Genomic DNA, 57,671 nt, shown 5'->3' on the forward strand with positions numbered 1-57,671 from the left:
ATGCGGGTGGATCGGCTGACCGTTGAGTGCGCCGGTGCCGGCACTGCTCGCGGTCACGGCGAGTTCCGTGCCGGCGGCCCGCATGCGGTCGGCCAGACCGGTCAGCACGCGTTCGCCGATCGGCGAGCGGCAGATGTTGCCCGTGCAGACGAACAGGATCGACAGCCCCGTCGACGTCGCGTCCCGGTCGGATCCGGTCACCATTCCTCCTCGATTCTCCTGGCCAGCCGACGCATCACGTCGGGATCGCCCAGTTGCGCATGTGTCACACCGGCGGGCATCACGTCCACCTCCGGCACCGCGGTCCCGGCATCGTGCCGGACCGCCCGTCCCCAGCTCTGGATGTCCGGATTGTCCTCGGCGGCAACGTAGATGACCTTACCGACGGGCACCGGACCCAATTCGTAGGACCGCAGCGCGGCCGCCAGCGTGCGTGACCGGTCCTCGAACCGCCGAACTGCCTGCGGGTCGTGTCGTTCGGCCACGGCGCGGAGTGGGTGGTCCGCGCCGAGCAGCTCGTCGTCGGTGACGCCCTGCAGGTCGTCGGGGGTCCGGGAGTCGAGGACCATCAGGACGGCGACCTGCTCCCCGGCCGCCACCAGCTGACGGGCCATCTCGTGTGCGATGACCCCTCCCAGTGACCAGCCGACCAGGTGGTACGGGCCGGCCGGCTGACGGCTCCGGACGGCGGCGACGTGCAGGGCCGCGATCTCCGGCAGGGTCGCGGGCATGGCACGGGCGGCGACGACCAGTTCGGGCAGTTGCAGGCCGTACGCCACGGCCGAGTCCAGCGATGCGCCGAAGGCGCGGAACGGTTCGACGATCCCCGTGGCGGTGTGCACACACCACACGAGCGGGCCGTGGGACCCCGGGGCAGCGGGGTCGGGGGCGTCGGGCGCGGGGGCTCCCACCCGCGAGAGCGGCACCACGCGCTGGTCGACCCCGGTGCCCCCGCCCGAGGAGACGGCGCCGACGACGCGGGCGACCTCGGCCGGCGTGCGGTGCGTGAACAGGTCCGCGACGTCGACGGTGATCCCGGTGCGGCGGGTCAGTTCGTCGCGCAGCTGCACAAGGGCGAGGGAATTGCCACCCATCCCGAAGAAGTCGTCGTCCATGCCGACGCCGTGCTCGTCCAGCACCGCCCGGAACGCGTCGCGGACCGTCGACTCCGTGGGCGTCTCGGGCTCCCGGGTCGATTCCGACCACACCGGCTCGGGCAGACGCCGCTGATCGAGCTTGCCCGCACCACTCAGGGGCAGCTCGGCCATCTCGACGATCCGGCTGGGCACCATGTGCCGCGGCAGGAGCGCGCGGCAGGTGTCGGCGAGCCGGTCGGCGGGCACCGACGAGACCACATAGGACACCAGGGCGGGACCGGCCGGACCGGGCCGCAGCACTGTGACGGAGCGCCGGGCCCCGGCTCCCACCAGGACGGCGTCGATCTCGGCGGGCTCGACGCGCTGGCCGCGGATCTTCATCTGGCGGTCGGCGCGACCGACGTAGATCAGTTCGCCGGTCTCGCGATCCCACCGCACGAGGTCGCCGGTCCGGTAGCGGCGACGCCCGTCGTTCCCGGCGACGAAGGTCGCGGCGGTCAGCGCTCGATCCCCGAGATAACCACGGGCGACCCCGGTTCCGCTCACGTAGAGCTCGCCGACCACGCCGGGCGGCACGTGTCGAAGCCGGGTGTCGAGGACCTCGGCGCCGATCCCGGGGCGCGGGTGCCCCAGCCGCACCGGCTCGCCCGGACGGTAGGCACTGGTGGACACCGTCACCGTCGTCTCGGTCGGGCCGTAGATGTTCAGAACCTGCGCCCGCTCCGACCAGGCCGCCGCGAGGTCGGCCGGCAGCGCCTCGCCGCCGATGTAGACCAGCCGCAGCGCCGTGATCGATTCCGGTCGCATCGTCCGCATCACCGACGGCGTCGCGGTGAACACGCTGACCCGGGTGCGGTCGAGGAACTCGGCGAGTTCGCGTCCACCGACGACCTCGGGGGGAACGACCACGAGCGTCGCGCCCGAGGCCAGCGGCAGCAGCATGTCGTGGAACGTCGCGTCGAAGCCCGGGCTGATCGCCATCCCCACCCGGTCGCCGGACTGCACGTCTCCGAGCGCGGCCACGCGATGCACGCCCCGATGGGTGACGCCGACGACATTCGGCGTGCCGGTGGTGCCCGACGTCGTGATGACGTAGGCCAGCGAGTCCGGCGAGACGCGTGTGATCGGTTCCGAGGCAACCGGTCCCGTCGGTTGTTCGGGGATGTCACCGCGACCGATGGCCGTCGCGTGTGCCCCGGCGACCACGTGGTCGATCCGGGCCGCGGGATAGGTGACGTCGACGGGGACGCAGACCCCGCCGATGCGGCTCACCGCCCAGATGGCGACCACCGATTCGATGGAGCGCGGGACGACCACCGCGACCGCGTCGCCCGCCCCGAGGCCGCGTGCGCGGAGGGCACGCGCCGTCTCCGACACCCACGCGTCGAACTCGAGATGGGTGAGGGTGCGCGTGCCGTCGGCGATCGCCGGACGATCACCGTGCGACGCAACCGCTTCGGCGAACAGGTCGGCGAGCAGTGGTTCGGTCCCGGTGGGCGCGGGGACACGTGCACGGCGGCTGACGAATTCGCGTTCCGCCGCGGTGAGGGGTTCGATCGCGGCGAGACGACGCGCCGGGTCGCCGGTCACCGCCGCGACGGCGGCCATCAGTCGCTCGCCGAGCCCGCGGATCACGCTGTCGTCGAAGAGATCCCGTGCGTGATGAAGTTGCAGTCGCCAGCTGTTGCCGGAACGGACGGCGACGATGTGCACGTCGAACTCGCTGTGCGAATCCATCGCGGTGCGTGGCGCATCCGCACGGGGATCCGGCGGCGCATCCGCACCGGGCGCCGACGGCAAACCGGCGGGGCCCGGGCCGACGCCGGTGGCCTCGACCACCGAGAAGGCCACCTGCACGAGGGGGTGGCGCCCGGGAACGCGCGGTGGATCGACGAGTGCGACGACGTCGTCGAAGGCGATGGCCGCATGGTCCAGCGCGGCGAGGTCGGCGTCGCGAACGGTTTCGATGAACCCGCCGACCGTCATCCCGGCGGTCAGCCGCGTCCGGAGGACAACCGTCGAGATCAGCATGCCCACCGTTCCGGCGCTGTCCCCGTCACGGCGCATGGAGGCCGGTGTCGCCACCGCGATGTCGTCGACACCGGTCTGGGCCGCGAGCGCGAGCGCGGTCGCGGCGTGCAGGAGATGGAAGTCACTCGCCTGTGCGCGGCGGGCCGTCGACGAGATGGATTGGGCGAGCGCGTCGTCGACCGCGAACTCGATCACCGAGGTGCGCAGGTCGCGGGTGGACGGACGATGCTCGGCGAGGTCGAGTTCCCCGCTGTATCCGTCGAGGGCCTCCCGCCAGTAATGCATCAGTTCGGCGCGTGAGTTCCGTTCCTCGGCGACCATCCGGCGCGCGAGAACGTCGAAGCCCGCCGGCTGCCGGTCGAGGGCCTCCCCGGTCAGAAGCGCGGTGAGTTCGCGTTCGACGATGGCCGCGGATTCGCCGTCCATCGCGATGTGGTGGGCGACGAGCACCACCGCGAGCGGTGCGTCCCCGACGCTGGGGGTTTCGGCGTCTCCGACGCTGCGCTCCGACAGCAGCCACACCCGCACCGGCGGATCCCCGGCGAGATCGAAGGGTTCGGAGAACTCGTCGGCGATGGCGGTGCCGGTGAGCGCGGAGGCATTCAGATGCCGTACCAGCGGCCGCCATCCGTCGACGACCCGCTGCCGCGGCCCGTCGGGCGTGGCCAGGTAGCGGGTCCGCAGTGCCGTGTGCCGGTCGACGAGTGCGTCCAGTGCAGCGGTGACGGCCGCGCTCGTCACCCCGGCCGGGATCCCGACCACGACCGGTACCGAGTAGATCGGGACCTGCCCGAGCATCTGGGCCCCGACCCACATACGGCGCTGCGTCGGCGCCAACGGGATCTCCTCCGACAGCGCGTCCGCGGGGTCGAAGGTCTCCTCGGCCGCATCGACGGGGTGGTTCGGATCGGCGTCGGCCAGCGCGGACACCGCGGCGGCGAGCGCGGCGGGTGTCGGATGCTCGAACAGCAGACGGGTGGGCACGCGGATGCCGAGGTGGCGCCCCAGCGCGGAGGTCACCCTGGTGGCCGACAGCGAGGTACCGCCGAGAGCGAAGAAGTCGGCAGACTCCGCGACCGAGCCCTCCGGGACCTCGAGCAGCTCGGCCATGATCGTTCCGACTCGCGAGACGAGATCGGCGGTACCGGGCGCGGGGTCATCGAGTTCGACTGTGCGGTCGCCGGATTCGGCGATTCCGTGGTCGGGTGCGGCCACCGCGACCCCGTCGGGCCCGGCAGTCACCGCGACGAGCGGGAACGGTTTCCCGACCTCGCCCACACCGCGCAACACCGCCGTGTACTCGTCGAGCAACGCGTGTGCCACACCGTCCGGGATCTGCCCGGAATGCACCAGCGTGACCTGTAGTTCGCCGTCGCTCTCCGCGAGGACCACCTCGATGTCGTACTTCGCATCGACCGTGGCGGTGGCCTCGGTGATGAGGGAGGCCACCGCGCCGCCCAGGGCGATCTCACCGGACGCCTCGGGGACGACGTCCTGGCTGACGAGCAGCACGGAGATCAGCGGATCGTCGCCGTTCCGGGCCGCGGGCCGGACCGCCCGCACGACGTCCTCATAGGGGACGTCGCTGTGCGCCAGCGCGGCCAGCGCGACGTCGCGGACCTGCTCGACGGCGTCTCGGACCGGTGTGTCCGGCCGGAGTCGGGTGCGGAGCGCGACGGTGTTGACGAACATGCCGACCACCGGCTCCCATTCGGGGGCCGATCGTCCGTGGACCGGGACACCGATCACCATGTCCCAGTGGCCGGTCAGCTGACCGAGGGTCGCCGAGAGAGCTGCGTGCGCGACCTGGAAGACCGTGGCCGACAACGTCCTCGCGGTCTGATGGATCGCGAGTGCCGGCACCGACGCGGTGATCCGACCGGTGCCGGCTGTGGCATCGTGCTCGCGGTGGCCGGGTAACCGTAGCGGTTCCGGAACGTCGGCGAGAGTCGCTGTCCAGTAGCTGATCTGACGCGCGTAGAGGCTCTCCCGATCGGACGGGTCACCGAGTCGCGCCATCTGCCACTGGGCGAAGTCGGCGTAGGTGAAGGCCTCGTAGGCGGCCACCGCCAGTCGCTCACCCTCGTATGCCCGCATCAGATCGGCGAGCAGCACGCGGATCGACCAGCCGTCGATGGCGATGTGGTGGAGGACGGCCGCGAGGTACAGCTCGGGGGCGTCGGCCGTGGTGTCCTCGGACGTGTCCGCCTCGAAGACCGTCGCACGGAATCCGGGTTCGTTCTCGAGATCGAATGGCGCACGCAGGTATTCCGTCACCTGCTGGCGAAGCACGGTGCCGATGTCATCGTCACCGACCTCGACGAGGCGGTGCGCCAGCACCGGGCTGCGGTGTTCGATCTGGCGCTGCACCGGTCCGGTCGGCGAGTCCGGGTAGACGGTGCGGAGCACCGCGTGAGCGCCCACGACCTCGTCGACGGCCTTGCGCAGCCGGGCGACGTCGACACGACCACGGATCCGCATCACCACCGGTACGTGGTAGGCGGTCGAGGTCGGATCGAAGTGGTGGTGAATCCACATGCGGCGCTGCGGATAAGCCAGCGGCAAGGGATCGGGTACGGGAAGCCGCGCCGGCGTCGGCAACAGTGCGGCGACGGTGTCGGACGACTGTGAGGCCAGGGCGTCGACGCTGCGGGCCAACTCGCCGATGGTCCGCGTCTCGAACAGCAGGCGTGCGGCGACATCGACGCCGGCGGAGGTGGACAGCCTCGAGGTGACCTGTGTCGCCGACAGCGAGGTGCCGCCGTCGGCGAAGAAATCCGAGTCCGCGTCGAAGCTGTCGGCGGGACGGTCGAGGACCTCCGCCCAGACCGATGCGATGAGCAGTTCGGTCTCCCCCGACAATGCGCGGCGAGCGGTGACCGCACCGGCGGCACCGAAGTCCGGTGCGGGCAGCGATGCGACGTCGATCTTACCGTTGCGGCCGATCGGCAATTCCTCGACCTCGATGAAAGAACCGGGAATCATGGTGCGCGGCAACACATGCGCGAGCCGAGATGCGAGGTCGTCGGTGCGCAGGACGGCATCGGGCTCGCCGACGACCCAGGAGACCAGGACTTTCTCGCCGGCCGCGGTGGCGCGGGCCGCGGTCACCGAGGTCGCGACACCGGGCAGCCGGGACAGGGCCGCATCGATCTCTGCGGGTTCGAGACGGACTCCACGGATCTTGACCTGGTCGTCGGTGCGGCCGTGGATCACGAAGGTCCCGTCGCCGCGGCGATGGACCAGATCTCCGGTCCGGTACATGCGCGTGCCGGACCGACCGGCGACGAAAGCGGCCGCGGTCGTCCGCGGATCGTCGAGATACCCACGTGCCAGGCAGTTCCCGGAGAGGTAGAGCTCTCCGACGGTGTGGTCCGGAACCGGACGCAGCATGGGGTCGAGGACGTGCATGGTCACGCCGTCGAGTGGCCGTCCGATGTGCACGGCGCCGAGGACGGGGTCGGTGTACCGCGCACTGCTCACCGCGACCGTCGCCTCGGTCGGCCCGTATTCGTTGCTGAGGGTGCGGCCGCGGGTCCACTCACGGATCAGACCGGCCCCGAGCGGTTCACCGCCGACCGCGACGTGCCGGACGTGCGGTAGGTCGCCGGGGCGCAGGGTCGCCAGCACCGACGGGGTGGTGAGCAGGACGGTCACACCGGCGTCCTGGACCAGGTCGGCGAGTTCGTCCGCCGCGATGACATCGGGCGGGCACATGACCACCGTCGCACCGGCGATCCGCGGCGGCAGGACGCCCATCAGGTGTGCATCGAAACCCGTTGCGTACGTGTGCATCACACGGTCAGCAGCGCTCAGACGCAGCCGTGAGACGGTGTCACGAGCCCACCCGGCCAGACCGCGATGGGTGACGGCGACGCCTTTCGGCACACCCGTCGTTCCGGAGGTGAAGGTCACGTAGGCGACGTCGTCCGGTGTCACCGCCCGCATACGTTCCGTGTCGGCGAAGGGTGGCACCACCGCGGGCAGCTCGGCGAACAGGTCGTCGAGCGCGACGACCGCGGTGCCGATCCCGGCCGTGTCGATCCCGGAGAGGGTGAGCACCACCGACGGACGGCACCGACCGAGGATCAGGTTCCGACGCTCGACCGGGTCGGCGGGGTCGATGTTGACGAAAGCCGCTCCCGCGCGGGCGATCGCGGCAGTCGCGACCATGCCGAACGCCGATCTCGGGAGCAGTTCGACGACCACGTCGCCCGCGCCGACCCCCTGTTCGACCAGTAGCCGCGCCAGATGTGTGGACAGCCGGTCGAAGTCGGCCTCGGTGATCTCGGCCCCGAATCCCGGTATGCGATGTCGCGAGTCGACGATCGCGATGTCGGACGGGGACGCGGAACCGTACGACGTGAGCAGCGCGTCGAAGGCCTCCGGCTCGAACTCCGGGCGCGTCGCGTCCTCACCGTCCGCGCTCATCAGCGACACGACCGGCTCGTCGGGCGCGAGCACGCCGCGTCGCAACGTCTCGACGACCAGCTCGCACAGGGCCTCCAGTCGGCCCGCGGTCGCGACCGAATCGGTGCAGGACATCGTCAGGTGCAGGGCACCGCCGTGCCGGTACATCGAGACGTCGATGCCGAAGAGCGGGATCCCCAGAACCCCGGCGGCGGCACTGTCGGCCGACCCGGTCGGGAACTCGGCCTCCACCCACTCCACGATCGCGTCCGGCACCGCGCCGAACGACACCTCGAACAACGGGGTTCCGGCGCCGGCACGACCGGGGTCGGCGATCTCGGAGATCTCGGTGAGCGGCAGATCGGCATGGGCGAAGGCACCGAGATCCACCGTCGTCACCCGCGACAGGAGTTCGACGAAGGTGAGTTCCGGGTCGATCGGCGTGTGCAGCGGCACCGCGCGGGCGAACAGCCCCGGCACACCGACAAGACCCGGGTCCAGACGACCCGACAGGGCGGTGCCGATGGTCACCATCCGTGCGCCCGACTGCCTGGCCAGTACCGCGGCGAGTGCCGTGTGGGCCGCGATGAACGGGGTCGACGCCCGGGCGACGGTCAGCGCCTCGAGCGACGCGGTGACGGTCGCGTCGAGATGCGCGTGCGCGCGGTGCACGATCGTCTCCGCCGCCGGCGCAACGGTTTCCGCCTGCAGGTTCACCTCGGGGAGCCGGAGCTGTTCCACCGGCCGGGCGAACGCGTCCCGCCAGAACGCGGTGAGCTCTGCCCGCCTCGACTCGAGCGTCTCGTCCCGCCAGACCGAGTACCGCCGATAGTCCGTTCCGCTCGTCGGCAGCGTCGCACCGGCGAGTGCGGTGTCGAGTTCGCCGGCGAGGATCGCGAAGGACTCACCATCGGCGGCGATGTGGTGGATCACGCCGAGAAGCCAGGTGGCCCCGTCGATCCGGACGATCCGGACCCGCCAGGGAAGCGCGGAGGCGAGGTCGATGGGCGTGGCCATCGACGCGAGGACGGTGGTCGCATCCGGACCGGAGATGTCCGGCCCGGAGATGTCCGACACCGACGGCTCCGACACCGAGGCGTCCCACGCCGACACTTCCGGGGCATCGGGACCGAGTTGCCGTTCGAGGTGATCGAGGACATCGGCGTCGTCCCACCGATGTTGCACCGGGACCCCGCCGCGCATCGGGAATCCGGTGCACAGTGCGTCGTGCCGGGTCACGATCGCGGCCAGTGCACGACGTAGGTCCCCGGGTGTCGCGTCGATCGGCAACGCCAGTGGCAGGAGGTAGCCGGTGAACTCCGGTTCGGTCCGCCACCGCAACCACACGTCCATCTGCTCGGGCGTGAGCGGGAGGTCTCCAGGAATCTCGCGGTCGTCCGACAACAGGGACAACCGCGGCGGGGCGGTCGACGTCCCCGGTGTGGCGAGCCGGGCAGCGAGTTCCGCGACGGTGGGGTACTCGAAGATGTCGGCCACCTCGACGCGGTACCCCATCCCGGCGAGCGTGGCGGCCAGGCGTGCCGCCGAGAGCGACGTACCGCCCGCGGCGAAGAAGTTCGTGTCGGCGCCGAGGTGACCCACGTCCTCCCCGACGACCGCGCGGATCGCCGACGCCACCGTCTCCTCGATCGGGCCGAGTGCCCGTCCGACCGGCGGAGCGGTGTCGCTGATCACCGCGAAGAGCTTGTCTCGGTCGATCTTCCCGGTGCTGGTCATCGGCCAACCGTCGACGATCGCGACCCGGGACGGCACGGCGTGCCCCGGCAATCGGGTGGCGCAGCCGGCCAGGATCGACGCCTCGTCGAGGTCGTCGAGGACGTCGAAGTCGGCGAGGCCGTCCTCGGTCACGAACGCCAGCAACTGTTCGTCGCCTGCGCGACGGCCCGGTCGTACCAGGACGCGCGCATCGCCGATGCCGGGGATCCCACGGAGGGTGGAGACGATCTCGCCGAGTTCCACACGGTGGCCACGGATCTGGACCTGGTCGTCGTTGCGGCCGAGGTAGGCGAGTCGGCCCGGCGCCACCTCACGGACCCGGTCGCCGGTCCGGTACATCCGCCGGCCGGTCCCCGACGGATCCGCGACGAACCGTGTCGCGGTCAGGCCGAGAGCGTTGAGGTAGCCGAGCGCGACCTGCTCGCCGACGAGATACAGCTCGCCGGCCGCGCCGGTCGGCACCGGTCGCAGGCGCCGATCGAGAACCATCCATCCGACGCCGTCGAACGGCGTGCCGATGATGCTGCGCTCGTCGTCGAGGTCGACGTCGGTGGCGGTGAGGACGACGGTCGTCTCGGTGATGCCGTACATGTTGACCAGTCGGGTACCGGGATGTTCGGCGGCCCACGCGCGCAACGTCTTCGGTGCGAGGGTCTCGCCACCGAAGACCACGGCCCGCAGTGACGGCAGTTCCGGCGGGGCGGGAGTTGTTGCCAGGTCGACGATTCCGCTGAACGCGGTCGGGGTCTGCGAGAGGATGGTGATCCCGTGCCGTACGATCGTCTCGGCGAGAGCTCGGGGATCCCGCACGGTCGCACGGTCCACCACGACGACGCTGCCGCCGGAGGCAAGCGCACCGAGGATCTCCCAGACCGAGAAGTCGAACGCGTAGGAGTGCACCCAGGCCCAGACGTCCCGTGAGGAGGCCTCGACGAGATCGAGTCCTGCCCCCAGGAGTGCGGCCACGTTCTGCCGGGTCACCACCACGGCTTTCGGCAGGCCGGTGGAGCCGGAGGTGTGGATGACATAGGCGGCACCCGGCATCGGCTGCGCGCGTTGACGACCCAGACCTTCCGTCACCTCGAGGCGGCTGTCGATGACCGCGGCCGGGGCGGTCCCGGCCAGGATCAGGTCGATCCGCGCCTGCGGGTGATCGGGGTCGATCGGGACGTAGACCGCGTCGGCCAGCAGGGTCGCGACGATCGCCACCACGGTGTCGGCGCGACGATCCATGAGCAGGGCCACGCGATCGCCGGGCCGCACCCCGAACGACACGAGGCGCGTCGCGAGGGCACGAGCCCGGTCGACGAGACCGCGGTAGTCGAGCGTCTCGTCGCCGACGATGACCGCGGTCGCCTCGGGGTGTGTGACGGCGTGGCGCAGGAGCGCCCGAATGGGATCGACACCGACGGGAGCGACGCCGGCGGTCCGGCTGCTGCCCGGCTCGGTGACCGGGCCCGGCGACAGACACTCGGCGACGGTCTGATCCGGCGCCGCGGCGGCCAGGGCCGCGACGGCCTCCACGAACCTGTCGAGCAGTCGCGCGGCCACCGGTACGTCCACGCGGTTCTCGGCGATCGTCAGGGTGACGGACAGCCCGTCCCCGTCGTCGATCAGGGTGAACTCCAACGCGGTTCGGGCGTCGCGGGTACGCAGCGTCGCACCGTCGGTGAACACCGCCGATGCGACGAGATCGGGTGCGGTCGCGTGATACGCGAAGATGACGTCGGACAGTCCGGTCGGCGCGGCGTCGGCCAGCGCGACGGCGGTGCCGAGGTCTCCCCCGACGACCGCGAGCGCATCGGCGACCGAGGTCTCGCGGGCACCGGTCACCCGTACCGGCACCGTCTCGACGAACATGCCGACCGGGCGGAGTTCCTCGCTGGTGAACCGCCCGGACACCGGCATCGACATCACGACGTCGTCGGAGTCGGTGAACTCACCGAGGGTTGCCGAGAGGGCCACGCACAGAAGCGTGTTGACGGTGGTGCCGCACTCTCGCGCTTGCGCGGCGGCGGCATCGGTGACCGCGCGCCCGATCCGCCGACACGTGTGGACCGCCGGTCCGGCGGTGAGTCCGGACCCCGCCGCAGTGCTCGCCGCGGGTTCGGGCAAGGCGAGCCGATCCGGTGCATCCCGCCGGAATCGGGTCCAGAAGACCTCCGCCGCAGGCGTTGACGCGGTCGTCGAGCCGGCGGCTCGCGCATCCAGGACCGCACTGAACGAGACGGCCTCGGTCTCCCAGACGGGTCCTGCGCCGGCGGCACGCGCACGCACCGCGTGGGCGAAATCCTCCAGCACGATGTGCAGCGACCACTCGTCGACGGCGATGTGGTGGGCGACGAGAACCAGTTCGACGGCGTCGCCGGTCTCGTCGAGCACCGCTCGCCAGGGAACCTCGGTCCGCAGGTCGAACGGCGCCGAGACCGCGTGGTCGACGCCGGAGGCGTCCAGGGTCGCGCTGGTGACCGGTGCGGCAGCAGCCGATTCGTCCTGGTCGCGAACCTGCGCGACGGGCTCCCCGTCGACCTCCGGGTACACGGTCCGTAGGGCTTCGTGCCGGGTGGCCACGTCGATCAGCGCCATCCGTACGGCGTCGGCGGAGATCTGTTCGGCGAGCGTGAGCCGCACAGGCAGGTGGTACACGGTCGCATGAGGGTCGGCGCGGTTGAGCAGCCAGATCTCCTGCTGGGCTCGGGTCGGCCGATAGGCGACGACGCCGTCGGTGGACGTCGTCCGCCTCGGGACAGCGGCCTCGATGACCGCGGCGAGCTCGGCAAGTGTCGTCACCGAGGCGAGGTCGCGCATGTTGACCACCACGCGCAGGGTGCTGCCGAGGTGGGTGGCGAGCTGCATGAATCCCAGTGAGGTGGCGCCCAATCGGACGAGCTCGTCGTCCATCGACGGACGCGGTACGCCGAGTACCTCGGTCACCGCTTCGGCCACCGCCACCTCGGTGGCCGTCGACGGCGGACGATACGCCGTCTGCGCCTCGGGTGCGGCCGCGATCGATTCGGCTGCCGCACGCCGGTCGAGGTTTCCGGTCACGTCGGTCGGCAACTCGTCGAGGACGACCACACGACGGGGCCGGGTCGAGGCCGGCACCTCGTCGTCGACGCGTCGCCGGACCGCGGCCCGAACGCGTTGCCGGTCGACCTCGTCGGAATCGCACACGACGCCCACATCGAGGCCGCCCGCCGCCACCACCGAGACCGCGTACCCGACGCCGGCGACCTGCCCGGCCGCCCGGTCGAGCGCGGCGAGGTCGATGCGCACCCCGTCGAGGGTCACCACGTCATATTCGTGATGGTCGATCACCAACGAGCCTGTGCCCGGATCGAAGTGGCCGCGGTCGCCGGTGTGGAGCATTCGTGCTCCCCGCTCCCACGGGCACGCCACGAAGGTGCATGCGGTGTGCACCGGATCTCCGGCGATGACCGTGGCCACCTGCGGGCCGGTCACGTAGACATCACCCGTCACCCCGGCCGGAACCGGACGCAGCGACGGGTCCAAGACGGCGAGTCCGGCACCGGGACGCGGTGTCCCGCTGGGCAAACGGTGGTCGACGGCGGCGTCCCGGGCGATCCGGCGGTTGACCGTCACCGGGCCGAATGCACCGCGCGGACAGTACGGTGCCGATACCTCGCGGCCGAAGGCCAGGCGCACCAGGGCGGCCGGTGCGATGTCCTCCCCCACCACCACGAGCGAGGTCACCGGTCCCTGCACGCTCAGGCGCGGAACATCTCCCGGTGTCGCGATCACGTGCGTGGCGGGCACGGCGTCCGCGCCGGGCACGACGAGCCGCAGACCGTGCGCGGCTGCCGCGATGATCTCGAGATGGGCCGCCGACGACGCCGAGGGGGCGCCGAAGAACAGCCGGCCGTGTTCGAGATCGGTTGCGGCGGCGTCGAACACGCCGGTCGCGATCAGGGCGGCCAGCGCACGTTGGGGCACGGCGAGGGTGGTGAGCTCAGAAGTCGCTCCGGTGATCGCGAGATATGCGGCGATGTCATTCGGTGCGGGCCTGCGGGCCGCCGCCCCGGAAGCCTCGAGCCCACCGAGTTCGGCGAGGGTCAGCACGCGCGGAGCGGACTCGGATGCCGGGGCATCCTCGGACCGCGCGGCGATGACGACCTCGGGACGAGTGGCCTCCGGCAACGACGCGACGGCCGCCCGCGGGGCGAGCGGATCGAGCAGGAGGACCGCGGCACCGCTCACCCCGATCGCCCACCACGCGGTCAGCCGGTCGACGCCCGGCGGCAGCGCAAGGGCCACCGTGGATCCCGGAACCACGCCGACGGTTCGGAGGCGGTCAGCGAGATCCGTTGCGCGCACGTGCAATTGCCCGAAGGTGAGTGGACGGGTACGCGGCTCGTCGAACACCGGCGAATGCGCGTGACGCGCGGCCGCGCTCGCGAGCGCCTCCGGGACGGTCGCCGGCCCGGGTTCGGGGATCGCGCCGCGGACCACCGTCACCGGATTCGCCAGCGGGAGATCGTCGATGCGGGTGTCCGGTGCCTGCAGCAGGGCGTCGGCGAAGGTGCGCAGCATGGCGACGAACTGCCGATGATGCTCGGCCACCTCGGCCTCGTCGTAGCGGTTGGGGTTGGCCTCGACGCCGATCATGAGCACCGAGTCCCGGTCCTCACCGGCGACCGGGACGATGTTGACGGCCAGGTCCTCGGCGGGGCCGACGGTGAGGATGTGAAAGGTGCCGTGCGCCTCCCCACAGGGGAATTCGCGCTGGAAGAGCATCAGGTTGAGCATCGGGCCCGACCGCTCCTGCGCCGCGGCCCGCCGGACCCTGCCGCTGGTCTCGTCGGCGGCGACGTCGGCCCAGATGTCCTCGCCACGATAACGCTGATGCCGCAGTGCACCGAGGAGCGCCGCCTGGCTGCCGGACAACGCTTCGGCGACCGATCCATGCCCCGCGACCCCGGTCCGCAGGGGAACGATGTTGGCCACCGGCAGCGGTGTCGACCGGAGCGCCGCGATGGTGCGGGCGGCGACCGGGAACTGGAAGATCACCTCGTCGCCCTCGGCGGCGGCCCGGCACAGGTAGGCCGAGAACGCGCCGACGATGACATTCGGCAGGATCGTCGAGTTCGCCTCGGCAGCGCGGCGGAGAAGATCCATCGTCTCCGTGTCCAGCGGCGCCGCGACTCGTCGCGAGAGTGCCTCGGGCCGGCCGCGTCGATGCGCGAGCGTCGCGGGGATCCCCACTCCGGCCATGGACTGACGCCAGTACGCGCGGTCGGTGTCGAAGCGACGCGATGCGCGGTACTCGTCGTCGGCACGCGCGGGCAGATCGAGGTCCACCGGTTTGGCGGGCGGAGGTGTGCCGCCGGTGACCGCGGCATGGTAGGCGGCGATGGCCTCGACCATGCGGTCCTTGCCGCCCATGCCGTCCGTGAGCAGGTGGTGACCGCGGTTGTACACGATGAACTTCTGCTCGGCGAGCCGGAACAGGCAGCCGCGGGCCGTGCGATCCACCCGAGGGTCCAGTGGTCGCGCACAGTCCTCGCGCATGATCGCCTCGGCGGCGGCACGCGGGTCGGGACGGTCCCGGAGATCGATCACGTCGGCCCAGTAGTGCAACGACGGGTCGTACACACCCACCAGCCCGTCGTCGGTGTCCTCGAACCTCACCTGGAGGAACTGGGCGCGACGCACCACGTCCCCGGTGACGCGCAGGAAGAGGTCGATGTCGATGGGTCCGTCGATCTCCACGTACTGCGCGACGTTGATCGGCACGTCCATGGCCGTCTGTTGGGCGAACCACAGCGCTCGTTGTGCAGCACTGAGCCGGAATCGTCGCGCGATTCCGACAGTCGGAGTCACCGGCGGCGGGGTCGGGGCGTTCATGGTCGGCCCGTCCGGCGCTCACCAGGTCCGTGGGACCCGGACCTCATGGGGCGTGCCGACCGTCTGATCCCCCCGGCCTGCGAAGCGGCGCCATCACCGAGATCCCGTCTCGACGAATGCGCGAAAACAAATCAGCAAATCCGGACCCCTCGAAGGGGTAACCGAATCGCGAGAAAGACGTGGAGCGAATGGGCGTGATTCCGGGAAACAGCGGCGTCGCGACACAATTCATCGCCAACGGATTCAACATGCCGAAATTCAACACGGTGAAGTTCAACGCCCTGCCTCACCACTCACCATGCGCCGTCCTCGTCACGTCCGACTGCTGTCAACCACACCGGCTCTCCGGGTTCCGTCGGCACCGTCTTCTCCAGCAACCGCCCGACCCCGAGACGTCTTCGCCGATTTCGTTCTCCGGTGGCATCGTCCGAGCTCACGACCACCAGAATGACAACGGTCACACCGGTGTGTCCTGGACGAATGCCGTTCTGCGCCGCGCGGATACCCAAGAGCCTATGGGACGGCTTGACGCCTCACAACTCGGGGGCACCCACATCGAATCGGCCACCGCATGAATACCGCCGAATTCCCCGGTCGACAATCACCGAAAAGATCGAAATGGATTTCGTCATTTTGCGCAATTCACGTTCTCGTATGAACCGCGAAGTGTTGCGAATATCGGGCAGATGCCCGTGGTCCGCGCAGACGACATCGCATGGCCCGGCTCGTCAATGGTCGACCGGAACCGGTCCTCGACTCAGCAGCGCTTCCACAGCCTGGTGCGGAATGCGCTGCTCCCAGCGTTCGGCATTCGCCTCGAAAATCCGTGTGCCCTCTTTTCTCGCCAGATCGACGTCCAGGAGGAATGCACGCGCACGTTCGACGAATTCGTCGGGATCGTCGTAGGCGGTCAGCCCGAAAACCGGTTCGAGTGACCCGATCGCGGCGGTGGTGCCCACGACGGGCAATCCACGGCTGGCGGCGTCGAGCAGTTTCACCCGGACACCGCCGCCGGTCCTGATGGGTGCGACGAGGGCGCGACAGGTACCCAGGAAAGCGTCGAGGTCCTCCACGAATCCGACGTCCCGGACGCCCTCGGGCAACGGCGGTGGTGTCGCGCCCGGCTTGGGAGCGCCGACGATGCACAGCTCGGCATCCGGGATACCGTCCGAGATGCGCGGCCACAGTCGCAGGATCTCCAAGAAGCCTTCCTGATTCGGTGGCCAGTCCCGGGTACCCATGTACACGAGCCGCGGGATCTCGAGGCCGCCACCCGCGCGGGTCGCGGGCGGCAGGGTGAGATCGATCCAGCGAGCACTCGGGCACCCGCGCTTCCGGTAGAACTGTGCTTCCTCGAGGTCGTAGGTGCCGATCGCCGACGCAGCGCGGGCCACCCGGAGCTCATCGGACAGGATGCGCCTCGCCTCCACCGTTCCCGGGAGTCCGCGCGTGAGTCGCCACACCAGTGATTCGGAGTTGACCGTGTTGATCACCAGCTCGCTGCGACCGACCTGTGTCGAGCGCAGATAGGACTCGGCCATGTACGAATGCTCGGCGAGGAAGACGTCGCTGTCGAGATCGTCGACGGTCCGGACAAGGTCGTCGGTGTCGAAACGGACGTGGCAGACACTGCGCCGGGTCCGCAGACTGCTGCCGATGAGCGCCGGGAGCAGTACGGGCGGCTTCGGCACCCGGATCACCCTGCCGTCGGCCGAGATCCGCGGAGCGTCACCGGTGGTGAGATGGTTGGACAGACACACCGCACGCAGGTCGAACGACTCTGCCGCGATGTCGAAGATCACCCTGGCCAGCGCGACGTCGCCGCCGTGGTCGTGTTCGATGTCCTTGGCCATCATGAAGGTCACAGTCGTCATGCGATCACCCCTGTCATGCGGTTTCCTCTTCTCGGGTGACGAGCCTCGCGGGCCGCACCGACCGAACATAGATCGCGAACAGGATCGCGTCGGTCACCACCGATGCGATCGCCGCCCCGACCGCACCGAAAACCGCCAGCGCGCAGACCGATCCGAGCTTCACCGGGACCAGGACGGCGGCCGCGGCGCTGCGCACGACGTCACGACGCTGCACGTAGAGCACCGTCGTCAGCACGTTGTTCATCACGCGCAACCCGACGAACAGCGAGATCACCACCAGCGCCCAGGCGAGCTCATGTGAGTACGGGGTTGCCAGCATCACGAACCCGGACACCATCACGAGCGCCGATGTCGCCGCCGCCATGATCACGACGTGCTTCACCGGCGGCCCCGCCGCCACCGCGCCATCGGCCGCACGCAGCTGCTCGTGATAGGTCCCGGCAAGCGACATCCCGACCTGGCCCGCCGCCCATCCGACCGTGGCGGCGATAGCGAAGTATCCAGCGACATCGGAATCCGTCACCGCCCCCAGCAACAGGATGTCGCCCTGCATGTAGAGCGCATTCGCGAGATGCTCACCGAACAGGATCGCGATGAGGCGCGCCGAGCCGGGGACCCCCGGTCTGGTACGCGGCGCAAACGTCGCGGCATGGAGGGCGATGACGACATACGGTGCGAGATAACAGAAACTCGCCGTCTCGAGGTCGGCCGACGGCGCGAACTGCAGATAGCCGATCGCGAGTGCGATGCTGACGAACTGCCGTGTGGTGTCGAATCGCATCACCCGATCGGGGTGGCCGTCGCGGAGTGCGCGGCTCTTGACCGCATTGAACACGATCTCGCCGCCGGCGACGGACAGTGCGAACCACACCAGATACGGTGCGCCGAGACACAGCGCGCCCACCACCATCAGACCGAGCCCCAACAGGACCCGGGTCACGCGCTCGGCTGCGAAGGCATCCTCCGCCTCGCGGATGGCACGCACCGCGAACGGATTGTCCAGTGGGGCCGCGATGATCGCACCGAGTGCGAAGGCCATCGCGTACTGCCCGTAGGCGCCGATGCCGAGGTGGAAGGTGAGAGCGACGGTCCAGCCGAGACCGGCCGCTCGTCCGCCGTAGGTCCAGCCGGCGGCCGCGAGCGCCTTGACGACGTGGCGTCGGCTGTCGACCGCCGACGCCGCCTCATCGGTGCCGGCCACACCGGTCTCGGCGGCGCCGCTCAGGCCCGGCACAACGCCCTCGCCCAGGTGTCGAGGTAGGTTCTGACGACCTCGTCGGGTTCACGCACCTCGCGCATCTCCTTCAGCGCCTCCCCCATCGCGGACAGCCGATCTCGCGACGTGACGAGTTCCGCCGCGGCCGAGGCCAACGCGTCCACTGTTTCCTCGTGCGTCCGTCCGCCCTCCTCGACGACGAGGACACCTCCCTCGGTCCGGAGCTCGCCGAGCGCACCGTGGCCGGTACACACGACCGGAGTGAGGTGTGCGATCGCGTCGGAGACGACGCTCGATCCGGGGAACGCCTCACCGTAGAGGCTCCGCGTGCCGTAGGGCACGACGAGCGCTCGGACGGAGGAGAAGTACGCGGGAAGATCCGCGTCGTCGACCCCGCCGAGGATCTCGACCCCGTCGAGGCCGGGTAGGGCTTCGGTGCCGCGGCCGGCGATCCGGATCGCGATGTCGTCGGGAAGGACACCCCGAAGCCGTTCGACATGCTCGAAACCCTTTCCGCGATAGACCAACCCGAACAGTCCGACCGCTTTCGGGCGATCCGGTGCGGCAACGACCTCACCGCGGCTCCAGACGGGCATGTGTGCATGCCGCACCGTGGTGTCCGGGTAGGCGCGCAGCAACGACCGCGCCCCGGCGTGGCTCATCGCGAACAGTGTCCGGGCTCCGACCACTCTCCGCTCGATCGCACGCGATAGCGGCCGGAGCGGGAAATGTACTGCGTGGTTGAGGAATCTGCGCCGCTCGAGGAACGCGACACGTCCCGGCCACCACACGAGACCAGGCGGATCGTGCACGGTCGCACTGACCAGGACGCCGCGTCGAATCCGTTCGAGTCCGGCAGTCGGCCAGAAGGATTCGACCGATCCGCCGGAGAACTCACCGTGCACGACGACCGGACGACCATCTGCGGCGTCGATGAGTTCGATGATCTCGCGGCGTCGCGCGCGCAGGTCGGTGACCGTGTCGGTACCCGGCCGCGGGTGCCGGACCTCGTGGAAGTCGGTGAGCCGCCGCCGCAGCATGTCCGCGAACACCTCGGAGTACGCCCCGACCCCGCCCGCGCTCCGCTCGGCGGCGACATAGATGACGCGGGCCCCGTCCAGCCCGTCCAGCCCGGACGTCCCGGGTTGCCCGATCGTCCCCGGCGTCGACTGCCCCGTCATCAGTAGAAGAGCGGCCGGTACTTGGGCCGGTACCGCAACGCCGACTCGGGCCGCCGGGAGATCGTCGTGGCCGGAACACCGCCGACGATGTCGAGGTCGGCGACGTCCTTGCTGACGAGCGCGCAGGCGGCGACCACGGCGCCTCGGCCGATGCTGACCCCGCTGACGATGGTGGCGCGGCTGGCGATCCAGGCGTAGTCGCCGATGTGGACCGGTTCGAGGACGGCCGCGAACTCCGGACTCGCCGGGTCGTGTTTACCGGCGATGATCTGGGTGTCGCTGGCGATCACCACGTTGTCGCCGATGCAGATGCCCGACCGCGCGTCGAACAGCACGCGGAAACCGATGGAGCAGGCCTCCCCGATGCGGATCTGGTCGATGTCGAAGACCTGGCACCCGCGCAGGATCGACGTGTCCTTGCCGATCTTCGCGCCGAACGCACGAAGGAACGCCTGCCGGATGGTGTGCGACGGGAGGTGGGTGACGATGGTGTTGTACAGCAGGATTCCGACCCGGTTCCTGGCCTTCGCGATCGTCGAGATCTCGGTGAAGGTGTACCGCGGATGGAAATCCGCGCGCTGCGGGACGGTCGGACCGGCGGGTCCGGCCGCCGGCGGTGTCGTCATCTCGGTACTCACGTGCGCTCCGCTCCCCTCGTGACCACGGCCTCGGACACGAGGTTCCTGATCTCCTTGATGAATGTCTCCTCGCCGAAATGGGCGACGTGTGCCTTGATCTGTTCGGCATCCCAGTCGCGCGTGGCGATCTCGGCGACGGCGGCCCGGATGCTCATCGGGTCGGGTGCGTCGAAGAACACGCCGTTCACGCCCTCCGCGATGGTGTCGAGGAAGCCGCCCCAGCGCAGTACGGCGCAGGGTTTGCCCCGCATACCGCCCTCGAGTGGCGTGAGACCGTAGTCCTCGTAGCTGGCGGCGATCACGGCGGTGCAGTGCTCGTACAGCCACCCCATCTCGGCGTCGGTCAGGTCGCACAGCATCGTCACGTTGTCGGGCGCGGTCGCGCGCAGGCGGTCCGCCTCGGGTCCGCGGCCCACGACCACCAGGTGCTCGTCGGTACCCCGGAAGGCATCGATCACCGCGTCGACGTTCTTGTACGCCAACAGGCGTGAGATACACAGGTGGTACGGGCGTACCGGTACACCCGCGGGCGCATCTGCCGTCCCGGACGGTGCCGGGGGCGGGATCACCGGAGCCGAGACCACCGTGGAATCGAGACCGTACGTCGCCGCGATGCGGTCGCGGACCGCACTCGATATCGCCAGATAGCGGTCACAGCCCAGTGCGGCGGCGCGGTCCCAGCGACGGAGTGCGGGGCCGAGCATCCTGATCGCGAGTCTCTTGATCGCACTGGATGATTCGCCGAGGTAGACATCGGTCTGGTAAAGCCAGCGAGCAGGCGAATAGCAGTAGACGAGCCGGTAGCCGGTGGTGTCGAAGCCGTGCGCCCAGCCGCTCGAACTCACCACCACGACGTCGGCGTCGATCCGCATCCGCGACGCGGCGAACGGCAACACGGGCAGCGCGGAGCGGTGATCGGTCCGCAGTGCCGCAACACGATTCACGGGTGAGGTGATGATCGTCTTGCCGCGGAACTCGTCGTAGGTCTGATCCGGCTCGTACAACAGCGTGTAGATCGGGGCATCCGGAAATGCCCTGCTGAGGGACAACACGACCCGTTCCGCCCCGCCCCGCTGAGTCAGATAGTCGTGAGCGATGGCCACTCTCGGCACTTTGTCCACGACGATCCCAGCATCCATCATGTGCACCACAGAACCACTTCTCCCCCGACTGATTACGAGTGCACGCACTCGTGCGGACCCCGATGCCCGCTCGAGAAGAATCGTAATGTGGAAACGCCCACTCCGGGCGGCGTGCTCGGTGTATGTGAGCTTGCCAACGCGGAGCGGGCGCGAGATCGTGCCTCCTTCAGGCGGCGGGTCAGGCCGCTCCCAGCACGCCTGCAGCGTATTTCGGGGTCCAGTCGTGTTTGTAGACGGCACCGAAGTTCTGTTCACGATCAGCCGGGTCGGGCCCGTTGTCACGGATGCTGTAGATGAATGTGGGGCCCACGAATCCGGCGGAGACGGCGAAGCTCATGACGTCCGTGATCTGCTTCGCCTGTTCCCATTCCGAGACGGCGTCGGCTGCGGTGCCGGTCGGAGCGCCGAGCTCGGTGAACCAGATCTTCTTCGCACCGTCGCCGCGCGCGATCATCAGGTTGCGTACCGCCGGGACGTCGGTGACGGCGTTCTCCGGATTGGCGTACAGGCCGCCGGGGAACACGTACGGGTGCATCGCAAGGGCGTCGAAGCTGCCCTTGGCACCGGCGTTGTACATGGCCGTGACGAAGTTCGGCGGCGAGTTCCAGCCGCCGGAACGGGCCAGACCTGCGGCGATGACGGTGGAGCCCCACTGCGTCGACTTGATGGCGCTGTAGGCGGCCTTCAACAGGGAGGTGTATCGCGCGGCGTCGACGGTCCACCCGAAGAAGATGGGCAGGTTCGGCTCGTTCCAAATCTGGTAGTTGGTGACCTTGCTGCCGTAGCGGGCGATGAACTTCTTCAGGAAGGCGGCCAGATCGGCGTTCTCGGTGGGCGGGGCGGTGAAGAAGGACCCCACCGGACGCGACCACGGCGGCGACGACACCACATTGGCCAGGACCTTGAGACCGCGGGCCCGTGCGGCGTTGATGATCCGGTCGGGGGTGGACCAGTTGTAGGAGTTCCTGGTCGTCTCGATCGCATTCCAGTCGATCGTCACACGCAGCCAGGTCGCCTTGGTCCGCTTGACCGCGTCCAGCTCACGACCGAGGTCGGAATCGTTAAGCCACAGCAGACCCGCGCCGCCGGCGAAGCCGAATCCGGCCGTGGTGACGGGCACCGCCGCATCGGTGGGGCCGGCCGCACTCCCGGAACCGAACCAGCTCGAGGTGTCGGGAGCCGCTTTCGCCGAACCCGACACGCTCCCGCCGATGACGAGTCCGAGCACCAGAGAGATGCTCACCACAAAGGCGGAGAGGAAGTGGGTTCTCGAAAGGCGGAATTGCCCGGATGATCGTATTGTCATGGCGCAGAGAGTACCGCCAAGTTCGGGGACCCATATGGGTGGCGGATTCCGAACCGGCTGTGTTCGCAGGTTTTACATGCTCTGGTCGGGGAATCAGTGCGTGTTCGAAAGTCGGTGACACGACATCGATGTCGTTCACCTCGCGCTGGGAGAAATTGTCGATGAAATCTGCGTTGATCACCGGTATCACCGGGCAGGACGGCCTCTACCTCGCCGAACTCCTGCATGCGAAGGGTTATCGGGTCGTGGGACTCGTTCGGGGACAGAACAATCCGAAGGCAGCCCGCCTCGCCGAATCACATCCGTACGTCGACATCGTGAGCGGCAATCTGCTCGATCTGTCCAGCCTGATGCGGGCCATGACCTACGCGAATCCGGATGAGGTGTACAACCTCGGCGCGGTCTCCTTCGTCGCCTACTCGTGGCAGAACGCCCGACTCACGAGCGATGTGACCGGTACGGGCGTACTGAACATGCTGGAAGCGGTTCGGCTCCATCAGGATACGACGGGCAAGGACATCCGCTACTACCAGGCGTCCAGCTCCGAGATGTTCGGGAAGGTGCAGGAGGTCCCCCAGCGCGAGTCCACGCTGCTGTGGCCGCGCTCGCCCTACGGCGTGAGCAAGGTCTTCGGCCACTACATGACGATCAACTACCGCGAGTCCTACGGGATGCACGCAAGTTCCGGAATCCTGTTCAACCACGAGTCGCCGCGTCGCGGCCCCGAGTTCGTCACCCGCAAGGTCACCCAGGCGGTCGCCCGCATCGCCCTCGGCATCGACGACTCCATCGCCCTCGGGAACCTCGATGCGCAGCGCGACTGGGGATTCGCCGGTGACTACGTCCGCGCGATGTGGTTGATGCTCCAGCAGGACATCGCCGACGACTACGTCATCTCGACCGGCGAGACCCATTCCATCCGGGAGTTGCTCGACGTCGCGTTCGGGGTCGTGGGCATCGACCGGTGGGATCATCTGGTCCGCATCGATCCCCGCTTCTTCCGTCCCGCCGAGGTCGATCTCCTCATCGGCGACAGCACCAAGGCACGTGAGCTCCTCGGCTGGAAGCCCGAGGTCGGTTTCGCCGAGCTGATCACGATGATGGTCGAGGCCGATCTCGACACCGAGTCGAAGAAGCTGGCCGGCAAGGTCGCATGACCCCGCCACGTGCCCTTGTCACCGGCGCGAACGGGCAGGACGGGCACCTGCTGATCGAGGAATTGGTCACGCTGGGTTGGGATGTCGTCGCCGTCGTACGACCGGGCCGAGCGGTGGGTCGCTCGTCCGGTGGCAATGTGGTAATGAGTCCGGTCGACCTCGCCGACCCGGAATCGACGCGCCGCGTGATCACCGACCACGCACCCGACCACATCTTCCACCTCGGCGCCGTGTCCTCGGTGTCGGAGAGCTGGCACGATCCGCTGACGACCGCCCGGGTGACCGCGATGTCGACCGTCGCGATCCTCGAGGCGGCGTCCGCACTCACCGACCTCGGACACCGTGTCCATGTCGTCAACGCCTCCAGCGCCGAGATCTTCGCGGGATCCACGATCACGCCCCAGGACGAGACCACGCCGATCGCGCCGGCGTCTCCCTACGGGGCGGCGAAAGCGTACGGCCACACCATGGCCGGGGTGGCGAGGTCGAAGGGATTGCAGGTCGCCAACGCCATCCTCTATCCACACGAGTCCCCGCTGCGTTCCACTCGTTTCGTGACCCGGAAGATCACCGCCGGAGTCGCGGCGATCGCGGTCGGCAGCACCGAACCACTCGTCCTGGGCAACCTCGATGCACGCCGGGACTGGGGGTGGGCGGGCGATCATGTGTCCGCGATGATCACCCTCGCCGTGAACCGGGCCAACGACGACTACGTGGTGGCGACCGGCGAATCCCACAGTGTCGGTGAGTTCGTCGCCACCGCCTTCGAGGTGGCCGGGATTCCGGAGTGGGAACACCTCGTGACGACCGATCCGTCGTTCGTCCGGCCGGCGGACGGCGTCGATCTGGTGGGCGATCCACGCAGGATCCGCGATGAGTTCGGCTGGCGGCCCAGGACCGGATTCACCGAGGTGGTCGAGGCCATGGTCCGGCACGACCTCGCCCTCCTCGGCGCGGACCAACCCCGGCGAGCGGCAATCGCATGACCTCGGCCCGCGACACGGTCCCGGGAGATCCCGGTTCCGGATTCCCCGGCGGAGCCCGACGCCTGATGTCGGTGCGTCGCCGGCAGTTCCGCTCACGGTCCTGGGTCCCGAGGTACACGAGAGCCCTCCGGTACACCGATCTGGTCGTGGTGGTCGCGTCGGTGGCACTGGCGCAACGACTCCGGTTCGGTCCCAGCGGTGCCCTCCACTCGGCCGCGGCGGTCCACCTCCCGTCGATCCTGGTGTCCGCGGTCCTGGTCGCCGTCTGGATGGTCGCGATCGCCGCCTTCCAGACCTACGACCGCCGGATCCTGGGATCCGGTCCGCAGGAGTACAGCCGCGTCGTCACCGCATGCTTCGCGGTGTTCGGCGGACTGGCGATCGTCGATCTCCTGGGCGGACTGAACATCGCCCGCGGTTACCTGGCGCTGGCCCTGCCGATGGGAACCATCGGACTGTTGCTGAGCCGGAACATCTTCCGCCGTCTCCTCGCACGGGCACGGGTCTCCGGGCGGCACCGTGAGTCGGTACTGATGGTCGGCGGTGTGGAGTCGGTGCGGCCGACCGTCCGGCGACTGGCGGCCGCCGCCCCACTGGGATACCAGGTCGTCGGCGCGTGCCTACCGCCCGGGCATCGTGGTACGGACACCGACATCGACGTCGACGGGGTGGCGATCCCGGTCCTCGGAGATTTCGACGACGTCCTCGCCGCCGTCGGGGCGTCGGGGGCGACCACCGTTGCGGTCACCTCGGCTGACGCCCTGGGGCATCAGGCGATGCAGGACCTGTCGTGGAATCTGCACGGACTCGACGTCGACATGGTGGTCGCACCAGGTGTCACGGATGTGACCGGTCCCCGGATGATGGTGCGTCCGGTCGCCGGGCTGCCACTGCTGCACATCGATCACCCGCGTTACGAATCGGCCACTCGGTTCCGCAAGGCCGCTCTCGATCGCTGTGGCGCAGCGGTTCTCCTGCTGGCACTGGCACCCGTGTTCCTGGCGGTTGCGGTCGCGGTGGTCGTCGACTCCGGCTTCCCGGTCTTCTATCGGGCCGACCGGGTCGGGCTGGGCAACAGGAACTTCCGCATGTGGAAGTTCCGGTCCATGATCGCCGGCGCCGACCGCATGAGGGACCGGCTCGGCGACCGTGACGACGGCGCGGGCCTGCTGTTCAAGGTCCGCGACGATCCGCGGGTCACCCGGGTCGGCAGGGTGATCCGCGCCTTCAGCCTCGACGAACTCCCCCAGTTGTTCAACGTTCTCACGGGCCAGATGAGCCTCGTGGGTCCGCGTCCGCCGTTGCCCGACGAGGTCGCGAAGTACGACGGTCGCGTCGCACGGCGGATGCTCGTCAAACCCGGGATGACGGGACTGTGGCAGGTGTCCGGGCGCTCGGACCTGTCGTGGGAGGAGTCGGTCCGGCTGGACCTCTCCTATGTGGAGAACTGGACCATCATGCAGGACCTGACCATCTTGTGGCGCACCGCACGAGCAGTCGTCGCGAAGGACGGAGCGTACTGAGCCCCGGGCACCCGCCGCCCGGAACGGTCGCCACTTCGGCCCGGAATTGCGTTCTCCACCCCGCGATTCGGAGACCGAAGTGGCGATCACTCGTTGCGGGAAGGGCCGGCAAGATCCCGATAGGCCTCGAACATCGCGCGTCCCAGCTCGCGCTGTCCGGCAGCGCTGTAATGGATGGTCTCCCCCGGGTTGTGCATGCCCTCCGGCCCCGGTACGTGGGCACATGCCGCGTGCCGGTCGGGTGTGGTCGCGTGGACATCCGCGATACCCGGGTACCGCGGATGTCCCGTGGCGATCTCCTCGGGCACCATCTGGCCGAGGATGAACGGCACCACCCCGAAATGGTCACGGAGACCGCGGATCAACGTGTCGAGCCGGTCCTGATAGACGTCGGGTGGCGTCAGCGGGACATCGCTCTCGCCCTGATGCCAGAGGATCGCCGCGAGTCGTGAACCGGCGCCCGCGGCGGTGAGAGCGTTGCCGATCTGCCGGACGGCGAGGTCGTACAGATTGACGCGCACGGACCGGTTCGCCGGGTCCCAGCTGTACCCGTTCTTCTGATGGAACGACGTGTCGCCGCGAGCCGACGGGACCAGCAGCACTGCCTCACCGGTGTGGTCGGCCAGCAGGGAACCGAACGTCGTCGCGAATCCGGCCCCGGCACCGGGGATCTCGTGGAGCAGCGGGTCCTCGGCCTGCAGTATCCGCCCGCGCCGCCGGCCGCATCCCGGCCACTGGTGGACCCGACGATCCGGCTGGGTGGGAAGCGCATCGACCCCGGCCATTCCGGCACCATGCGCATTCGACTGCCCGAGAACCGCGACCACCGAGTAACGATCGGCCGGTTCGACGGCGGTCCCCGCGGCGAGTAGACGTTTCACCGCGTCTTTCGTGCGGATGATCCGCTGGGCCCTGGCCGGCGCGTCCCCGTGGATTCGCACGTCGGACTCCGAGATCGACTGACCCGTCGTGGGTTCGTGCATGGCGTTCACCTCTCCGCGCAGGTCGACGATGCCGGTTCCCCGGCGAAGCGGGCCGAGATCCACGGCAGCAGTGCGGCCGCGTCCACATCTGGGTGCCCGCGGTCGGCTTGGTAGTCGACGGTCACCGAGTTGCCGGCGGCACAGGCGCGTTCGACGAACCTCGCAGTCCACTCCGCATCGATGAAGGTGTCGCGGCCGCCGTAGAGGACGTACATCGGCACCGGTGTCGGGGCCACCGGTACGGCATATCCGGCGAGGACCTCCGACAACCTGTACGCGGACTCCGGCGTGCCGGGTCCGATGTCGCGCGGCGCCAGCGACTCGGCCGCCTGCGCCCGGCCGGCGACTGCCGGTCCCGTACAGGCGGACAACGTGTCCCACGTCGCCACCGCCGCCCCTCGCCGGTAGTCGTCGAGCCGTACCGCCGGGTCGCGACGTGACCACGCCTCGACGATCCACTGCAGCATGAGCTGCTGGTCACCGGTGATCGTGCCGTTCCGGGACTTCTCGACCACATCGGCGATGTCCGCGGCCGGGACCATCGCGGCCGCACCGAGCATCGTCAGACCTCGGCCGTACTCGGGTGCCGCCATCGCGGCGGCCAGAACGGCTCCGCCACCCTGGGATCCGCCGTAGGCGACCCACTCCTCGGAGGCGTAGGGCACCACCGCCCGCAGCGCCCGGACGGAATCGATCACGTTCATACCCGCGGTCCGGGCGTCGAGATACGGGTGCACTCCCGGACTCCCGAGGCCCTGGTAATCGGGCAGTGCCACCACGAAACCCGCCTTGACGAGCCCGTGTGCGAGTTCGCCGAGACCGTACATCCCGGCGGCGACGGAGGGTGCGCACGGCTCGTCGATGCCGGTGGTGCCGTGCGCGAACGCCACGACCGGCCTCGTCTGACCGGCGTCGGGTTCCGGACCGGTGACCACCAGTCCACTGACGACGGTGGGTTCTCCCGAGTTCGCATCCGTGGACCAATAGGTCACCCGGATCGCGCGGGCGTCGTCGAGACGTGCCGAGATCGGCAGCGAGCCGGTGTATTCGGCCGACACCACCTTCCCGGGGCCCTCGACGATCGCGAACGGCACCGGGCCGTCCGCGGGGTCCCGGACTACGTTGACGAGACGGACACCCGAGATCACCATGACCAGCATGATCGTGTGCGTCACCAGCGCGAGCGGTGCCGCGATGAGGAGGGGATGCCGGCGGACGAAGCCGGTCATCGCCGACGCATCCTCCTGGCCACCACCATGGCGGGCTGCTCGATGTATCGATAGGTGATGCTCGCGAACACGAGGCTGACCGATCCGACGAGCAGGACGTTGACGATGAGACCCGTCACCGAATCACCCTGCAGCAGTCCGAGTCTGCCGATCACGATCATCAGCGGGAAATGCCAGAGGTAGATGCTCAGCGAGATCCGTCCGCTGTAGTCGAGCGGCTTCCAGTCGAGCGCGGTGGCGAGCCTGCCCTCCTGTCCCGCGGCGAGCGGCAGCACGATGATCAGGATGAGCAGCGCCGAGGACAGCGCTGTGAAGGTCGACTGATACGACGAGCCGGCCGCGATCAGCACCAGCATGATCAGCATCGACGGTACGAGCGCCACCGCCGACGCGATACGCAGACGCCGGGCGCCCCGAACCGAGATGTGGCCGGTGCCGACCGCGACGAACGCCGCGACGGCGAGCATGCCGAACGCGAAGTTGTCGGCGGCTGCGAAGAAGCTCCGCAGGATCACGGCGACGGCGTTGGGTCCCCAGTTCTGCTCGGTCACCGCGGTGATGCCCCGGGCCTCGGCGACCCGGCTCGCGACCATCTTGCCGATCGTCCCGACCACGATCAGGATCACCGGTGGTGTCACCACGAGGATCGCGGCATGCGTTCCGAACCGCCGCCGTAGCCACCACATGGCCATCCCGAACAGCGGCAACGACAGGTAGAAGCCGAATTCCAGTGTCAGCGACCACGATGGGCTGATGCCTGTCTGCAGGTACTGCGGGAAGTAGGTCTGCGTCAGGGTCAGGTTGGTCAGGAGCATCACCGGGTCGGTGATCATGCCCGTCCCGGTGTCCTTGCCGGTCTCACTCACGACGAACTCGTTCACGACGAAGCAAGCCTGGAGAACGTAGTTGGTGATGAGGAAGATCAGCAGGTACGCGGGGAACACCCGCAGCAGACGATGCGTCGCGTAGGAGCGGACATCGGGCGGGGACTCGCGGCCGCTCACCAGGCCCTTCACGTACGGGAGGTAGAGCAGGAAGCCGGACAGCGCGAAGAAGAAGATCAGGGCCTGACCCAGCAGCTGGAGTCCGCCACTGGCCATCGTGTCCGGCGAATTCTGCACGGCGACATGGACGATCAACACCGCCCAGCACGCGATTCCCCGCGGGCCGTCGAGGCCACGGATCCGACCGGCGTTCGGTGTCTTCTCGGTTGCGGGGACATCAACGGCGGGGATTCCCCGCCGTTCCAGGTTCTCGGTCATCCGGCTCTCTCGATCTCTGCGCATCGGTTGTAGCTCGGTTCGTCGTCGAATCGGGCGGTCAGCCAGCCCACCACCTGGCGGCCGTCGATGCCGCCGTGGTCGGCCGCGGGTTGGAACTGGGTGTGGACGATGTCGCCGCGTGCGCAACTGCGCCGCACGGCCGCCGCGGTCCACTCCGACCGGATCAGTTCGTCCTTGCCGCCGTAGATCACGATGGTCGGCGCCGCTGCGGGCAGGTCGGGAACAGCGCGTTCGCGCAACAGTTCCCGCAGCTCGGTCACGGCCTCGGGCGATGTCGGTCGGAATTCGTCGGCGCTCAGCGACTCGAGCACCTCGGCTCGCTGTGCCCCACGGGACGCCGAACACTGCGACAACTCATCCCAGGACGCGACGACCTCGGGCCCGACGAACCGGCGCAGGTCCAGCTCCGAGTTCTCGGCGTTCAGTGCCAGCAGCAGCCAGTTGTACAGCCCGTACTGTTCGACGGTCATGGCGCCGGAGGCCGCGAGGTCGGCGAGCCCGGAGACGTCGGCAGCCGGCGACAGCGCGGCGACACCCACGAGATCGAGTTCACTTCCGTACGTCTCGGCCAGCGCGTTGGCGGCCCACGCCGCCTGCCCGCCCTGTGAGCCACCCAGGGCTCCCCACCGGGTCCCGGTCTCCGGCACGAGATATCGGGCCGCCCGGACCGCATCGATCACGTTACGGCCGGAGGTGCGCGCATCGAGGTACGGATGGGTCGGACGCTGCTCGTCCGGATCGCCGAGGCCCTGGTAATCCGGGACGACGACGACGTAGCCCAGCTGGAGCCAGCTCGCGGCGGTGACCGCCAGGTCACCCAGATCGGACTTGAGCGTGACACCGCATTCGCCGAGTACACCGCTCGTGCCGTGCGGCAGGACGATGACCGGCCGGCCGCCTTCCGGCGCCGGACCCTTGGGAGCGAAGAACGCTCCCCACGTCTCGGTCTCCTCGCCGGTCCGGCCGTCGGTCGACACGTACTTGACGCGCAGCGCCAGTTGCGAATTCGCCCGCACCCGGCGGTCGAGCAACGGCATCGTCTCGGCTGCCCGCAACGCGCCGGGTCCAGCTCCGTCGGTGTTGACGCGATACTCGACGCCTCCCGCACCGGTCGTCGGAGTGGCCTGTTCGTCGGCGTCGGATGAACAGCCGGCGACGGCAATCACCGCGGCCACCAGCACCGACGTCATCCTGATGCGCCCGCTCGATCGTCTCCCCATCACGCTCCCCCTCCGATCGCGCCCACGATAGGCGCACCCCGATGTGCGGCGTCTGACGTACGCGGGACCCGCGCCTCCCGCGGATCCGACCGGCGTTCGGTGTCTTCTCGGTTGCGGGGACATCAACGGCGGGGATTCCCCGCCGTTCCAGGTTCTCGGTCATCCGGCTCTCTCGATCTCTGCGCATCGGTTGTAGCTCGGTTCGTCGTCGAATCGGGCGGTCAGCCAGCCCACCACCTGGCGGCCGTCGATGCCGCCGTGGTCGGCCGCGGGTTGGAACTGGGTGTGGACGATGTCGCCGCGTGCGCAACTGCGCCGCACGGCCGCCGCGGTCCACTCCGACCGGATCAGTTCGTCCTTGCCGCCGTAGATCACGATGGTCGGCGCCGCTGCGGGCAGGTCGGGAACAGCGCGTTCGCGCAACAGTTCCCGCAGCTCGGTCACGGCCTCGGGCGATGTCGGTCGGAATTCGTCGGCGCTCAGCGACTCGAGCACCTCGGCTCGCTGTGCCCCACGGGACGCCGAACACTGCGACAACTCATCCCAGGACGCGACGACCTCGGGCCCGACGAACCGGCGCAGGTCCAGCTCCGAGTTCTCGGCGTTCAGTGCCAGCAGCAGCCAGTTGTACAGCCCGTACTGTTCGACGGTCATGGCGCCGGAGGCCGCGAGGTCGGCGAGCCCGGAGACGTCGGCAGCCGGCGACAGCGCGGCGACACCCACGAGATCGAGTTCACTTCCGTACGTCTCGGCCAGCGCGTTGGCGGCCCACGCCGCCTGCCCGCCCTGTGAGCCACCCAGGGCTCCCCACCGGGTCCCGGTCTCCGGCACGAGATATCGGGCCGCCCGGACCGCATCGATCACGTTACGGCCGGAGGTGCGCGCATCGAGGTACGGATGGGTCGGACGCTGCTCGTCCGGATCGCCGAGGCCCTGGTAATCCGGGACGACGACGACGTAGCCCAGCTGGAGCCAGCTCGCGGCGGTGACCGCCAGGTCACCCAGATCGGACTTGAGCGTGACACCGCATTCGCCGAGTACACCGCTCGTGCCGTGCGGCAGGACGATGACCGGCCGGCCGCCTTCCGGCGCCGGACCCTTGGGAGCGAAGAACGCTCCCCACGTCTCGGTCTCCTCGCCGGTCCGGCCGTCGGTCGACACGTACTTGACGCGCAGCGCCAGTTGCGAATTCGCCCGCACCCGGCGGTCGAGCAACGGCATCGTCTCGGCTGCCCGCAACGCGCCGGGTCCAGCTCCGTCGGTGTTGACGCGATACTCGACGCCTCCCGCACCGGTCGTCGGAGTGGCCTGTTCGTCGGCGTCGGATGAACAGCCGGCGACGGCAATCACCGCGGCCACCAGCACCGACGTCATCCTGATGCGCCCGCTCGATCGTCTCCCCATCACGCTCCCCCTCCGATCGCGCCCACGATAGGCGCACCCCGATGTGCGGCGTCTGACGTACGCGGGACCCGCGCCTCCCGCGGATCCACGACCCGGTCGCGCGCGACCTCCACGCCGATCACGAGCACCAGACCCATTAGCAGGCCGAGGAGCACAGCGGTCGTGATCGTGCCCCAGAACTCGGGCAGCACAGGTGCATCCGGCACCGAGGCGACGTCGATCACGTCGATCTCGTGCAGCGGTCCCGCGACCGGGCCGTCGCTCCACTCGAGTTCGGTCACCAGCACCCGGAGGACGTCGACCACCGAATTCGCGAGGTGGGCGGCGGCCTCCGCCGTCGGGCCGGTGGCCACGACGTCGAGGACGGCACTGTCGAGAGGCGAGCCGACGGTCAGCCGCTCGCGGAGACCGTCCGGGGTGACGGCGTCACCGAGCAGCCCGGCGTCGTCCGCACGGGCCACCCGCGACAGCACCTGGTCCGACACCGCGAGCTGCACATACGATGCCGACCGCAGCTGACCGGCGAGGTCGCTGGCGCGTTCGGCGCCGACGCTGGCCGGCCCCGGCGCGATGATCAGTGCGCTCGAGTGCGCCTCATAGGTTTTCGGCATCAGGGCGTACGCACCGACGCCGACGGCAGCGGCCGCGATCACCGTCGCCACGAGCACGACGAGGTTGCGGCGCACGATCGCCAGATAGTCCGCCGGTCGGCGGGTCGACGGTGACCTCATGGGCGGTCCCCGCAGTTCTGCGGCGGCTTCCACCCGGACTCCAGGGACTTCATCCAGGCCACCGATTGTCCGGAGTCGAGCTGGGCATGGGTCTCCCCGATCCGGCGCATGGCCTGGATGGGCGACCCGGCGGCGCAGGACCGGCGGATCGCCCGCTCGGTCCACGGAGCGGCGATGAGTGGGTCCTCGGTGCCGTACATGATGAGCATCGGCGCAGTGGCCCTGCCCACCGGGAGCGATGTGGCGGCGAGGTGGTCGCGGAGTCGTGCCGCCGCCTCCGGGGTGTGCGGTGCGACATCCTCGACGCCGATGGAGTTCAGCACCCGCTGGGTCTGCTGGACGTCGATCGGGATGCAGCGGAGTACCTCGGACCAGTTCTTCCGCAGGAACTCCGAGCGGTAGTCGTCGCGGTCGAACTCGTCGGGCAGCACGCGTGCGAGCGAATCGATCAGGTAGGCCATCATCGGGACCTGATCGGCGGTGAGCGTGCCCTTCTCGGCTCGTTCGACCAGTCCGGTCATGTCCGACACCGGCACCAGGGCCACGGTGCCCAGGAGGTCGAGTCCCCCGCCGTAGGTCGGTGCGAGTTCGCCCGCCGCCCACGACGCCATCCCACCGAGCGAGACGCCGTAGGAGATCCAGGTGTCGCCCAGCCCGGGGAAGACCGCACGGGCGGCACGCACCGCGTCGATCATGTTGTAGCCGTAGGTGCGCGCGTCGAGGAACGGGTGATCGACGTCCCGCATGCCGAGGCCCTCGTAGTCGCTCATCGCGACGGCGAAACCGTTGAGCACCAGTGCTGCGATGATCTCGTCGCTGCCGATCAGGTTGACGTACTCCGAAGGACCGCAGTCGTCGAGGACACCGGTGGTGCCGTGCCCGAAGGCGATCGTCGTCCAGCCACCGGGCGGCGGTTCGCCCTTCGGGGTCACGACGATCCCCGAGACCACCGTCGGCGACCGGTCGAGACCCGACGTCGACCGGTACTCGACCCGTTTGACGATCGCACCGAGTTCGGTGATCACCGGAATCGGTCCGCGGGGCGGGTCCTCGACCTCGAGCACCGCTCCGGGTCGCCCGGTGTCGGCGGCACCCCGGACGACCGGTTCCGGGTAGGGAGTGACCAGGTCGGGCGGTGGCTGGAGAACGAGCGGGACCGCCGGGTCCGATTCGGGCCCATCGGTGAACACTGTTGTGCCACAGCCACTCATCACGAGCACCGTCGCCATCAGGGAGGCGGCGAACCGCCCGCGGGTCGACGCCCGCGTCAACGACCCCGCCCGTCCGACGGGACACCGGCCGCCGCGGCCGGGCCGGAACCGTTGGGTGAGGAGTGGCCGATCGTGGCGCGGATCGTCCCGGTCGCGCTGTCCGGAGCGGACTCGATGTTCTCGTCGGGGACAGTATCGTCGGCGTACACCGCGTCGTCGACCGGTTGCTCGTCGGCACCGGACTCCGTGACGGACGAATCCGGCGACGACATCGGCCCCCGCTTGCCGCCGACGAGTACCGTACCGATCACCGATCCGACGAGCTCGATGGCGGCGACACTGTCGCTCAGCGCCTTTCGGGTCGCCGTGCCGCTTCGCACCACCACGACCATCGCGTCGGCAAGAGCCGAGTACACGATCGAATCCGACGACGTACCCCGCTGGGTCGATCCCGGCTTCTCCGGCCTCATGGGCGGGCAGGCGATGACGATGTAGTCGAAGCGCTCGCGCTGTTCGTCGAGCACCGATCCCATGACCGGACTGCTCACGAGGGCACCGGATTCCGGCGGCACCGGGCCGGCGGGGAGGATGGTGAGCGCACCGTGGCGGACGTACGGGTCGACGCTGCCGGCACTCCCGGTCAGCACGGTGGACAGTCCGTGATCCGCGGAGATCTCGACACCCGCGGTCAGGCCACCGCCGGACAGGTCGCCGTCGACGAGCAGGACGGTGTTCCCCGTGGCGGCCACGGTCGAGGCGAAGCGGGCGGCGATGTCGGCTGCCCGGGCCTCAGGCCCGACGCCGGTGAATCCGATCACCCGCGGTGCCCGGTCCTGCTCGTTGCGCCGTCCACCGAGGAAGCGGATCAGATTGTGCAGTCCGCGAAGGGCATCCGCGTCGGGATCGACGGACTCGCCGCCACCGATCGCCTCGACTGACACCGGGTGGGGCGACAGCACCGCGAGTACGGGATGGTGGGTCGAATCGACGGCGGTGGCCTCGTCGACGACGGTTCCGCGACGCCGCCACCCGAGCAGCAGCGCGACCACGACACCGACGACGAGTCCGGCGCCGACACCGATCCCGGTCCAGAGCATCCAGGGCGCCCCGGCGGGTGCCGGCAGACCCGGTTCGTCGTAGAGGACCGCGGAGGCCGCCGAGGTCCCGCCGCGTCGTGACGTCTCGAGTTCCTGCACGACCTCGACGGTCTGCTGGGCGACGGCGGACGCATACGACTGGGCCCGTTGCGGACTCGGTCCCGATACCGAGATGGTGAGGATGACGGTGTCCTCGACGGGTAGCGCCGTCGTCTGCGATTGCAGGTCAGCGGGGCCGATGGCCCCCTCCAGCGCCTGGGAGGCGCGGGTGGCCACCTGCTCACTGGTCGCGATCTGGGCATACGAGTTGACGCGCCCCTCGGCGAAGAGGTTGTTCTGGTACGACTCGCCCACCGAGGTGCCGCCCTCGGCGGTGACGAAGAGGCGGGCCGTCGACACGTAGTCGACGGACGTGAAGTACATGCCGTAGCCGAATCCGACCAGTCCGCCGACGAGAACGCTCGCCACGACGGCCCACCAATAGCGGACCGCGGTGCGGACATATTCGTTGAATGGCACGAGACCTGCTCCTTCCGGCGATGGCGGAGCAAGACCGAGGGATCGAGTGATCAACCGTGGAAATGTCTGTGAAACATTTCCACGGCGGATTGTTCGAAACCTGGTGCCTTTCCCCGACGCGCCAACTCTAACCACTGTCGGCCGGTCGCGCGCTTCGAGAGCTGTGATCTCTGACTCGTCGTGGCCCACTTACGTTTCGGTCGAGATCTCACCCGATGCCCACCGCCGGATCGTGTCATGATGCCCCGGTGGGGATTGTTCGTTCACTTGCGATCGTGACCGCGGTGGCGGTCGGCACCTTCGGCTGCCTCCTCGCCGGCGAGTCCGTCGTCACCGCGGCCTTTCTGGGAATCGCGTTGATCGCGGGAGCATATGTGGGACTGCAACATCCGACGTGGTTGTGGTGGGCACTCGCCGTCGTCGTCGCCGTGCTTCCCGCCGGGTACGTCCCCGGTACGCCCGTGCCATTGATCTTCACCCTCACCATGGCCGTGCTGCTCGCCACCGTTCTCCACCCCCGCGACACGGTGAGCTGTACGCCGCTCGAGTACGCACTCATCGCCTTCGTCGGCGTCGCCGGCCTGTCGGTGGTGGCCACCCTGCACAAGGTCGACGACATCGTCGAGTACGCGAAGTGGTCGGGTGCGATCCTCCTCGTCGTCGCGCTGTTGCGGCTGCGCGCCGATCAACTGAGGACCTTCGGCAGGGTCTTCGTCGTGGCATCGGTCGTGTCGGCGGCGACGGGCCTCGCAATGCTGACGAGCGACAAGTCCGCACGGACCTTCGATCTGCTGTCCCCCTTCGGATATGACGCGTCGTCGGCGGGCCGGTTCGTCTTCGACGGCGCCTCGGTGACGGCTCGGTTGTCGGGCACCTACATCGACCCGAACGCCGCGGGCATCGGCTTCCTGGCGGCCCTGATGATCAGCCTGCTGGTCTTCGAGGGCCGCCGGCGCTGGGTTCTCGCGCTGCTCCTGTTCGCGGCCGTCGCGATGACCCTGAGTCGCGCGGCGATCTTCTCCGTCGTCCTGGCGCTCCTCCTGATGCTCGCCTTCCACACCATGTCGACCCGCGGACGCACCGCGATCATCGGGACACTCGCGGGCGGGATGGCCCTGCTGTCGGCGATCCCCGCGTCGCGGCGCCGGATCTTCTCGTCCTTCGGCGAGAGCGACACCGGGTCGACCGCACGCACCGACGCGCTGCGCGAGTTCCCCGAGAAGATGAGCGGGCACTGGTTGTTCGGACACGGTTGGGGCATCGCCGAATTCAAGGATCCGGAGAAGGCGTTCACCATCAACTACGTGGCCAACGCGCCGCTGCTGTCGGTCTATCGCGGTGGACTCCTCGTCGGAATCGTGTTCACCGCGATCATGATCTACGCCTGCTACCTCGCCTACCGCTGCCTGCGGTCCTCCCGGTCCGAGATCGCCCTGTACGGCGGTTGCTTCATCGCTTTCTTCGTCCTGGGTATGCAGCTCGACTTCAGCACCGTGTCCATCCCGGTCTCGGTGACCGACCTGTCGCTGATGCTGGTGTTCCTCATCGTGGCGCTACGGAGTTCCGGAGCCGACGACCTCGTCCGGCACACCCGGCCGGCCGAACATCCCGCGCCGCTCTCCGTCAGGACGCGTGTGTCACGGTGAGACGTGTTGTCCGACTACTGTTCTGCATCTTCCTCGTCGTCACGGTCGTCGGCGGCACCGTCGGCTACCAGCTGTTCACGCGGACCCACGATGATCCGCTGCGCGAGGTCGACGCCATCGTCGTACTGGGCGGCGAACACGACGGACGCGAGGACTACGGAATCGAGTTGGCACGCAGGGGTTATGCCGACCACGTGCTGATCTCCGACCCGTATCGTCCCTACACCGAGCAGGATTCGATGATGCCGCGCGTGTGCTCGGCGAGCACCCCGGACATCACCGTCACCTGCTTCGAACCCCATCCCTCCACGACCCGCGGCGAGGCGATGTTCGTCCAGGAGATGGCACGTCGCCACGACTGGCGCGAGGTCATCGTCGTCAGCTGGAGCTATCACCTGGTGCGGGCCCGGTTCATCTTCGGCCAGTGCTTCGACGGCGACGTCGTCATGCACGCGGTACCACGTGACTACAGCCCCAACCCCGTGCTCTGGGGTGCGGTGTACGCATACCAGTACGGCGGCCTCGGAAAGGCCGCCGTACTCGGGTGTGACTGAGTCCCTCGAGGGAACCTGCGATCAGCCGTTGAAGATGTCGCGCAACGCCTCCACCTCGGCGACCCGCTCGGCGTGGGTCGGCGCGGTCGGCGAGGCGAGGATGCAGGTGACGCCCGCCTCGCGGAACGCGGCCACGCGCTCGGCGACCTGGGCCCTGGACCCGATGAGCGACATGGCGCTCACCAGGTCGTCGGGGACCGCCGCGGCCGCCTCGACCTTCTTGCCGTCGAGGTAGAGGTCCTGGATGAGCTTCGCCTCGTCGGCATAGCCGTACCGGATGGCGAGCTGGTTGTAGAAGTTCTTGTCCCGCGCGCCCATGCCGCCGATGTACAGCGCGGCGTGATGGCGGACGAGTTCCCTCGAGTTGTTGATCTGCTCCGGATCGTCGGAGATCCGGGCGGTGGCCTGGACGACGATGCCGAGGTCGCCCAGAGACGGGTCGCGCTTGGCCCTGCCGGCGGCGAGCGACTCACCGAACGCGGCGTCGATGTGCTCCGGGTGGAACAGGATCGGCTGCAGCTCGTCGAACATCTCCGCGGCCAACTCGATGTTCTTGGGGCCGATGGCGGCCAGCAGGAGCGGGATGTTGTCGCGGACGGGATGGTTGATGATCTTGAGCGACTTGCCGAGACCGGAACCGCCGTGCTCCTCGTCGAGCGGAAGCGTGTAGTGCTTGCCCTGGTAATCGAGCTTCTCGCGACGCCAGACCATGCGGCAGATCTCTGCGTGCTCGCGGGCCCGGCCCAGCGGGTAGTCGTACTTCACGCCGTGGAAGCCCTCGATGACCTGCGGTCCGGAGGCGCCGATACCGAGTACCGCACGGCCGCCACTGATGTAGTCGAGACCGGCCGCGGTCATCGCGAGATTGGTGGGGGTGCGCGAGTACATCGGCAGGATCGCGGTCTGCAGTTCCATCGTCTCGGTCTTCGCGGCGATGTAACCGAGCTGGGAGACGGCGTCGAAGCTGTAGGCCTCCGGGACCGCGATGCGTTCCACGCCCGCGGCCTCGAAGTCGGCGAGGTTGTTGATGGTCTCGCGGAAGGCGCCTGCGTAGTTGATCGGCATGCCCAGCTTCATCGATGTCATGGCGTCGGATTCTTCCACAGCAACCACCCGTTGGACCATGATCAGCCGAACGTTCCATCGCTCCCCGGAGCGATACCCACCACACCTGCACTGAAGTGCGGTGACCTAGCCCGACACACCGACGACACAGCGAATACCGGCCGAACCGCGCCGGAACATTTAGGAAATTCGGAGCCCAGCCCTCATCATGAAAACCATGAGCGGCGAGATGCTGATGCTGGTGCTCTTGGTGATCACGGCCCTCGGCTTCGATTTCACCAATGGCTTCCATGACACCGGCAACGCCATGGCAACCTCGATCGCCACCGGTGCACTGAAACCGAAAGTCGCCGTCGGGCTCTCCGCGATCCTCAATCTCGTCGGCGCGTTCCTCTCGGTCGAGGTCGCCGCCACCATCACCAAAGACGTCCTGAACATCCAGCAGACCTCCGGAGCCGACGCCGGCGAGATCGTGACCGGCCTCACTCCCGCGACCGCGCTGTTGATCATCTTCGCCGGACTCATCGGCGGCATCCTCTGGAACCTCTTCACCTGGCTCTTCGGCCTCCCGTCGAGTTCCTCGCACGCGCTGTTCGGCGGGCTCATCGGTTCCGGGATCGCGGCCATCGGCCTCTCGGGCGTGAACTGGCACGGTGTGTTCGGCAAGATCATCGTGCCCGCGCTGCTGGCCCCGGTGATCGCCTGTGTCGTCGCCGCGTGCGGGACCTGGCTCGTCTTCACCATCACGCGTCGTCTCGCGGAGAGCCGCAAGGAACAGGGCTTCCGGTACGGCCAGATCGCCAGCGCCTCACTGGTCTCCCTCGCCCACGGCACCGGAGACGCACAAAAGACCATGGGTGTGATCGCGATGGCGCTGATCGTCACCGGACACCTCGACGCCTCGACCGTGAGTCACGGCCTGCCGCTCTGGGTCGTGGCGAGTTGCGCCGCCGCCATCGCGATCGGAACCTACCTCGGTGGCTGGCGCATCATCCGGACCCTCGGAAAAGGCCTGGTGGAGATCAGCTCCCCGCAGGGCATGGCCGCCGAGGCCTCGTCGGCCGCGATCATCCTGACCTCCAGCGCGGCCGGGATGGCGCTGTCCACCACACAGGTGGCCACCGGTTCGATCCTCGGCTCCGGTATCGGCAAGCGCGGTGCGCAGGTCCGCTGGAGCGTCGCCGGCCGGATGGCCGTGGCGTGGCTCACCACCCTGCCGGCGGCGGGGCTCGTCGGCGCGGCGTCGTTCTACATCGCTCACCTGCTCGGCGACGTGGCGGGAGCGGTGGCGATCTTCGGTCTGCTCATCGCCGGCTCGGCCTACATGTACTGGCGCGCCCAGCAGAACAAGGTCGACGCCGGCAACGTCAACGACGACTGGGACGAGACCACCGGATCGGTGCTGCCCGCGGACCTGTCGACCGATCCCGGAACCACCCCCGACACCCCTGCGCGCTCGGCCTGACCGCCGGCATCACAACGACCACGCGCGAACACACGAAAGGACCCAGCGGAGATGGACATCGTCGAGGCGATCGGCAAGGTGCTGATCATCGGCCTGCTCTTCGGCGCCGGTCTGCCCGCACTGTTCGCGGTCGGCCTGCGATGTCACGAGCAGGGTTCCGACGAGGTCGTCGACGGCTCGCTCGTCAGGGGCAGGCCGGCGTTGCGCGTGCTCAGCTACCCGATCTTCGCCGTCGTCCTACTGGTCATCCTCACCGCACTGTTGTGGATCACCCGTCAGACCATCTACTTCCACACCGGAATCAAGCTCTTCCCATTTGGTTACAAGTGATGCCCACCTGGGTAAACGGTGACCACAGATGTGCACGAGCCGGAGACGCGATCAACCATGAGCACTGAGATCCCCCTCTTCGAATCCGTGATCAACTGGATTCGCAAGGGCTATCCCCAAGGTGTCTCGCGCACCGACTTCCCGCCGCTGATGGCGCTCCTCACGCGTGTTCTGACCGATGAGGAGGTCACCGCGGTGGCGTTCCGGCTCGTCAAGGAGTACGGACCCCGGGAGCCGGTGACCGAGCAGCAGATCAGCGACGCCATCACCCGGGTCACCAACGAACCGCCGACCCCGGAGGAGATCAACCAGGTCGCGGGGCGTCTGGCCGCGTTCGGCTGGCCGTTGGTGTCCAGCCGAACGTGAACCCGGCGACCCGCACGCGCCGAGGACTGCCGGGGTCCGGGCCGAAACCTACAATCGCGCTGAGTGCCCGCGCTCGCGTCGCCGCATCGAGAGGACCCAGCGGCATCGCCGCATCGAGAGGACACAGCCGAGTCCCGTCGGAGGAAAGGGGGTGACGAGCGTGGACCACCCACAGTTGCTCTACCGCATCATCGAATGGCTGCGTGCCGGTTACCCCGACGGTGTGCCGCAAGGCGACTACATCCCCCTCGTCGCTCTCCTGCGGCGTCAGCTCAGCGAGGACGAGGTGCAGGAAGTGTCGTCGCGGCTGGTCCGGCAGTCGCCGCCGCCCGAGCCGATCTCCAGGATCGACGCCGCGGTCGCGATCACGAAGGTCACCCACGAACTCGCGCACGAGGACGACATCGCCCGCGTCCGCCGTCACCTGGAGTCGTCCGGTTGGCCGTTCGACGGACCCGACGCGGACAGCACCGACCCGAACCGGAACCTGTCCTGAAAACCCTTCGTACTCTTCATCTTCCCGCTCGACCAGAGGTCGTCGCCCGGCGCGATGAGCTGCTCGCCGTGCTCGACGGTTCGACCGCGATCGTGCCCACCTCCGACGACGCCCGGGAGACAGCGCTTCTCCGGGCCGCCCTCGCCGTCGGTGAGCCGATCGCCGACGAGGTCTCGCTGGTGGTCTCCACCTCGGGTTCGACCGGTGTCCCCAAGGGGGCGCAGCACACCCCGGCGACGCTGTCCGCATCGGCGCGGGCGACCGCGGATCGCCTCGGTGGCCCGGGCAACTGGCTCCTCGCCCTCGCCCCGCATCACATCGCGGGGCTGCAGGTCCTGTTGCGCGCCTTCGCCTCCGGATTCACACCCACCGTGCTCGACCTGACCGCGGGCTTCGACGCCGAGGGTTTCGCCGATGCTCTGGACCGGCTCGACGGGCCGCGCCGCTACACGTCACTCGTGCCGACGCAGCTGATCAAGGTCCTCGACTCGCCGCGTGCCACCGCCGCGCTCCGCTCCGCCGACGGGTTGCTCGTCGGCGGCGCGGCGACCCCCGCTCCCCTGTTGCGCCGCGCCGTCGACGCGGGACTCCCCATCGTCCGCACCTACGGGATGAGTGAGACCGCCGGTGGTTGCGTCTACGACGGTGTTCCGCTCGACGGCGTGGTGATCCGCATCGATGAGCCGTCGCCGGACGGTGTGGGGCGCGTCGTCCTCGGTGGTCCGATGGTGGCGCACGGCTACCGCAACCTGCCGGATCATCCCGCTTTCGCCGAGGCCGGCTGGTTCCGCACCGATGACCTCGGACGCCTCGACGACGGTGTCCTGTCGATCGTCGGGCGTGCCGACGAGGCGATCCTCACCGGCGGACTCACCGTGGTGCCGCAGGTCGTCGAGGCGGTGATCGCCGAGGACCCGACGGTCGCCGAATGCGTGGTCGTCGGACTCCCCGACGACCGTCTCGGCGAGAAGGTCGTCGCGGTGGTCGTCGCACGACGCGGAGATCCGGTCGACGTCAACCGGATTCGCGGGTCGGTCGCCGAGCGACTCGGCCGGTACGCGGCGCCGCGGGAGGTCATCGAGGTCGACGAGCTGCCGCTGCGCGGACCGGGCAAACCCGACCGGCGCGCGCTACGGCGTCGTTTCTCGCCGTAGGTGTCGCGTATGGTGGCGGGCTGCAACACGATTCGCGACATCTGCAGTCAGGCCGCGACGCTCAGCGCCTGACGGATCGACGACGCGACGTGGTCGGCCCGTTCCGTCAGATCGGCCCAGGTGAAGTTGAGAACGGTCCAGCCGGCCGCGATCAGGGCATTCCGGCGGGTCCGGTCACGCTGGAACGTGCCGGCGTCGCGATGGAATGCGAAACCGTCGATCTCCACCGCCAGCATGTGGGCGACGAACGCGAGATCGATCTCGTACCCACAACTGGGATGGTTCGCGACCCAACCATCGATCCCCGCCGCGTCGAGGATCGCCACCGCGAATCTTTCTGCAGCCGACCGCGCCCCGGACTCCAGCAGTGCCACCATCGGGCCCATCTCGGCCGCTCCGACACAGCGGTGTCGACGCCCGCAGGCCTCCTCCAGACGTTCGACGGTGATCCGACGCTGTTGCAGCGCCGAGTCGATGACCTCGGCACCGAGTTCGACGGCCCCTTCGAGCGCCGACAGCGCGACCCCGGTGACCCGCAGGTCACGGCGGATGAGGACATCCGCGTCGTCGAGGGACCGGTTGAGAATCCGCACTCCCTTCACCGGCGGACCGTGCCGCCCGCGGGGAGCGGTGACGGTGATCGTCCCGGGCCGGTCGTCGACGATGCCGTGCCACCAGGCTGCCGCCGATCCCGACAGGATCGCGGAGGGACCTACCGACAGCGTCGCGATCCGTGTGGTGGTCCGATCGGTGACGGATGGTCCGCGAGCCGATACAGCCGAGGCCCCACACGCACCCAATCGCCGATGGCCACCCGGCGGTGCACCGCCGAGCGATCCAATCCGTGCTCACGTGCTTCGGCAGCGGTGACAACACCGTCGTGTTCGAGGGCGACGGCCCGCAGTTTCGGTGGAGTCTGCACCCTCTTCAGACGTATCCGCGGGTCGATGCGGTTCCGGCCGCGTGCGGCCGAATCCAGATGTCGCGTGTCGTGGCGGACGGTGCAACGATCCGCGACACCTGGCGGCGGACATCCGGGGTCGTGGCAGGATCGATCCGTGGCAACCGCATCGCAGTGGATTCAGGGCGCACGCCCCCGGACTCTCCCCAACGCCGTGGCCCCGGTGGTCGCCGGTGTCGGAGCGGCGCTGCACGGCACCTCGGGGTGGGGCGGGATCTCGTGGTGGAAGGCCGTACTCGCGCTGGTCGTGGCGGTGGCGTTCATCATCGGCGTCAATTTCGCGAACGACTACTCCGACGGCGTGCGCGGCACCGACGACGACCGTGTCGGTCCGTTGCGCCTCGTCGGCGCGGGTCTGGCGTCACCGGGTTCGGTGAAGGCGGCGGCGTTCATCTGCTTCGGTATCGGCGCGGTGTGCGGTCTCGTGCTGGCGATCGCGACGGCCTGGTGGCTGGTCGTGGTGGGCGCGGTCTGCATCGCGGGTGCCTGGTTCTACACCGGCGGCAAACGACCCTACGGTTACGCCGGCTGGGGCGAGGTCGCGGTGTTCGTGTTCTTCGGCCTGGTCGCGGTCCTCGGAACGCAGTTCGTGACGTCGGACCGGGTCGACCTCGTCGGCCTGGCCTGCGCAGTGGGCGTCGGCGCGGTCTCCAGCAGCGTGCTGGTCGTCAACAACCTGCGCGACATCCCCACCGACACCGAGAGCGGCAAGATCACCCTCGCCGTCCGACTCGGCGACGCCCGCACCCGAACCCTGTTCGCCGTACTGCTGCTGACCCCGCTCATGATGAGCGCGGCGCTGGCCTTCGCGACCCCGTGGGCGCTCGTCGGACTGCTGACGTTCCCGCTGCTGTGGCAGGCGTACAAGCCGGTCCGCACCGGCGCACAGGGCCCGGGACTCATCCCGTCGATCGGGACCACCGGCAAGGCGATGCTCGGCTGGGCCGTCGTCACCGCGGTGGCGTTGGCGCTGACCTGACGATCCTCGCGACAGGGCCCGCCCCCGAATTCTGTTCTCAGAGGCGGGCTTTGTCGTCATGGTGTTTCGTGTCCGGGGCTCAGACCTCGGCGTCGACCTCGGGCAGGCTCGCCCACACGGCGGCCTTGAGTTCGTCTGCGGTGGTAGCCGATTCGATCAGCGCCCGCGACGCGTCGTCGGCGGTGTCGATGATGCCGAGCAGCAGGTACTCGCCGCGGAGGTGACGGTCTCCGCGTTCGCGGGCGATCTCGACCGCCCGGGAGAACACCGCGCGGGTTTCCGAGGCGAACCGCGGGCGGCTACCCCGTCCGCGCGGTCCGCGGCGTCCACGACCGGGCTCCCAGGGGCCCTCGTCACCGGCGAACGGTCCGCCGGTTCCGAACGGACCCGGACCGAAGCCGCCGGGTCCGAATCCACCCGGACCCTCGGGTCCGAAACCACCGAAACCTTCTGGGCCGAAACCTTCTGGGCCGCAATCGGGGCGGGGTCCTCGAGCACGGTGCGGACCATGACCATGACCGTGTCCGTGCCGGCGGCCGTGTCCTCGGCCCCGTCCACGACCTCCGTCGGGACGCCCCTTGCGACCGGCGCTGCGTCCGGGGCGGTCACCCCAGCCCTCGGACACGTCCTCACCGAAGCGTCCGCGGACCGCCTCGCGTACCTTGTCGAGGTCGATCCCGATGCTGCGCAGGGCTTCTCGGTCTTCCTCATACCGTTGACGGGCCGACTCCTCGTCGGCGTCCGTCGCGTCGGCCCCGTCGGCGTGCTCGTCGTGATACTTGCGCACCACCTCCCGCGCCGATGCCAGGGTGAGTCCCTGATCGGCCAGGATGGTGAACAGCGGACTCCGGGCATTGCAGAGCATGCCCAGCATCAGATGGTCGTTGCCCAGCCGCCGATGTCCGAGGTCGGCGGCCTCCTGCGTGGCGAAAGCCAGCAGCATCTTGTCGTCACGAGTGATTCGTTCGAACATTGTTCTCTCCTTCAGGCCCGTTCTCGCGGACCTCACGTTGCGAGTGCTTCTGATGCACGGCCTGCCGGCTGATCTGCAGTACTTCTGCGATCGACTGCCAGCTCCAGCCGTTGGCGCGAGCATTGGCGACCTGCACTTCTTCGAGCCGGTCGGCCAGTGTGCGCAGGGCCCGCACCGCCGCCAGGCCCTTCGCCGGGTCGCTGCTCGCGGCATCTCCTGCGAGGTCAGCGCCCTGGGCGCGGTCCGGCGTCTCGGTCTTCTGGTCGTCGTGCATGGTGTCAGGTTATGTTGACATCTGCTATTCGTCAAGAATTGTTGACGCGATGCGGGTGTCACCCCCCCCCGAAACATTGAGGCAGTTTGATCCGCCTGCCGGATCAAACTGCCTCGAGAAATCGGGAGGGGTACCGCCGCTACTCGTTCAGAATCGACTCGCTGATGTTCATCCGCGCCGCACGCACTGCCGGCAGGAACGCACCCACCAGGCACAACACCACCGCGATCCCGACGAACAACGCCGCCGACGGACGCGGCGAGTAGATCACGGTCAACGATGTTGTCACGCTGAGGATTCGGTCGCTCAGCAGGTGCATCATCGCACCGAGGATCACGCCGACCAGCGCGCCCACCACCGCGACCGCGGCGGCCTCGGCGAGCACCATGCGTGAGATGAACTTCCGGGATGCACCCATCGCGCGCAGCACCCCGAGTTCACGACGACGCTCGATCACCGACAGCAGCAGCGTGTTCAGCAACGCGATGGCCGCGGCACCGGCCACGATCCACTGGATGGCCACCGTGAACGAACCCGCCTGCTGGACCGTCGCCTGGGTCGCGGCGAGCGCCTCGGCACCGGTGTAGACGCTGATCGGTTTGTTGCCGGTCGTCGGCACATCGGCGACGAGCGCCTCGAGGGACTTCTGCACCTGCTCCGGATCGGCGTCGGGTGCGGTGATCACCTGCAGATACGTGTCGCCTTCGCGACCGAACCACTCCCCGAGCTGTCGCTGCGACAGGGCGGCCACCCCGGAGTCCACGGACACGTAGTCGACGGTGTCGCGGACGACCACGTCATGCGGCCCGGTCGGCGTCGCCAGCGTCACGGTGTCACCGGTACCGACATCGAGCACGCGCGCAAGCACATTCGACAACAGGATGCCGTCACCGGCGAGCACCTGCGCCACCGCCTCCGGCGTCGCCTTCCGCATGAACGGCGCCCGCGACCCGGGCTCCAGCCCCTGCACATTCGCGCGACTCTCGCCGATGTTGACCGCCGCCCACTGGCCACCGACGACCTCGGTGACGCCCGGCACTTTCGCGACCTCGCCGCGGATCGACGGAGGCAAGATCGGGCCGAGCGGCAGACTCGCCGCCGACGAGGACGAGACGTAGAAGTCCGGATCTCCCAGGCCTTCCAGCGATTTCGACATCGACGACACGAGGTTGTCCAGCGCGCCGGATATTCCCATACCCACCGCGATCGCCACCGCGACCGTCATCAGCGTCGCCCACGCACGACGCGGCGCGCGTTCGGTGTTCACCGATGCCAGCTGCCCCGGCCCGCGGAACCAGCGTGCGACTCGAACCACGAGCCACGTCAACGGATTCGACAGCGCGAAGCACACGAGCAGTGAGCCGACGAGAAACACGACGCCGGCGAGGATCGCGGGCCGGCCGGGCACCGTCGCCACGATGACCCAGGACGCGATCACCCCCGCAACACCCAGGATCGCGGTGATCACGACCACCGGCCCGCGACGCTTCGACGCGTCGGACACCTCGACGGGCGCCATCGCCTCCACCGGCGACACCGCGAACACCGACCGCGCCGCCAGCGATGTGGCTGCGACACAGGCGATCACACACGCGAGGACCGCGACCACCGGCGCATACGACGGCAGGTGATAGTTGATGACCGTGCCCACGGTGTCGGGCGGCGGATCGGGCAGGCTCGCGATCACGGCGCGGCCGGCGAGGATTCCGAACGGGACACCGACGACGCCGCCGACCAGACCCATCAGCGCGGCCTCGCCCAGCATGTCGCCGACCAGGTGGGATCGCTTGGCGCCCAATGCCCGGATCATCGCCAGCGAACCGCGCCGCGACGCCACCGCCATGTTCATCGTGTTGAAGACCAGGAACGCGGCGATCACCAGCGAGACCAGCGAGACCAGGAGAGTCGCATCGCGCGTCACCGAGCTGGCGACCTCGGCCTGCTTGGCGCGGAAGTCCGGATCGACCACCACCGCGCGGCCGCCGACGATCTCCTCGACCTGCGATCGCACCGATCCGACGTCGATCCCCGGCTCGGTGACGATGAGGATCGAATCGAGCCGACCCTCCAGACCGACGAGTCGCTGCGCGAGGTCGAGGTAGGCGAACATGAAGCGGCCGTTGTTGAGTCCGGCCGCCTGCTCGTTGTCGATTACTTCCAGGACCTCGACGTCGACGCCGTTGACGGTCAGCTTCTGACCGGCCTCGAGACCGAGTCCCGGTCCGACGAACACCCCGGATCGCAGCCGGTCGAAGTCGATCGTGCCGGAGTTCTCCTGTTGGACGGCGGAACGCAGACTCCCCGACAGCGAGGTCACCCGCTGATCCGAGCCGATGAGCGGTATCGACGAATCATCGACCACGACCGACCCGCGGATCATCGGGACGACGGCCTTCGCACCGTCGACCTCGCGGCGGATCTGACCGGCCAGCGACTGGTCGACGCCGCTGTCGGCGATCGCGGCGACCTCGAGATCGGCCGAACCGGAGATCGCATTGTTGAACGCGCGCACCGACTCCGACGTCGAACCGAAGGTCCCCAGGACCGCTACGAGCAGGGCCGACGAGACGATCACCACCGCGAGCGAGGTGAACAACCGCAGCCGGTGGGTGCGGATCTCCCGAATGTTGAGCAAGCGGATACGGGTGAAGCCGGCGAGAAGGGCTTCGACACGCCGCGGCTGCCCAACCGGCGGGGTGTCGCTCACTCCGCGATCTTTCCGTCGCGCACCGTGATCGTGGTGTCGGCGAACGCGGCCGCCTTCGGGTCATGGGTCACCATGACCACCAGCCGGTCCGGCGCGGCGTGCGCGACGTCGGCGAGCAACTGCAGCACCGATTCCCCGGTCTTGGAGTCGAGGTTTCCGGTGGGTTCGTCGGCGAGCAGGATCGTCGGGTCCATGATGAGCGACCGCGCGGTGGCGACGCGCTGCATCTGTCCGCCCGACAACTCCGACGGCCGATGGTCGACCCGGTCGCCGAGTCCGACCTGCTCGAGGAGTTCGACGGCGCGCGGCTTCGCCTTGCGCAGCGACTGGTTGTCGAGCAGTCGCGGCAGCGCGACGTTCTCCCACGCCGACATGGTCGGGACGAGATTGAAGAACTGGAAGACGAATCCGACGCGATGACGCCGGAAGGCCGACGCGGCGGTGTCGTCGAGTGAGACGAGATCGACTCCGTCGATGGAAATCCGGCCCGATGTCGGCGTGTCGAGAGCGCCGAGGATGTGCAGCAGCGTGGACTTGCCCGCGCCGGAGGGGCCGACGATGGACGCGAACTGCCCTCCGTCGATGTTCAGATTCAGTCCGTCGAGGGCGCGGACACGTTCCTCACCCATCTGGTACACACGCACCAGGTCGACGGCCTCGACGAGTGGACGCACGGTTTCGGTCGGCACCCCCGGATGGTAGCCCACCGAGTTAGTACGGCCTAAGGATCAGGCCGTCCAGCGACCGGTCGCGAAGAACTCGTCGAGGATCGCGTTCGCCGGGTCGAGATCGAAAGACTGTGCGGCGAGCCAGTTCTCGTCGAAGTAGGTGTTGGCGTAGCGGTCACCCGGATCGCACAGCAGTGTCACGACGCTGCCCGCCCGGCGTTCGGCGGCCATCTCCGCGACAAGCGAGAACGCACCCCACATGTTGGTGCCGGTGGATCCGCCGACGCGGCGACCCAGCATGTCCGACACCCGGTGCGCGGTGGCGATGGAGGCCTCGTCGGGGACACCGATCATCCGGTCGATCACCTGCGAGATGAACGACGGCTCGACACGCGGACGGCCGATCCCCTCGATCCGCGAACCCACCTCGCCGGTCAGCGTTCCGTCGCCGGTCTCGTACGCCGGCAGAAACACCGAGTTCTCCGGGTCGACAACCGCGAGCCAGGTGTCGTGCCGCCGGTACCGCACGTAGCGTCCGAGCGTCGCCGACGTGCCGCCGGTACCGGCACCCACGACGATCCAGGTCGGGATGGGGTGCTCCTCGTCGGCCATCTGCGCGAAGATCGACTCGGCGATGTTGTTGTTCCCACGCCAGTCGGTGGCACGTTCGGCCATCGTGAACTGGTCGATGAAGTGTCCGCCCAGCTCGCGCTCGAGACGCAACGCCTCGGTGTAGACCTCACCCGGGCGCTCGACGAAATGGCATCGGCCACCGTGTCGTTCGATCAGCGCGGTCTTCGCCGGCGACGTACTCGACGTCATCACCGCGATGAACGGCACCCCGATCAGCTCCGCGAAGTAGGCCTCGCTCACCGCCGTCGAGCCCGACGACGCCTCGATCACGGGCGTGCCCTCGGTGACCCAGCCGTTGCAGATCGCGTAGAGGAACAGCGACCGCGCCAGGCGGTGCTTGAGCGATCCGGTCGGATGCGTCGACTCGTCCTTCAGGTACAGGTCGACGCCGGCCTCACCGTCGGGTCCGGACCATCGTGACCACGCCGGCAGTGGGACCCGCAGCAGGTGCGTGTCGGCACTTCGGCGGGCGTCGGCCTCGATGAGCCGCACCGCGTTCTGCGCCCAGTCGCGGTCTTCCCGATGGTCGACGACCCGCGTCGGCCTCACGCGAGCGTCCCTTTGGCCGGCGACCTCACTTGTCCCCGCGCAGCCGCGACTGGAGGTCGTCGTGGCGTGCCCGACGATCGGCCTCGATCGCCGAGATCTCGCTGTTGACCTTCAGGCGGAGCGACTTGAACAGGTACATGCCCAGCGGGAGCGCGATCAGCACGCCGAAGACGGCGGCGACGAGGAACGGCACATCGACGCCCACGAGCTTTCCGCCGAAGAGGATGACGGCCGCGATCACGACGACGAGCAACATGCGCGCGACGGTGTAGCCGAACAGGGCAAGCGCCAGGGTGGCGGGACGACCGCTTGGCTGAGGGGTATCGGGGGCAGGGTCTTGCGCTTCACTCACCCCCACAGGATACTTGTCGCCCTCTGATGACCTGCAGGTCGTGGGCCTTTGCCCGCTCTTTACCTGCCACTGACGGTTCGAGTACCTGGGCGATTTGCGTGTATTCATGGAGTACGCGTCCATCAAGTGCCGGGCCGATTCGCCAAACCGCGGCGCACCGACAGGGCACCATCGTTTCAGGGGGAAACGTGACCAGCATCGAAACAACCGCGTCCACCTACATCACCCCGGGACTCGCCAGCCAGCACACCCTGACCCCGGGTCAGGTGGCCGCGATGTTCAACGTCAATCCCAAGACAGTCGCACGCTGGGCCAGCTCGGGCATCCTCGGCTCCATCCGCACCCCGGGCGGCCACCGACGCTTCCGCGAAGAGGACGTGGTGGCGCTGCTCAATCGTCGCACCCACTAGTCCGGGCCGGCGCCACAGTCCCTGCCCACCCGGTGGTCAACCCAACGAGCGACCCTCACCGGCCGCCGCGCGAACTGACGTACGCTGGTGACGGGAGGTTGTCATGACATATCTGTTCGCCGTTCTCGGTTTGCTCGCCATCGGTTTCCTGATGTGGCGGGCGTTCGGACCGCAATCCGACGGCGGCACGGCCTCCCCTTCCGGCGGTCACCGCCGTCGCACCCGTGGGCCGGTCGGCCCCGATGACGACCCCGATTTCCTCCGTGACCTGGACAATCGCACGCGCGGCACCAACGGCGGCGAGGCCGACGAACTCTGACACGTGTCGTCGGGCCAGAGTTCGTATACGAAATCGTGAGACGCGATTCAGGGTCTCACCAGAACATACCCAAGGGTAGGGTAATGTCCCTCTCATCATCGACTCCACGATGGATGATCCGAGAGAAGGCGCCGTTGAACCCCGGACGATCTCCGCAAGGGGCGTCGACCGATGACGACCTGAGCTTCGCCGACAAGATCGGTTACCTGTTCGAGCACAGCCGTGACGAGAACGGGGTCCGCTACACCGGCAAGAAGATCGCCGAGAAGGCGAACCGGTTGGGTTACTCACTGTCGGACGCGTACATCTCGCAGCTCCGCACCGGCAAAGCACGTACTCCGTCGTTCCGCACCGTCGAGGCCATCTCACGCGCGTTCGACGTGAGCGTCACCTATTTCCTCTCCAACCCCGACGAGGATCTCGAGCGCGTCAAACAGCAGCAGAACTATGTCGAGATGCTCGAGGTCACCGGCAGCCACCTGGCCGGTATCGATCTGGGGTCACTGTGCCCAGCGACGATCGACGCGCTCATCGACCTGCTCAAGCTGGTGAAGGCGCAGGCTCTCGCGAAGCAGGCCGAGGCACCGGGGAGTGACGAGCAGGCCCAGAGCGCCGACACCACCCCCGCCGGCTGAGCCGGCACCGAGCGAAGCGAGGCGCCGCGTCGAAGCCCCCTCCACCACCCCCGCCGGCTGAGCCGGCACCGAGCGAAGCGAGGCGCCGCGTCGAAGCCCGCTCCGCCTAGGAGTACAGGCCCGACACGCAAGTCTCGAAGGGTTCAGAGACCCGCGTAGGAGTGCAGGCCCGACACGACCAGGTTGATGATGAACAGGTTGAACAGCATCGCCACGAAGCCGGCGACGTTGATCCAGGCCGCTGCGGTGTTGCGCCAGCCCGCGGTGGCGCGAGCGTGCAGATAGGCCGCGTAGATCACCCAGGCGATGAACGACACGGTCTCCTTGGGGTCCCAGCCCCAGAACCGACCCCAGGCGGCCTCGGCCCAGATGGCGCCGCAGATCACGCCGAGACCGAAGAGCGGGAAGCCGACGACGACTGTCTTGTAGGCGAGGCGGTCGAGGTTCCCCGCTGCCGGGATGTGGTCGACGATGCGTCGCAGCGCGCCACCCAATCCGGGCCGGGCCGAAGACGTGTCGTCGGCCGGATTCGATGCCCACCGCATCTTCATCAGGTACAGGATGCTGGCGACACCGGAGACCATGAGGATTCCCGAGGACACCGAGATGATCGACACGTGCACTGCCAGCCAGTACGACTTCAGGGCCGGGACGACGGGGGCCGCCTGCGTGTAGAGCCAGCGACCGGCGATGAACATCAGCAGCACGACGGGGAGCAGCACGAACGACAGCAGCGCGCGGTGTTCGGGTTTGCGCAGGATGATCAGCGCGGCCAGGACACCGGCCGCACACGTCATCGAGACGAACTCGTACATGTTGCCCCACGGCGCACGCTCGGTGGCAATGGCTCGCAGGACGATCGACGCTATGTGGGCGACGAGTCCGACGTACACGACCGGCAGGCCCATGTTGCCGAGCTTCTCGCCGAACGTCCGCTTCGGTGGGCCCGCGACGCGACCGGGCACGCGCACGGCGTCCGAGCCCGACGCAGAACCGGCACCGGCGGCGACGAGTTCCCGCTCCTCGAGCTTGCGACCGCGAACCGCCGCCAGCGCGCCGAAGAACAAGAAGGCCGCCACCACGTACACCGTGATCGCGGTGCCGAACAGCAGATCGGAATAGCGAGCCAGCGTCTCGTCCACCTGACCGGTGCCGTTGTTCATGAAAGTTCCTTTCGCCGGTGGCCTAGAGCCGCCGGGTCGCGCGCCGCGAGGTGGATACGTCTGCGTCGTCGGCGACGAGCGCAGCCGCCTGGTCCTCGAAACCCTCACCCCAGCCGGCCTGGTCGGTACGCGCCAGCCCGGCAATCTCTACTACAGTACGTCGTTTCCCATCGGATGGATCAACACCGTCAGGGTCAGCGCCGTCGCGACCAGCACCGTCGGGGTCATCACCATCGACCTGACCGGCGGTGACCACTGCCGGGACGAGCCGCGCCCAGATCCGTCTGCGTCGGATGAGCAGCGAGACCAGCAGTCCGCCGAGCATCACCACCGAGCTCACCAGCACCCAGATCTGCGCCGGGTCGTGGGAGACCTGCACCGACACCCACCGCTGGTAGCCGTCGAAGGTCACCGTCGTGCCGTCGGCGATGGTGTGGCTCTGTCCGGTACTCAGGTTCACCTGTGCCTGCCGCTGGAGCCGGCCCTGGTCGACGAGGTCCTGATCGAGCGAGTAGACGTTCTGCGGTTTGCCGGTGTCGAGGCCGGTGTCGCCCTTGTAGATCCGGATGGCGACCGCGGGATCGTCGGGCTCCGGGGACAGCGACGTCAGCAGCGTGCCGTGGTAGAGCGCGGTCGGCGCGAACAGGCCCTCGAGCGCGATCTGGTTCTTCCGACGTTCGTCGGCGTCGGGGTACAACCCGGCCGGGGTGTCGAAGCGCACCGCACCGGAGGACAGCATCGTCTGCAGCTGGTCGGGGACGAACGGGACGGTCTGGGTGCGCTTCTCCCCGTTGGGGAAGGTCACGCTGAACGTCGGGGCGAAACCGTTGCCCAGCACGTAGACCCGGTCACCGGCGACGCGCAGCGGCTCGTTGACGCGGACCGAGGTGCTGGTCCAGGTGTCCGGGGAACCGACCTTGGTGCCCTCGGCATAGCGGATCGTCGCGTCGTACATGTCGGGCTGTCCGCTGGGCAGGAAGGTCGCCGAGAAGTCGTCGACCCGGAAGCAGAACGGCGACAGGTCGGTGCCGTCGACCAGATTGCCGGCGCGGAAGGAGTCGTAGACGGCGGTCGAGGTGTTGCACATGCCCTGCTCGCCGTCGGCGACGAGGATTCGCGTGCCCTCGTATCCGAACATCTTGCCGGCCGCGATCGACACCAGGAGCGCCAGCAGCGCGAAGTGGAAGACGAGATTGCCGAACTCGCGGAGGTAGCCCTTCTCCGCGGACACCTCGACGCACCCCTCGGGATAGGCCTTGCTCGGTTCGCGGACGACGACCTCGCGCCGCCAGCCGCGGAGCCGGCCGTCGATGCGATCGGCGATCTCGTCCGGCGTGCCGTCGACGGTGTGCGTGACGTGCCGGGGCAACCGAGACAGGTTACGCGGCGTGCCGACGGGTTTGGCGCGCAGGCTGTGGAAGTGCTCGATCATGCGCGGCGTCAGGCAACCGACGAGCGAGACGAACAGCAGCACGTAGATCGCGGTGAACCAGGCGCTGGAGAAGACGTCGAACAGTTGCAGCCGGTCCATCCAGGTGCCGAGCGTGCCGCGTTCGGCGATGTACTCGAGCGTCTTCTGCTCGTTCAGGTCGCGCTGCGGGAGAAGCGCGCCGGGGATGGCGGCCAGGGCGAGCAGGAACAGCAGCAGCAGCGCGGTGCGCATCGACGTCAGCGACCGCCACAGGTTGCGCAGCGGCCAGAGCACCCGGCGCCGGGTCCAGTGCGGCTTCGGCGCGCCGGTTTCGGGGGTGTCCACCCGGGTACGGTCGGTGACGTCGGTCATGGCTGCAGCACGCTCAGATCGGTAGTTGGGTGTCGGTGACGAAGCGGACCTGAACCCAGACGATGAACTGATCCCACCAGCCGGTGAGCAGGGCGACGCCCACGGCGATGAGCAGGACGCCGCCGACGACTTGGATGGTTCGGGCATTGCGGCGCAGCCAGCCGAGGCTGCGCAGTGCCCACGCCGAGGAGAACGCCAGCACGACGAACGGCAGGCCGAGGCCCAGGCAGTAGGCGACGATCAGGGTCACGCCCTTGGCCGCGGTCGCGCCCTCGGTACCGCTGACCGTCGCGATCACCGAAGCCAGGGTCGGGCCGAGGCACGGCGTCCAGCCGAGCGCGAAGACCGCGCCGAGCAGAGGTGCGCCGACGATGTTGGAGACCCGTACCGGCTCGAACCGGACCTCACGCTGGAGAGCCGGGATGAGGCCGATGAACACGAGGCCCATGGCGATGGTGACCACGCCGCCGATGCGTTGCAGCAGTTCACGATTCAGGACAAAGGTACTGGTCACGCCGAGGACGGTCGCGGTGGCCGCGACGAAGACGACGGTGAAGCCGAGCACGAACAGACCGGCGGCGAGCGCGACCCTCGAACGCCCGTTCTTGGAGCCCTCCCCGACCTTCACCGCCGGGGCCTCGGCGCCGACCAGTCCCGCGAGATACGACAGATAGCCGGGGACGAGCGGCACGACGCACGGCGAGGCGAAGGAGACGAGTCCGGCCAGCAGACATGCCGCGAGCGCAAGCAGGAGCGGCCCGCTGGTCACCGTGTCGGCGAAGGTGTCGCCGATGGACGCGGCGATAACGGTCGAGGACGTCATCAGGCCGAACCCGCCGGTTCCGCGGCGACTCGCTTGACGACCTCGTCGAGTTCCTTGTCGGAGACGGCCTTGAGGAAGACCGCGGCGGGCCGGTGCTGCCGGTCGAGGACGATCGTCGTCGGGACCACCGAGGTCGGGGTGGTCAGTGCCGCCAGCGACAGGCCCGGGAAGTCGTAGATCGACGGGAACCCGACCTTGCGGTCGATCACGAAGTCCTTCGCGGAGTCGCGGTCGTCGCGCAGGTTGATGCCCAGGAACTCGACGCCGTCGTCACGATTGTCCTCGTAGACACGTTCGAGGTCGTCGGCCTCTCCGCGGCAAGGTCCGCACCACGAACCCCAGACGTTGATCACCACGACCTTGTCGGCGAACCGTGCGTCGGACAGCGCCAGCGGCTGACCGCTGACCAGATCCTCACCCTCGAGGCCGGCGATCGGTTTGCGATCGGCGGGTTCGTAAGTGATGACGGTCTGTCCGCCGGGCGAGACGAACTGGAAGGTGTTCCCCTGCGCGACCGCGTCGTCACCCGTGCTGCAGCCGCCGATCAGCAGGATCAGGGCCGACAGCACTGCCGGCAGAAGGAACTTGCGCACTACTTCTCTACCTTTGTTTCACGCACCGGTGGCCAGCGGGTCGGAGGCCCCGGCCGGCTCGGAGTAGATGATGTCGACGAGGGCGTCGTCGTCGTAGATGAGGCTGGTCAGCGAGGCCAGCGAGCACTGCCGGCGGCGCGGGTCGTGCCACAGGCGCTGGCCTTCGAGGAAGCGACGCAGCGTGTAGACGGGCAACTGGTGGCTGACGCACACCGCCTCGTGACCGCGTGCGGCGTCGCGGGCTCGGTTGGCCGCCGCCAGCATGCGGTGCGCGAGCTGGATGTACGGCTCACCCCACGACGGGGTGAACGGGTCACGCAGCTTGGGCCAGTGCCTCGGCTTGCTCAGCGCGCCGTCACCGACGGAGACCTTGAGACCCTCGAAGACGTTGTCGGCCTCGATGAGGTCGTCGTTGGTCTGGATGAACAGGCCGTGGGCCGAGGCGATGGGGGTCGCGGTCTCCTGCGCGCGCTGCAACGGCGAGGCGAAGACGGCCTTGACGTCGTGGTCGGCGAGAGTGTCGGCGACAATCTGCGCCTGTGAGCGGCCGGCGCCGGAGAGCCGGAATCCGGGGAGGCGGCCGTAGAGGATGCCCTCCGGGTTGTCGACCTCTCCGTGGCGCATCATGTGGACGATCGTGTGCATCAGGCGTTGTCCCCCGGGGTGGCTGCGGTAGCGGCTGCCTGCGCTGCCACGGGCAGCGCGTCGGCGATCTGCGAGAAAGCATCCTCGTCGAGTGCGGCGGACACAAACCACGCCTCGAAGGCACTCGGCGGTGCGTACACCCCTCGTTCGAGAAGAGCGTGGAAGAACGGCGCGAATCGCCAGGTCTGCGTGGCGTTCACGCTCGCGTAGTCGAAGATCGGGATCTCCGGGGCGGTAGTGAAGAACACACTCAGCAGGTTGCCCGCCTTCTGCACGCGATGGCCCACA

General features: G+C 68.7%; 44 protein-coding genes and 1 pseudogene (2 of these 45 cut by a window edge). 15 read left to right on the plus strand and 30 right to left on the minus strand.

The window, feature by feature from the left end:
• Together BPODLACK_RS14670 and BPODLACK_RS14675 are read right to left on the minus strand one after the other, a co-directional pair.
• Window positions 1-204 carry the beginning of a low molecular weight protein-tyrosine-phosphatase gene (locus tag BPODLACK_RS14670; protein WP_006435268.1) on the minus strand. The gene continues 408 nt to the left of window position 1, outside the view, so only the first 204 of its 612 coding nucleotides appear in the window; its start codon is at window positions 202-204; its stop codon lies beyond the left edge, outside the window.
• Entirely contained in the window at window positions 198-15,140 is a 14,943-nt protein-coding gene (locus tag BPODLACK_RS14675; protein WP_159405529.1) for a non-ribosomal peptide synthetase, read from the minus strand. The genes BPODLACK_RS14670 and BPODLACK_RS14675 overlap by 7 nt, the downstream gene beginning before the upstream one ends.
• Before the next feature lie 188 nt (window positions 15,141-15,328).
• On the opposite strand from BPODLACK_RS14675, the gene BPODLACK_RS14680 reads away from it, so the two are divergent.
• The gene (locus BPODLACK_RS14680; protein WP_159405530.1) at window positions 15,329-15,715 is read left to right on the plus strand and encodes a hypothetical protein; all 387 of its coding nucleotides are present in this window, start codon (window positions 15,329-15,331) and stop codon (window positions 15,713-15,715) included.
• 153 nt (window positions 15,716-15,868) lie between these two features.
• Here BPODLACK_RS14680 and BPODLACK_RS14685 read toward each other — a convergent pair whose 3' ends face one another.
• The 6 genes from BPODLACK_RS14685 to BPODLACK_RS14710 form a co-directional block, all read right to left on the minus strand.
• Complete coding sequence (locus BPODLACK_RS14685) at window positions 15,869-17,014, minus strand: glycosyltransferase (protein WP_006435266.1); 1,146 nt, start codon at window positions 17,012-17,014, stop codon at window positions 15,869-15,871.
• Window positions 17,015-17,027: 13 nt separating this feature from the next.
• On the minus strand, window positions 17,028-18,248 hold the full coding sequence (locus BPODLACK_RS14690) for a lipopolysaccharide biosynthesis protein (protein ID WP_006435265.1): 1,221 nt from the start codon (window positions 18,246-18,248) through the stop codon (window positions 17,028-17,030).
• A complete protein-coding gene (locus BPODLACK_RS14695; protein WP_006435264.1) occupies window positions 18,236-19,411 on the minus strand; it encodes a glycosyltransferase in 1,176 nt (391 codons plus the stop codon). The genes BPODLACK_RS14690 and BPODLACK_RS14695 overlap by 13 nt, the downstream gene beginning before the upstream one ends.
• Window positions 19,411-20,037, minus strand: coding sequence for an acyltransferase (locus tag BPODLACK_RS14700; RefSeq protein WP_024498662.1), 627 nt, complete (start codon window positions 20,035-20,037; stop codon window positions 19,411-19,413). The genes BPODLACK_RS14695 and BPODLACK_RS14700 overlap by 1 nt, the downstream gene beginning before the upstream one ends.
• 8 nt (window positions 20,038-20,045) lie before the next feature.
• Window positions 20,046-21,191 carry a glycosyltransferase gene (locus BPODLACK_RS14705; RefSeq protein WP_210737933.1) on the minus strand — a complete coding sequence of 382 codons (1,146 nt, stop codon included), beginning with the start codon at window positions 21,189-21,191 and terminating at the stop codon, window positions 20,046-20,048.
• 178 nt (window positions 21,192-21,369) lie between these two features.
• Window positions 21,370-22,437 (minus strand): cellulase family glycosylhydrolase, encoded by a 1,068-nt coding sequence (locus BPODLACK_RS14710; protein WP_024498663.1) that lies wholly within the window; start codon window positions 22,435-22,437, stop codon window positions 21,370-21,372.
• Window positions 22,438-22,658: 221 nt separating this feature from the next.
• Between BPODLACK_RS14710 and BPODLACK_RS14715 the strand changes: the two genes are divergently transcribed.
• The 3 genes from BPODLACK_RS14715 to BPODLACK_RS14725 are packed head-to-tail and all read left to right on the plus strand — an operon-like array spanning window position 22,659 to window position 26,163.
• On the plus strand, window positions 22,659-23,654 hold the full coding sequence (locus BPODLACK_RS14715) for a GDP-mannose 4,6-dehydratase (RefSeq protein WP_006435260.1): 996 nt from the start codon (window positions 22,659-22,661) through the stop codon (window positions 23,652-23,654).
• Complete coding sequence (locus tag BPODLACK_RS14720) at window positions 23,651-24,640, plus strand: GDP-mannose 4,6-dehydratase (RefSeq protein WP_159405531.1); 990 nt, start codon at window positions 23,651-23,653, stop codon at window positions 24,638-24,640. Before BPODLACK_RS14715 ends, BPODLACK_RS14720 begins: the two co-directional genes overlap by 4 nt.
• Window positions 24,637-26,163 carry a sugar transferase gene (locus tag BPODLACK_RS14725; protein WP_006435258.1) on the plus strand — a complete coding sequence of 509 codons (1,527 nt, stop codon included), beginning with the start codon at window positions 24,637-24,639 and terminating at the stop codon, window positions 26,161-26,163. Before BPODLACK_RS14720 ends, BPODLACK_RS14725 begins: the two co-directional genes overlap by 4 nt.
• An 86-nt stretch (window positions 26,164-26,249) precedes the next feature.
• On the opposite strand, the gene BPODLACK_RS14730 is transcribed toward BPODLACK_RS14725, so the two are convergent.
• The 8 genes from BPODLACK_RS14730 to BPODLACK_RS14765 all read right to left on the minus strand — a co-directional run bounded on the left by BPODLACK_RS14730 (window position 26,250) and on the right by BPODLACK_RS14765 (window position 35,840).
• Window positions 26,250-27,146: a sialate O-acetylesterase gene (locus tag BPODLACK_RS14730; RefSeq protein WP_006435257.1), complete on the minus strand. Its 897-nt coding sequence runs from the start codon at window positions 27,144-27,146 to the stop codon at window positions 26,250-26,252.
• A gap of 5 nt (window positions 27,147-27,151) precedes the next feature.
• Window positions 27,152-28,375, minus strand: a complete 1,224-nt coding sequence (locus BPODLACK_RS14735) for a lipase family protein (protein ID WP_024498666.1) — start codon at window positions 28,373-28,375, stop codon at window positions 27,152-27,154.
• Window positions 28,372-29,637 (minus strand): acyltransferase family protein, encoded by a 1,266-nt coding sequence (locus BPODLACK_RS14740; RefSeq protein WP_006435255.1) that lies wholly within the window; start codon window positions 29,635-29,637, stop codon window positions 28,372-28,374. The genes BPODLACK_RS14735 and BPODLACK_RS14740 overlap by 4 nt, the downstream gene beginning before the upstream one ends.
• A complete protein-coding gene (locus BPODLACK_RS14745) occupies window positions 29,634-30,878 on the minus strand; it encodes an alpha/beta fold hydrolase (protein ID WP_051349608.1) in 1,245 nt (414 codons plus the stop codon). Before BPODLACK_RS14745 ends, BPODLACK_RS14740 begins: the two co-directional genes overlap by 4 nt.
• A 159-nt stretch (window positions 30,879-31,037) precedes the next feature.
• Window positions 31,038-32,282, minus strand: a complete 1,245-nt coding sequence (locus BPODLACK_RS14750; RefSeq protein WP_051349608.1) for an alpha/beta fold hydrolase — start codon at window positions 32,280-32,282, stop codon at window positions 31,038-31,040.
• The gene (locus BPODLACK_RS14755) at window positions 32,282-33,013 is read right to left on the minus strand and encodes a hypothetical protein (RefSeq protein ID WP_006435253.1); all 732 of its coding nucleotides are present in this window, start codon (window positions 33,011-33,013) and stop codon (window positions 32,282-32,284) included. The genes BPODLACK_RS14750 and BPODLACK_RS14755 overlap by 1 nt, the downstream gene beginning before the upstream one ends.
• Complete coding sequence (locus tag BPODLACK_RS14760) at window positions 33,010-34,224, minus strand: lipase family protein (RefSeq protein ID WP_236577683.1); 1,215 nt, start codon at window positions 34,222-34,224, stop codon at window positions 33,010-33,012. The genes BPODLACK_RS14755 and BPODLACK_RS14760 overlap by 4 nt, the downstream gene beginning before the upstream one ends.
• Window positions 34,225-34,280: 56 nt before the next feature.
• Window positions 34,281-35,840 carry a polysaccharide biosynthesis tyrosine autokinase gene (locus BPODLACK_RS14765; protein ID WP_159405532.1) on the minus strand — a complete coding sequence of 520 codons (1,560 nt, stop codon included), beginning with the start codon at window positions 35,838-35,840 and terminating at the stop codon, window positions 34,281-34,283.
• Between the two features lie 275 nt (window positions 35,841-36,115).
• Here BPODLACK_RS14765 and BPODLACK_RS14770 point away from each other — a divergent pair, with 275 nt between their 5' ends.
• Window positions 36,116-37,486 carry an O-antigen ligase family protein gene (locus BPODLACK_RS14770; RefSeq protein WP_236577684.1) on the plus strand — a complete coding sequence of 457 codons (1,371 nt, stop codon included), beginning with the start codon at window positions 36,116-36,118 and terminating at the stop codon, window positions 37,484-37,486.
• Window positions 37,483-38,040 carry a YdcF family protein gene (locus BPODLACK_RS14775; protein ID WP_006435249.1) on the plus strand — a complete coding sequence of 186 codons (558 nt, stop codon included), beginning with the start codon at window positions 37,483-37,485 and terminating at the stop codon, window positions 38,038-38,040. Before BPODLACK_RS14770 ends, BPODLACK_RS14775 begins: the two co-directional genes overlap by 4 nt.
• Window positions 38,041-38,061: 21 nt before the next feature.
• Here the strand turns inward: BPODLACK_RS14775 and BPODLACK_RS14780 are convergent, their stop codons facing one another.
• Window positions 38,062-39,126 (minus strand): LLM class F420-dependent oxidoreductase, encoded by a 1,065-nt coding sequence (locus BPODLACK_RS14780; protein WP_024498670.1) that lies wholly within the window; start codon window positions 39,124-39,126, stop codon window positions 38,062-38,064.
• Between the two features lie 196 nt (window positions 39,127-39,322).
• Here BPODLACK_RS14780 and BPODLACK_RS14785 point away from each other — a divergent pair, with 196 nt between their 5' ends.
• From BPODLACK_RS14785 to menE, 5 genes are all read left to right on the plus strand, one after another.
• Complete coding sequence (locus BPODLACK_RS14785) at window positions 39,323-40,570, plus strand: inorganic phosphate transporter (RefSeq protein ID WP_201450618.1); 1,248 nt, start codon at window positions 39,323-39,325, stop codon at window positions 40,568-40,570.
• 51 nt (window positions 40,571-40,621) lie between these two features.
• Window positions 40,622-40,900, plus strand: coding sequence for a hypothetical protein (locus BPODLACK_RS14790; protein ID WP_159405534.1), 279 nt, complete (start codon window positions 40,622-40,624; stop codon window positions 40,898-40,900).
• Window positions 40,901-40,957: 57 nt separating this feature from the next.
• On the plus strand, window positions 40,958-41,266 hold the full coding sequence (locus BPODLACK_RS14795; protein ID WP_006435244.1) for a DUF3349 domain-containing protein: 309 nt from the start codon (window positions 40,958-40,960) through the stop codon (window positions 41,264-41,266).
• Window positions 41,267-41,426: 160 nt separating this feature from the next.
• Complete coding sequence (locus BPODLACK_RS14800) at window positions 41,427-41,762, plus strand: DUF3349 domain-containing protein (protein ID WP_024498672.1); 336 nt, start codon at window positions 41,427-41,429, stop codon at window positions 41,760-41,762.
• Window positions 41,759-42,916, plus strand: a complete 1,158-nt coding sequence (menE, locus tag BPODLACK_RS14805) for an o-succinylbenzoate--CoA ligase (RefSeq protein ID WP_159405548.1) — start codon at window positions 41,759-41,761, stop codon at window positions 42,914-42,916. Before BPODLACK_RS14800 ends, menE begins: the two co-directional genes overlap by 4 nt.
• Before the next feature lie 47 nt (window positions 42,917-42,963).
• On the opposite strand, the pseudogene BPODLACK_RS14810 reads toward menE, so the two are convergent.
• Window positions 42,964-43,838: pseudogene (locus tag BPODLACK_RS14810) on the minus strand (type IV toxin-antitoxin system AbiEi family antitoxin domain-containing protein).
• Between the two features lie 136 nt (window positions 43,839-43,974).
• Here BPODLACK_RS14810 and BPODLACK_RS14815 point away from each other — a divergent pair.
• On the plus strand, window positions 43,975-44,856 hold the full coding sequence (locus tag BPODLACK_RS14815; protein WP_006435240.1) for a 1,4-dihydroxy-2-naphthoate polyprenyltransferase: 882 nt from the start codon (window positions 43,975-43,977) through the stop codon (window positions 44,854-44,856).
• A gap of 79 nt (window positions 44,857-44,935) precedes the next feature.
• Here the strand turns inward: BPODLACK_RS14815 and BPODLACK_RS14820 are convergent, their stop codons facing one another.
• The 6 genes from BPODLACK_RS14820 to BPODLACK_RS14845 all read right to left on the minus strand — a co-directional run bounded on the left by BPODLACK_RS14820 (window position 44,936) and on the right by BPODLACK_RS14845 (window position 51,012).
• Window positions 44,936-45,829, minus strand: coding sequence for a Clp protease N-terminal domain-containing protein (locus BPODLACK_RS14820; protein WP_159405535.1), 894 nt, complete (start codon window positions 45,827-45,829; stop codon window positions 44,936-44,938).
• Window positions 45,807-46,103, minus strand: a complete 297-nt coding sequence (locus BPODLACK_RS14825) for a hypothetical protein (RefSeq protein WP_006435238.1) — start codon at window positions 46,101-46,103, stop codon at window positions 45,807-45,809. Before BPODLACK_RS14825 ends, BPODLACK_RS14820 begins: the two co-directional genes overlap by 23 nt.
• Window positions 46,104-46,242: 139 nt before the next feature.
• Window positions 46,243-48,810, minus strand: a complete 2,568-nt coding sequence (locus tag BPODLACK_RS14830) for an ABC transporter permease (RefSeq protein WP_159405536.1) — start codon at window positions 48,808-48,810, stop codon at window positions 46,243-46,245.
• Window positions 48,807-49,499 (minus strand): ABC transporter ATP-binding protein, encoded by a 693-nt coding sequence (locus BPODLACK_RS14835; RefSeq protein WP_159405537.1) that lies wholly within the window; start codon window positions 49,497-49,499, stop codon window positions 48,807-48,809. The genes BPODLACK_RS14830 and BPODLACK_RS14835 overlap by 4 nt, the downstream gene beginning before the upstream one ends.
• A 39-nt stretch (window positions 49,500-49,538) precedes the next feature.
• Window positions 49,539-50,660, minus strand: a complete 1,122-nt coding sequence (locus tag BPODLACK_RS14840) for a PLP-dependent cysteine synthase family protein (RefSeq protein WP_006435235.1) — start codon at window positions 50,658-50,660, stop codon at window positions 49,539-49,541.
• Window positions 50,661-50,685: 25 nt separating this feature from the next.
• Entirely contained in the window at window positions 50,686-51,012 is a 327-nt protein-coding gene (locus BPODLACK_RS14845) for a DUF4229 domain-containing protein (protein WP_006435234.1), read from the minus strand.
• A gap of 188 nt (window positions 51,013-51,200) precedes the next feature.
• Here BPODLACK_RS14845 and BPODLACK_RS14850 point away from each other — a divergent pair, with 188 nt between their 5' ends.
• The 3 genes from BPODLACK_RS14850 to BPODLACK_RS14860 all read left to right on the plus strand — a co-directional run bounded on the left by BPODLACK_RS14850 (window position 51,201) and on the right by BPODLACK_RS14860 (window position 52,376).
• A complete protein-coding gene (locus BPODLACK_RS14850; RefSeq protein WP_006435233.1) occupies window positions 51,201-51,422 on the plus strand; it encodes a BldC family transcriptional regulator in 222 nt (73 codons plus the stop codon).
• Window positions 51,423-51,525: 103 nt separating this feature from the next.
• Complete coding sequence (locus BPODLACK_RS14855; RefSeq protein WP_006435232.1) at window positions 51,526-51,741, plus strand: hypothetical protein; 216 nt, start codon at window positions 51,526-51,528, stop codon at window positions 51,739-51,741.
• Between the two features lie 134 nt (window positions 51,742-51,875).
• Window positions 51,876-52,376: a helix-turn-helix domain-containing protein gene (locus BPODLACK_RS14860; RefSeq protein WP_006435231.1), complete on the plus strand. Its 501-nt coding sequence runs from the start codon at window positions 51,876-51,878 to the stop codon at window positions 52,374-52,376.
• A 143-nt stretch (window positions 52,377-52,519) separates the two neighbouring features.
• On the opposite strand, the gene ccsB is transcribed toward BPODLACK_RS14860, so the two are convergent.
• The 6 genes in view from ccsB to hemL are tightly spaced (at most 22 nt apart) and all read right to left on the minus strand, a layout consistent with a single transcriptional unit that may run on beyond the window.
• Complete coding sequence (gene ccsB / locus BPODLACK_RS14865) at window positions 52,520-53,539, minus strand: c-type cytochrome biogenesis protein CcsB (RefSeq protein ID WP_159405538.1); 1,020 nt, start codon at window positions 53,537-53,539, stop codon at window positions 52,520-52,522.
• A 22-nt stretch (window positions 53,540-53,561) separates the two neighbouring features.
• Complete coding sequence (resB, locus tag BPODLACK_RS14870) at window positions 53,562-55,322, minus strand: cytochrome c biogenesis protein ResB (RefSeq protein WP_159405539.1); 1,761 nt, start codon at window positions 55,320-55,322, stop codon at window positions 53,562-53,564.
• Window positions 55,323-55,335: 13 nt separating this feature from the next.
• Entirely contained in the window at window positions 55,336-56,145 is an 810-nt protein-coding gene (locus BPODLACK_RS14875; protein ID WP_006438838.1) for a cytochrome c biogenesis CcdA family protein, read from the minus strand.
• Window positions 56,145-56,738 (minus strand): TlpA family protein disulfide reductase, encoded by a 594-nt coding sequence (locus BPODLACK_RS14880; protein WP_159405540.1) that lies wholly within the window; start codon window positions 56,736-56,738, stop codon window positions 56,145-56,147. The genes BPODLACK_RS14875 and BPODLACK_RS14880 overlap by 1 nt, the downstream gene beginning before the upstream one ends.
• Before the next feature lie 18 nt (window positions 56,739-56,756).
• On the minus strand, window positions 56,757-57,383 hold the full coding sequence (locus BPODLACK_RS14885) for a histidine phosphatase family protein (protein WP_006438840.1): 627 nt from the start codon (window positions 57,381-57,383) through the stop codon (window positions 56,757-56,759).
• Window positions 57,383-57,671, minus strand: partial view of a glutamate-1-semialdehyde 2,1-aminomutase gene (hemL, locus tag BPODLACK_RS14890; protein ID WP_159405541.1) — the final stretch only. The gene runs 1,061 nt beyond the window's last position; only the last 289 of its 1,350 coding nucleotides appear in the window; the start codon falls outside the window, past its right edge — the gene reads right to left on this strand; its stop codon occupies window positions 57,383-57,385. The genes BPODLACK_RS14885 and hemL overlap by 1 nt, the downstream gene beginning before the upstream one ends.

Origin of the sequence: Gordonia sp. YY1, assembly GCF_009872315.1 — a bacterium.
Taxonomy (GTDB): domain Bacteria; phylum Actinomycetota; class Actinomycetes; order Mycobacteriales; family Mycobacteriaceae; genus Gordonia; species Gordonia amicalis.

Excerpts from the sequence above, each read along its gene's own strand:
- BPODLACK_RS14680 (WP_159405530.1), top strand. The coding sequence starts at position 15,329 with ATGGGCGTGATTCCGGGAAACAGCGGCGTCGCGACACAATTCATCGCC.
- BPODLACK_RS14725 (WP_006435258.1), top strand. The coding sequence starts at position 24,637 with ATGACCTCGGCCCGCGACACGGTCCCGGGAGATCCCGGTTCCGGATTC.
- BPODLACK_RS14780 (WP_024498670.1), bottom strand. The coding sequence starts at position 39,126 with ATGACATCGATGAAGCTGGGCATGCCGATCAACTACGCAGGCGCCTTC.
- BPODLACK_RS14820 (WP_159405535.1), bottom strand. The coding sequence starts at position 45,829 with ATGTTCGAACGAATCACTCGTGACGACAAGATGCTGCTGGCTTTCGCC.
- BPODLACK_RS14885 (WP_006438840.1), bottom strand. The coding sequence starts at position 57,383 with ATGCACACGATCGTCCACATGATGCGCCACGGAGAGGTCGACAACCCG.
- BPODLACK_RS14715 (WP_006435260.1), top strand. The coding sequence starts at position 22,659 with ATGAAATCTGCGTTGATCACCGGTATCACCGGGCAGGACGGCCTCTAC.
- BPODLACK_RS14730 (WP_006435257.1), bottom strand. The coding sequence starts at position 27,146 with ATGCACGAACCCACGACGGGTCAGTCGATCTCGGAGTCCGACGTGCGA.
- BPODLACK_RS14695 (WP_006435264.1), bottom strand. The coding sequence starts at position 19,411 with ATGACGGGGCAGTCGACGCCGGGGACGATCGGGCAACCCGGGACGTCC.
- BPODLACK_RS14755 (WP_006435253.1), bottom strand. The coding sequence starts at position 33,013 with ATGAGGTCACCGTCGACCCGCCGACCGGCGGACTATCTGGCGATCGTG.
- resB (WP_159405539.1), bottom strand. The coding sequence starts at position 55,322 with ATGACCGACGTCACCGACCGTACCCGGGTGGACACCCCCGAAACCGGC.
- BPODLACK_RS14785 (WP_201450618.1), top strand. The coding sequence starts at position 39,323 with ATGAGCGGCGAGATGCTGATGCTGGTGCTCTTGGTGATCACGGCCCTC.
- BPODLACK_RS14855 (WP_006435232.1), top strand. The coding sequence starts at position 51,526 with ATGACATATCTGTTCGCCGTTCTCGGTTTGCTCGCCATCGGTTTCCTG.
- BPODLACK_RS14685 (WP_006435266.1), bottom strand. The coding sequence starts at position 17,014 with ATGACGACTGTGACCTTCATGATGGCCAAGGACATCGAACACGACCAC.
- BPODLACK_RS14700 (WP_024498662.1), bottom strand. The coding sequence starts at position 20,037 with ATGACGACACCGCCGGCGGCCGGACCCGCCGGTCCGACCGTCCCGCAG.
- BPODLACK_RS14720 (WP_159405531.1), top strand. The coding sequence starts at position 23,651 with ATGACCCCGCCACGTGCCCTTGTCACCGGCGCGAACGGGCAGGACGGG.
- BPODLACK_RS14825 (WP_006435238.1), bottom strand. The coding sequence starts at position 46,103 with ATGCACGACGACCAGAAGACCGAGACGCCGGACCGCGCCCAGGGCGCT.
- BPODLACK_RS14760 (WP_236577683.1), bottom strand. The coding sequence starts at position 34,224 with ATGAGTGGCTGTGGCACAACAGTGTTCACCGATGGGCCCGAATCGGAC.
- BPODLACK_RS14750 (WP_051349608.1), bottom strand. The coding sequence starts at position 32,282 with ATGGGGAGACGATCGAGCGGGCGCATCAGGATGACGTCGGTGCTGGTG.
- BPODLACK_RS14745 (WP_051349608.1), bottom strand. The coding sequence starts at position 30,878 with ATGGGGAGACGATCGAGCGGGCGCATCAGGATGACGTCGGTGCTGGTG.
- BPODLACK_RS14795 (WP_006435244.1), top strand. The coding sequence starts at position 40,958 with ATGAGCACTGAGATCCCCCTCTTCGAATCCGTGATCAACTGGATTCGC.
- BPODLACK_RS14740 (WP_006435255.1), bottom strand. The coding sequence starts at position 29,637 with ATGACCGAGAACCTGGAACGGCGGGGAATCCCCGCCGTTGATGTCCCC.
- BPODLACK_RS14790 (WP_159405534.1), top strand. The coding sequence starts at position 40,622 with ATGGACATCGTCGAGGCGATCGGCAAGGTGCTGATCATCGGCCTGCTC.
- BPODLACK_RS14735 (WP_024498666.1), bottom strand. The coding sequence starts at position 28,375 with ATGACCGGCTTCGTCCGCCGGCATCCCCTCCTCATCGCGGCACCGCTC.
- BPODLACK_RS14705 (WP_210737933.1), bottom strand. The coding sequence starts at position 21,191 with ATGATGGATGCTGGGATCGTCGTGGACAAAGTGCCGAGAGTGGCCATC.
- BPODLACK_RS14875 (WP_006438838.1), bottom strand. The coding sequence starts at position 56,145 with ATGACGTCCTCGACCGTTATCGCCGCGTCCATCGGCGACACCTTCGCC.
- BPODLACK_RS14675 (WP_159405529.1), bottom strand. The coding sequence starts at position 15,140 with ATGAACGCCCCGACCCCGCCGCCGGTGACTCCGACTGTCGGAATCGCG.
- ccsB (WP_159405538.1), bottom strand. The coding sequence starts at position 53,539 with ATGAACAACGGCACCGGTCAGGTGGACGAGACGCTGGCTCGCTATTCC.